Source organism: Paenibacillus sp. FSL P4-0338, from assembly GCF_038002365.1.
Lineage (GTDB): Bacteria > Bacillota > Bacilli > Paenibacillales > Paenibacillaceae > Paenibacillus_AQ.
This window is the reverse complement of the sequence record NZ_JBBOCG010000002.1, coordinates 1,841,994-1,899,664: the sequence shown is the minus strand read 5'-3', so window position 1 is coordinate 1,899,664 and position 57,671 is coordinate 1,841,994. Positions and strand designations below refer to the sequence as shown.

The following is a 57,671-nucleotide window of genomic DNA, read 5'->3' as shown; positions in this document are numbered from 1 at the left end:
ATTTCGCTTCGTTCGACACCTACGCCTCCCAGGCCAACAGGCACGCTTATCTGCTGAACTGTGATCTGTGGCGCGGCTTCAAGCCCGGGCGGGATTTCTGGCTGATGGAGACCGGCCCGGCCTATGCCGCTTCGCTGACAAGCTACGGCGAGCCGCATCCGGACGGCTATCTCACCGCTGAAGCCGTGGCTGCCTACGCACTGGGGGCAGGCGCCTTCTGCTACTGGCTGTGGCGGCAGCAGCGCACGGGCAGCGAACAGACGCACAGCTCGATCATCAGCGCCTGGGGCCAGCCTGCGCTCGGATATGACAATGTGCGCAAGGCTTCCGCTGCCAGGCTGCGGATCGAGCCGCACATGCTGAATACCCGGCCGGTGCAGGCCGAGGTGGCGATTACTTATTCGGACCGGGCCAAGGCGTTCCTGGCTACGGAGCCGCACCGACAGCTGAACTACCGTTCCCTGCTGGGGGACTTCTACAGACGGATTCTCGATCAGGGGATTCACCGTGACCTGCTGCCGGAGAGCGGCGATTTAAGCGGCTATAGGCTGCTGTTCACGCCTTACATCCATTATCTGTCGCCGGAATACATGAAGAAGGCGCTCGCCTTCGCTGAAGCCGGCGGCATCTGGATTGTCGGCCCGCTTAGCGGAGGCCGCACAGGAGAGCATACCCTGCATACAGATGCTGCGCTGGGGGAACTGGAGCGCTTCGCCGGAGTGAACACTACCTTCGTCTACCCGATGGAGGGGACGGGCAGCATCGGGGAGGCCTTCGGCCACACCGCGCCGCTGTCGCTATGGAGCGCGGTGTTCGAGCCGCTGCCGGGCGGTGCCTCCACGGTCGGCGTCATTACGTCGGGCCGGACGCCAGGCCTGGCCTACCTGACCGAGCAGCCCTATGGCCGGGGAGCCATCGTGATGCTCGGCTCGCTGCCCTCGGGCGGCGAGGGCGACAAGCAGCTGTGCGCGCTGATTGAGCATTATGCCGCCCGCGCCGGGGTCACCCGGCGCAGCGATGTCACGCCAGGCACTATTCTCTGCCCTAGACGCGGCGCTGCCGGAGAGCTGTGGACGCTCGTCAACATGGACGGGCTTGGCGGCAGCATCACTCTGCCGCACAGCGGGCAGGATGTGTTGACTGGCACTCCCGTACCTGCCAGTCCACTGTCCATTGGCGCTTATGAATACAGGCTGATCTCGCTGTAGTAGTGGAAGATCCTCCTGCCGATGGCAGAGGGCGGTTGCCCAGCACAACACAAAAACACCCGGCACCATCTCCCGCCGCCGGGTGTTTTCCTTTTACCATATCTGATTATACGATAGCCTTCTCTGCTTCTTCCGCCTGCTGGAGCAGCCCGATCTGATGCAGATGATTCAGCAGCTGCTGGTAATGGTCGGCCTTCTTCTGAACGGTAAGAACCAGCTTACGGAACTGGTCTGAGTCCTGACCCGATTTCTCCAGAATGCGCAGCAGGTCGCTGTTGATCTGCTCCACATCCTCCATGCTGCTCTCCTGGGACTCCTGGATTGCCTCCAGATGCTCGAAGACCTGCTCCTCTGCTTCTACAATCTCATTCATGTATAACGTGGACTCACCGATCTTCGCCGTGGTCTCGTTCATCGCGAGCGTTCCATCCCCGGACTTGCTGTGAATCTGCTCCATGACGCGGGTCATTCCTGAGAGTGAACCCATAATCTCCTTCACATGGCTGCGGGTGCTGTCAGCAAGCTTGCGGATCTCTGTGGAGACAACGGCGAAGCCGCGTCCATGTTCACCGGCCCGCGCCGCCTCAATCGCCGCATTCAGCGAGAGCAGATTCGTCTGCTCGGCAATATCCGTGATAATCTTGGCCAGCTGCTCAATGCTGTGGAAATGCTCCCGCAGATCCTCATTCAAAGCAACGAACTCCGTAAATACCTCCGAAGCCTTCAGCATTTCCGCAGAGATCTGGATATTGGCTTCCTTAGCAAATTCGATTTTGTTGGAGGAGTAGGACAAGCTGCCGTACATTTCATTAATCAGATCTTCAGTCTGTCCGTTGTTGGTCTTCAAATGCTCCAGAAGCTGCTGAGTCCCGGCAATTTGGCCGATCATCTCCCCGCCGCCTGCCCGCAAGGCCTCGAAGTCCTCCACCAGTTGGGCCTCTTCCTTCAGAATAGCTCCAGTCTCAAGGCGGATCTGCTCCGCCAGGGCATAGGCATGTCCCCCAAAAGACACCGTGCCTGAAGCGTGTGCAGAGGGTTCTTCGCTATCTTTACCGCTGTAAGATACAGGTGCGTTAGCGCCCGCTTCCTCTACTGCGACTTTTCCCTCTACTATAACCGTTTCTGTTGATGCGGCCGTACCCTTAGCCTCAATCACACGCTCTGCCAGGGCTTTCTCCGCTAACCCGCTTGTATTACTGTGACTTTGAACGCCTCCAACAGAGGGGGTTCTCCCCCAAGCTGTGCGCAGTTTGCTTAACCACTCCATCCGATTTCAACTCTCCCTTATTCAACCAGCAGCAGAATCATGGTCTGATTGGCATGCTTAGTATAATATTGCTCTCCATAGCTGATGAAGCCTGTAGTGTTGCCGCAGAACCCAAGCATCGTCTCGTCAAAAGCTCCCCAAAGACCGTCCCGTGTAAACAGCTGGTCCCGCAGCGTACAGTTAATATTGAGGACAAACGAAGGCTTGAACGGACTGCTGCCCAGCGTCTCCTCCAGCACTGCCAGCGGATCGGCAGAACTCAGCAGCTCCACATATGTACTAGACATAATCTGGCTGTAAAATGTGACAGAGCCGTCCGGATGAACCGCCTTCGGGGAGGCTATGATCAGATCATCCTCGTATCTTTTGCCCAGCGGGCTGCTCAGAAAATGCTCTGCCAGCTCCTTCTCCGGCACGCCCAGGACACGCGCATATTCCCCGGCTGCAGGCCGCCCGTTGAAGGAATAGACCCGTCTGCCGAACACATCGGCTTCTGTCACCAGCAGCGTCTTCCCGGACGGGACATATATATTCTCTTTGACGAGGGCAGTGCTGGCAGGCATATTGAAATAAATCCCCAGGTTCCGCACCCGGCGGGTTCCTATATAGAGGTAAGTCTCGCCGCGCTCATCATCAGCCGCACTGCCGCCAATCACCTTGAATTGCGGGTCCATGAAATACAGCGAGGAGAGCAGCATCTCTTCCATCCCGCCTGTGCCGTCACAGAGCAGCATCAGAAATGCGTTCGGATTGCCCCGGACCTTGCGGTAAGCAATCTCCAGCGTACTTGCGCTAAGCACGGGAGGGTGCAGAATGCCCACAATCTCTGCTATACCGGCTTCATATTCAAAACCGGTAATTACGCCGCTGCGGTAGCCCTGCGGAGTATATTCCCCCTTGGTTGAGCACAATACTGCCCGCGAAGGCGCATGACGGGATAATTCCCGGACAGCCGCAGCCGCAGCGAACAGCACCAGGCCACGGTTCACATCCAGCTCCTCCAGATGGTGCCTGGCCTCGTCCAAGGTGTCAAAAGATACAGCAATCATTATGTATACCAAACCTTCCTTTGCGGAGATTTCTCCCGCATACTGTTACTGAAAAATTAAGTTATAATTTTCAATACTCCCTATGGTAAAACCAGAACCGGGTTCATTGTCTGTGAACAATGTCGCAGCCTGTGCCGGGTTTCCGTGAAACAAGGTTGAGCCCTTCCTGCAAACCCTGTATCATGAATATATCACAGATCAGAGAAAAGAGGCTTCGGCATATGACCTATTCCCAACGCTCCACCCACCCTGCCGCCGCATCCGACTACACATATCTGGAGTATCAGATCGGCATAGCCGCCGATGAACTGGCAGTTGCTGTGAAGGCGCAGGACGAGCCCCGGGCAGAAGCTATCCGGCTTAAGATTGCTGAACTCGAAGACAAGCTTGCGCTGCTTGAGGATTAAGCACAACTACTCTATCCCTAATATGGAAGGACGGCTGATACAATGGCGATACGCGGGTATTACTTTGCAATGGAAGATGAACTGGTGCAGCAGATTGCAGCAGGGAACACCCTGCTGGGGAGCCTGAACATAGACAAATACCCCGGGCTGGATATCGACCGCGCCTGGGAGGCGATTCACTACCTGCTCTGCGGAGATATATCGGATGGACCTGCGCCGCTCGGATATGTGGTTCCGCTGCATTCAGACCAGGGTATTGAGTTCGGGGTATACGGGGCATTCTGCCTGCGTGCCGGACAAGTGGCCGAAGCGCTTGACGCCATCTCCGGCTTGGATGAAGCGCAGCTGCGCCAGCAGTATGATTTCCGGACCATGGCCGAGGAGGAGGTCTACCCGCTGGACCCGGATACGGTGTCTGACGATGATGCGGATGCGTTCTTTGCCTACCTGCTCCAGTTCTTCACCGAGATCCAGCGGTTCTACAGCCAGACTGTGGCCGCTGGTAAAGGCATTATTTTCTATTTGTTTTGAAGCCTGGCTCTCCCGTCAGATGTCGCGCTGGACTGGGTGGGTGTCCGGCGGGGAAGGGGCGTACGCTGAATTTCAGGGGCACTTATGCTCCTGATTGGCTCGTTTCGGCCGTTCGCGCCGAATTCAGGTGCACTTGTGCTCCTCATTGGCTCGTTTCGGCCGCTTGCGCTGAATTCAGGGGCACTAATGCTCCTGATTAGCTCATTTCGGCCGATTGCGCTGAATTCAGGTGCACTTGTGCTCCTGATTAGCTCATTTCGGCCGATTGCGCTGAATTCAGGTGCACTTGTGCTCCTCATTGGCTCGTTTCGGCCGTTTGCGCTGAATTCAGGTGCATTTGTGCTCCTGATTAGCTCATTTCGGCCGATTGCGCTGAATTCAGGTGCACTAATGCTCCTCATTGGCTCGTTTCGGCCGTTCGCGCCGAATTCAGGTGCACTTGTGCTCCTGATTAGCTCATTTCGGCCGATTGCGCTGAATTCAGGTGCACTAATGCTCCTCATTGGCTCGTTTCGGCCGTTTGCGCCAAATTCAGGTGCACTAATGCTCCTCATTAGCTCATTTCGGCCGATTGCGCTGAATTCAGGTGCACTTGTGCTCCTGATTGGCTCGTTTCGGCCGTTTGCGCCAAATTCAGGTGCACTAATGCTCCTCATTGGCTCGTTTCGGCCGTTTGCGCCAAATTCAGGTGCACTAATGCTCCTCATTAGCCTGCCTCTTCCCATCCGGCAGCCCCTCTGAGGGATTTATACACTTAATTTGCTCACTCAGCCTACTTCCAGCGATATCTGAAAGATTTATACACTTAATTTACTCACTCAGCCTACTTCCAGCGATATCAAAAGGATTTATCCCTGTGATTTCACGAGGCAGCCACGCTTCCGGCCTATGGCGGTCAGGGAACAGATGGGAAACCAGCCTACACCCCGCGACCACCAAAAAAGGCTATCCCCGTCACTGCTGACAGCGGGATAGCCCAATCACTCAGTTACTTCACACCATTCTCATTCTAGCTCATCTATCTCAACCTCACTCATCTGTCTCATCTGTCTCACTCTAGCTCATCTAGCCCAGCACAACTCATCTGCCTCACTCTAGCTCATCTAGCCCAACCCATCTCATCTACTCACTCTAGCTCATCTAGCCCAACCTCACTCAGCCATCTCACACTAACCACATCAACCTCGTTCCAGTTCACCATTAACCTCGTTCCAGCCTAACACCGCTCCAGATCCAGCTCAACATCCAGCTCACTCTATTCGCCTTCCGCAATCCATCACCCGGCAGCTTCCGCTTAGACCAGCTTCACCAGGCTGTAGTTCTTTTTGCCCTTACGGACAATGATGAACTTGCCGCCGATGGCATCCTCAGCCGTAATCTCCGTCTCCAGCTCGTTCACGCGTTCCCCGTTGATCGAGATTGCGCCTTTGGTAATATCCTCACGCGCCTGGCGTTTGGATGGCTCCACTCCCAGCTCAACCAGCCAGTCTACAATGTTCTTGGTTTCTTTGCCTGCTGTGAAGGTCGGCATTTCCTTGAAGCCTTCCTCGATTTCGTCCGCAGTCAGCGAGCGGATATCGCCGCTAAACAGCGCCGCACTGATGCGCTTGGCCTGCTCCAGCAGCTCCTCGCTGTGCACGAAGCGGGTCATTTCCTCGGCCAGCGCTTTTTGCGCTTCGCGTTTATGCGGCTCGGTAGCTACCTTCTCCTCCAGCGCTTCGATCTCCTCTTTGCTCAGGAAGGTGAAGTACTTCAGGTATTTGACCACATCGCGGTCATCGGTATTCGCCCAGAACTGGTAGAACTCGTAAGGCGTAGTCTGCTTCGGATCGAGCCAGATGGCGCCGCCGGCGGATTTGCCGAATTTCGTACCATCTGCCTTCAGCATGAGCGGGATGGTCAGGCCGAAGGCTTTGGCTTCGTTGCCCTCTTTTTTACGGATCAGATCGAGGCCGCTCGTAATATTGCCCCATTGGTCGGACCCGCCGATCTGGAGCTGCACATCCTCGTGCTGGAACAGGTGCAGGTAGTCCATGGATTGCAGAATCTGGTAAGAGAACTCGGTGAACGAGATTCCGCTGTCCAGACGGCTGGACACTACGTCCTTAGCCAGCATCGTGTTGATGCTGAAGTTTTTGCCGATATCACGCAGGAATTCGATGACATTCATATCCTTGGTCCAGTCGTAGTTATTCACCATCCGCACCTGGTTGTCGCCATCGGTAATGAACAGCTTCTTCATTTGGGCTGTCAGCGCATCCACATTCTCCTGCACCTGCTCCAGCGTCTGCAACGAGCGCTCGCTCTGGCGTCCGCTCGGATCGCCGATCGTTCCCGTCGCTCCCCCGATCAGAATCACCGGACGGTGACCGGCCAGCTGGAAGCGCCGCAGCATCATGAATGGAATCAGGTGGCCGATATGCATACTGTTGCCCGTCGGGTCCACGCCGCAATACAGCGATACCGCCTTCGTATTCGTCAATTCACGCAGTCCGTCCGCATCTGTCTGCTGGTTAATGGCATCGCGCCACAATAGCTCGTCAATAATGTTCAACATGTACAGCCCCTTTTGTGTAAGTGATTGTTCTATATCCCTTGGTATCCGTCAAAAAAACAGCAACTATACCGCATCAGCCCGCGCAGGCACTAAGCCAGTATCCCCCAGCACACAGACAACAAAAAATCGCCCCTTGTCTATTCAGACACAGGGACGATTAGTATTAACCGTGTTACCACCCAAATTGCACAGACCCCATATTACACACAAGTCCGTACCACTCTCAGGCGAGTTATCGTTCGCTTAGCTCCGCTTGGCATTACCCAAGATACTCCCGAGGCGTAATTCGCAGTCCGCTTGTGTGTACCGGGTTCCATCGACCCCCGGCTCTCTGGGAACAGGGACAAGGCTGCTACTGGCTCGTTCAACGTATACCAACTATAAGATTACAGAAAGTATAGCCGCTCCGCAAAAAGTTGTCAATGCAGAGCACCACCGCAATGAACCAGCCTGCTCCGGCACCGAGAAAAATGTTACATGCACCTGAATCCGTGATACATTAGGTAGAGGAAACAACCGTTCTTCACAGCACATTCCATTACCTTAAGACAAAGGAGAGTCAGCATCTTATGAAGAGTATCGCAGTATTCTGCGGTTCCAGTGAAGGGGCTTCGCCCGTATACAAGGAATCCGCTATTCTACTCGGCAAGGAGCTTGCCGCACGCAACATTACGCTGATCTATGGCGGAGCTACTGTAGGCTTGATGGGTGCTATTGCAGATAGCGTGATGCAGGCGGGAGGCCGCGTGATCGGGGTGCTGCCGCATTTTCTGAAGCAAAGGGAAATCGAGCACACCCGTCTGACGGAGCTGATTATGGTAGACTCTATGCACGAACGGAAGCTTAAAATGTCTGAGCTGGCGGACGGATTCATTGCTATGCCGGGCGGCCCGGGCACGATGGAGGAGTATTTCGAGATCTTCACCTGGGCGCAGCTCGGCCTGCATCAGAAGCCCTGCGGACTGCTTAATGTGAACCACTATTATGATCCGCTGATTGCCCTGTTCAGCAACATGGCCCGGGAACAATTCATGCAGGAGAAACATCATTCCATCATGCTGAACGCTACCACGCCGGAGGGCATTTTGCAGCAGTTCGCGGAGTATACCCCGCCTCCAGTGAAGCAATATCTTACAGATGAGCGCACTTGAAAAGTCTCTGCCCTCCTTATAACGCAATATACTATGCGCAAGACTGCAGCTATAGCCTGACCGCTAAGTAGCCTGCCTGTTCCTGCCAGAAAGAGGTTATACCTATGTCGTTGTCTGCTTATTCAGGTTATGATGCGCTGGGGCTTGCCGCCCTAGTGAAAGCACGGGAGGTCTCAGCGTGTGAGCTTGTGGAAGACGCCTACGCCCGGATGGATGAGGTGAATCCGCTGCTGAATGCGGTGGTACGCACCCGCCGGGAGGCCGCGCTGAAGGAAGCTGCGGAAATGCCTGTCGACGGCGATGATCTCACCCGCCCGTTCGCCGGCGTCCCCTTCCTGCTGAAGGATATCTCCCAGGCGATTGGCGGCGAACCGCTGACCTCGGGCGCTCTGCTGATGAAGGACAATGTCGCGAAGCGGGACTCTAACTATGTGGCCCGTATCCGGCGCGGCGGCTTCATTCCGCTGGGCCATACGAATACGCCGGAATTCGGGCTCAAAAATATCACCGAGCCCCTGCTCCACGGCCCGGCCCGCAATCCCTGGAACCCCGCCTGTTCACCCGGCGGCTCCAGCGGCGGTGCGGCGGCAGCAGTTGCCGCCGGGATCGTTCCGGCCGCCGGAGCCAGTGACGGCGGCGGCTCCATCCGCATACCGGCCTCGTTCACCGGCCTGTTCGGGCTGAAGCCGACGCGCGGGCGCACGCCGGTCGGCCCGGGGATCGGCCGCCAGTGGCAGGGCGCGTCGATTGATTTTGCGCTGACGCGCTCTGTGCGGGACAGCGCCGCGATGCTGGATCTGCTGCAGGTGGTGCAGCCGGAAGCGGCTTTTCAGACGCCGCTGTATCCGGGCGTCTACCTGGACGATCTGCTGAAGCCTGCACAGCGGAAGCTGCGGATCGCCTTCACCACCGCTTCGCCGGTGGGAACACCGGTATCCGTTGAGGCAGTAGAGGCAGTGCGGAAGACGGTCAAGTGGCTGGAGTCCGAGGGCTATGAGGTGGATGAGAAGCTGAGCCCGGTCAACGGAGTCCGGCTGATGGACAATTACTATACGATGAACGCCGGAGAAGTATCCGCCATGTTCCTGTCGCTTGAGAGCGCCATGGGCCGTGCAATTAAGGCAGAGGAAGTGGATATTGTCACCTGGGTGCTGGCCGAAGCCGGGAAGCAGGTCTCGGCGGCAGAATTCGTACACAGTCTGCACGAATGGGATGTAGCCGCTGCGCAGATGGCGGCGCTGATGGACCGCTTCGATCTGTATATTACCCCGGCCAATGCGGACTCCGCGCCGAAGGTTGGAGAGCTGACCCAGACTGCGGCGGAGACAGAGAAGCTGATGCAGGTCAGCGGGCTGCCCAAGGACGCGCAGCGGCGGATGATCTATGAGATGTTCGAGCCGAGCCTGACCTACACGCCCTTCACCCAGCTCGCCAATCTGACCGGCCAGCCTGCCATGAGCGTACCGGTGCACCTTACGGCAGAAGGGATGCCAATCGGCGTCCAGGTCATGGCCTCCAAGGGACGCGAGGATCTGCTATTGCAGCTCGCCGCTTGCCTGGAGCAATCCCCGCTGTGGGTGGGGATGAGAGGGAACCCGGGGTTTGCTTGAAGCCTGTTCTTGTTGCCTGAATAGAATGAGACACAAAGGGCCGTCCGCAGCGTGAAGTAACGCTGCGGACGGCCCTTACCCTGTTATGCATCATGCCCGACATTTGCTTGGATTTATGGCGGGATACAGAAGGAGTGATTGTATTCTATACAACAGAAGCAGAACAAAAGCCTCCTAAAACACATTCTGCTGTATTTGCTGCAACAGAATGGAGCAGATCTGGCCGATCCAGGCTGTTTCTGCGAAATCTAATGTAGGAAGTACAACAGTGGGCCGAAACAGCCCCCTTTTTGCATCATCTGCATGTACAAAATACAATAGATTTCTTCCTTCCCAGGCTGAACACCCTTCCCGGCTCTCGCTGGCCCGGTTATTTAAACTCCGCGCCTCATCAGCCCTCCTCCAGAAAAGCCGCATTGAACTTCTGCAGCAGCTCCCCGAACAGATGTCCCTCCTCCTCCGACCAGCCTTTTAGCAGTTGTTCGATCATCTCCTGCCGGACCCGCCGGTTCTCCTCCAGACTCGCTTTGCCCGTCTCCGTAATCTGGAGCGAATAGGCCCGCCCGTCCACAGGGTCCGGTACCCGGGTGATGTGCCCCTTGCTCTCCAGTGAGGCAGCCTGCCGGCTGACCGTAGAAATATCCAGCTGAAACTCATCGGAGATTGCCTTGATCCCGGTAGTTCCCTCACGAGATTCAATGTGATGCAGCAGCAGGTAGGCCGCACGATCCAAATTGCCGATTTTTTTGAACGTGGTAATCGAAGTGAGACGGCGGAACAAAACCGCCATTTCCAGCTCTATTGTCTCAATTGAATGTTTGTCCATGCCGGTTGCCCCTCTTCTCTTTTATTCATTGACTTTACTCTTTTCACTTGTATAATACAAGTATATACTTTCATGATACAACTTATTTCTGCAGAAGCTAATTTTCAGGGGGAACCGGTATGAAAGCCCATGAATTCATGGTCCGTCAGGTGTACAAGGTTAAGCAGGAAGACACCGTACGGACTTTTATTGAGAAATGTATTGCCCACCGGATCAGCGGCATGCCCGTAGTCAATGACCGGAACGAGATTGTCGCCTACCTCAGCGACGGGGATATCATGCGCTATATCGGCAGGCATGAGGATCTGATCGTGGATTCTTTTTTCCAGATTAATGTGTTCGTCGGGGATAATGATCTGTTCGAGGAACGGGCGCAGAAGCTGCTGGGTCTGAACGTAATGGCTATCGCCAAGAAGAAGGTCATCACCGTGCATGCCGAAGAAGATATTGAAGCCATCGCTACCATCCTCGGCAAAAAGCAGATCAAAAAGGTTCCCGTTGAACGGAACCATGTGCTGGTCGGCATCATCAGCCGCGGCGATGTGATCCGCCATTCCTTCAAGGCGCTGCTCTAGCTCAAGGCCCTGTCTCCCAGAGCAGCGCCCGCTTATGCCCGCATGCCTGCTGCAGCAATCCGGCCTATGCCTCCCCTGTTAGACTCCTCTTGCATTCTCTCCTTGTGATAGTTGCGGCCCCCTGATTTTTGTGTCATTGTAAAAACAGGTCTAGTACATTATAAGGAGAGAATCGTCCGTGCTGCTCATTCACGAAATCATCGCCAATCCCAAAGCCAGGGAAATCTACCTCACCGTAAGAACACACGGTACCGTCTCCAAGCAGACCCTGCTGGAAGAAAGCGGACTGACGATAAGCACCTTAACGCGTATACTGGACGAATTGCTGTCCCGGGAGCTTCTGGTTGAAGTCGGCTTCGGCGAATCCACCGGAGGACGCCGCCCTACCCTCTATGAGACGAATCCGTCTTACGCTTATCTGCTGGGACTGGAGATCTCCCGTACCCATGCCAAGCTTGTGCTGACGGACTTTCATCTACGGCTGCTGGGCGAATATACCTGGAGCATGGATGCGGGGCTTACCCCCGAGCTGCTGATGGAGTCGCTCCACAGACAAGCCTTGCAGATGCTTGACGCAGCCTCCATTCAGCTCAGCCGGGTCGCCGGACTTGGCATTGGCGCAGTCGGTCCGCTGGACCGCACGGCTGGAGTCATCCTGAATCCGGCCCGTTTTCCTGCAGAGGGTTGGTCACAAGTACATATCAAGGAGCAGCTGGCGCAGCGCCTGGGGGTGCCTGTCTATCTGGATAATGGAGCCAATACGGCTCTGCTTGGCGAATACTGGGCCAGCAGCAACCGGATACAGCAGCATCTTCTCTATCTCCATGCCGGAATCGGCCTGCGCTCCGCCATTATGAACGATGGACGGCTGCTCTACGGCATCATCGATACCGAGGGAGCGGTCGGACAGATGATCATTGAAGGCTCAGGGCGGCCGCCGCAGATTCCTGGAGGCAATGCCGGGGCGTGGGAGAGCTATGTCTCGGTCCACACCCTGGAAGAACAAGCCCGTGAGGCATGGCGGCAGGGCAGCAGCGACAGGCTCCGCAGCTTGGCCGGGCATGCCGGGGAACTGGAATTCGCCCACTTGATCGAAGCGCTGAAGGAGCGCGACCCTGTTGTGGTGGGGTTGTTCAACGAAATGGCGGTGTACTGCGGCATCGGGCTGGCGAACCTGATCAATATTTTGCATCCCGAGGAGGTTATTCTCGGCGGGCCGCTGTTCCTCGCAGCAGATGATTTCTATCAGACGGCCACACAGATCGCCCTTGAGCGAACCTATTACCGGGAGCAGTATAACGTCCGCTTCACCCGAAGCAGACTGGGTGAGCGTTCGGTCGCCACCGGCGCATGTGCTGTGGTCCTTCACCAGTTGACGAATTAAAACACTGCAAGGAAACCCATTACCTTGAAGGAGGAATTGAGAGAATATGAAATATAGAAGACTGGGTAATACCGGACTGAAAGTCAGCGAGATCGGACTGGGCAGCTGGCTTACGTATGGAACAGCGGCAGAGCAGCAGGCGGCGGATGCTTGTGTCGCCAGCGCTTTTGAATGCGGTATCAATTTTTTCGATACGGCCAATGCCTATAACCGGGGCGAAGGCGAGAAGGCCATCGGTGCCGCACTCCGGCCTTATAAGCGCTCCGATTACGTCCTCAGCACCAAGGTATATTTCCCGATGGGCGACGGGGTGAATGACCGCGGGCTCTCGCGCAAGCATATTATGGAGCAATGCGAAGCCAGCCTGCGGCGTCTGGGCACCGATTATATCGATGTGTATTTCTGCCACCGCTTCGATCAGGACACTCCTGTGGAGGAGACGCTCCGCGCCCTTGATGATCTTACCGCCCAAGGCAAAATCCTCTACTCCGCCGTCAGCGAATGGAGCGCGGCCCAGATCTCGCAGGCGGCTGGCATCAGCCACAGACTGAACCTGCGGCCGCTCGCCGCCAATCAGCCGATCTATAACATGTTCGAGCGGTACATCGAAGCGGAGGTGCTTGAAGTATCTGCCCATGAAGGCCTGGGACAGGTGGTCTTCTCCCCGCTGGCCCAGGGCATTCTGACCGGCAAATACAAGGCCGGTCAACTCCCGCCGGCCGGTACGCGCGGCGCGGATGATTCCGTGAACGGCGTCATCCGCAGCTACCTGCGGGATGATGTACTGGAGGTTGTCGGCAGGCTGGATACGCTTGCCGCTGAGCTGGACCTCAAGCTCTCCCAGCTCGCGCTCGCCTGGGTGCTGCGCCAGCCCGGCGTAAGCTCAGCGCTGATCGGTGCCAGCAGACCGGAGCAGGTGCTTGAGAATGCGCAGGCGGTGGATGCGGTGCTTCAGCCGGATACGCTGAAGGCGATCGATGACATTCTTAGTGACGTAGCCGGTTTCGCCCCGGCGAGATAGGGACGGGGCGAGTGGGAGGTAGGGACGGGGCGTGGGCTGAGTAAGGTCGGGGTGAGGTATGACCAGGGCGTGGTGAGCCTAGGGCGGCGTTGGGACGGGGCGTGGTAGAGTGGAGATGGGTTTGTGGCAAGCGCAATGTAGTCGGTTTTTCGATTACATTGGGTCCGCACAGCACCATCCGGCGCATTGTAGTCGGTTTTTCGATTACATTTGCTCCGCACAGCACAATCCGGCGCAATGTGATCGGTTTTTCGATTACATTTGGCCCGCACACCACCATCCGGCGCAATGTGATCGGTTTTTCGATTACATTTGCATCGGTCCATACAAGGAAGCCCCCTCCATCCCGGAAGGGGCTTCCTTTGTATACTATCAATGAGCCTCCTACAACCGGTCCTGTGTCTTAACCGTCTGCTCTGCGTGAGCAACCTGCACCCTATTAATCAGTTGCTTATACCGCTCTTGGTCCTCTGCAGAAGCGTGCAGCCGGAATTGCTCGAATAATCTTACACAGCGGATCACACAGGCTATGCTGCCAAGTGCGGCGGAAGACTCCAGACTCCCGAAGATATAACGGATCCCCTGCTCTATCCTCTCTGCCTTGAGAGAGTACACCGCCAGCTCATAGAGCAGTACCGGATATTGATCCGGCGTCTCTCTGCCCGGAGTTCCTTCGGCTTGGCCGAAGGCCGCCCCTTCCGGCGTAAGCAGCTGCTGGAAGCGGCCGATAAGCTCATCTACCTCCCAGCCATACCGGTTAGCCGCTTGAACTGCCTTAAGCAGCCCGTCCCACAGTTGCAGCCCGGGGGTGCCGATAGATTCTACAACCTGGGGAAGAGCCTCAAGCTCACCGCGCATCATACGGTATAGACATGCATAGACTGTACTAAGCCTGCTGAATTGGTCTCTGATCTGCCGAACCTCTTCCGATTCCTCGACAATCCAGTTCATTTCAGAGTAGAGGCCTACATATTCCAGCGCCCGCTCATATTCACCGGTTTCCTCGCATACCTTGGATTGCAGCCAATAAGCGTACAGTATATAGAAGCAAAGAGGTTTGGGAGCTTGCCTCAGCTCCTTCTTCTTTCTGGTTTTGTAAAATCTGATTTCGTACTGGATAGATGTCTTATGACGTAGCTCCTGTGCCAATAGTCTGGCCTTCTCCCAGTGCTGTAGAGCAATATAGATATCCGCCAGCTGCCGAAGCGCTTCCAACTGGTCTATTTCCTCCAGGCGCTCTACAAAATATTCAAACCGGGTCGCCGCACGGAAATCAGCCTCCGGGCTCTGGCCGATCCGGATCGTGAACAGCCGGTACTGGCACAAGGCCAGCCGCTCCGAATGCTGATATTTCTCACTGTCGGCTACCCCTGCATACAGCAGAGCCGCTGCCTGAAGCTTGCCTTGCCTGTAGAATTCCTCCGCCGTATCGAATAAGAGCGGGGCATATGTAATATTGTCCATGATGATATGAACCACCTGCCGGATATACTCCAGCTTGTCCAGCTCCGCACAGCGGTGCAGGAAGGGTCCCAGCCGCCGCCAGTCGGGTGTGGAATGTACGACACATTCATCTATATATAACTCATAAAATGCTCCTTCAGGAAGCCCCATTCCGGCGGTAATCCGGTCCAGCTGCTGCATGGCAATAGGACGGTTACCATTAATTATGCTGCTGAGCGTACCCGAATTGACACCGGAGATTCCTGCGAACTGATTGATTGTCTGGCCTTCTTTTCTAAGAAAAGCAGCCAGTTCTGTTTGAATTGTAGTGTGCTGTTGCAAACCAATACCGCCCCTCAAGAACCAGATATTCTAGTAAAAATCCAGATATTCCTATATCATAAATCCCTTAATTAGGCAGGTCAATCTGGTTTGAACGGTTCAAAAGTGGTTGACAAAGACGGAATATTTGTTATATATACCCAGTTAAAAAATCTTTTGCAACATTTCTGCTGAACTAACGTTTATTAGGGTATAAACAAGTTTGAGAATATTCCGGCAGGGTAAATAAAGAGTGTAGACTCATGCCGTGTAAGATTACGCCAAGGGGGAAATTCATAATGTTAAAAAACAAAAACGTCTACCTGCTTCCTGTTCTGGTCCTGTTGTTCCTTTCCCTCGTAACTACGGCAAGCACAACCATAAAAACCGCTGATGCCAAGAGCGAAGGGTCAACCCAGCATCTGACGGTGTATATACATTCCTTAGAGACCCTTAACGGTCAGACGACCCTTACCGGAGATGAGATCGAATGGTATGAAGGCGCAGCAGCCGATGCGGTCTTCGCCCAGCGGGAGCCGGAATCCGCAGCCGAAATCGGAGGTGCCCCGGACGGTTACTATATCGTGAACGACAGCGACACGCTGACTACTTATACGGTAGCCCCGGATGCCAAGGTCACCATGCAGATCTATGACCGCACAGGGAAGCTCGAAGACCTGGATACGAACTGGAACGAGTCGCTCACTTTGCAGAAGTTCATTCATGAATTCGCCAAGACGGATGTATTCGATCTAAGCGGTTCTCCTTATCACATCACGATCAAGGATGGCCAGATTGTATCAATCGTGCAGCAGTACACTCCATAAGGAGTTGCTGTCTTAATCCCTTACCTACAACAAACCTCAAGCCATAGCCTGTTGCCCAGCAGCGGTTGTGGCTTTTTTGCGTCTAATCTCTCTCTCCCAATCTAACCTTTTCACACATATTCAATCCTATCACTATTTACCCCCAAGCCCTTTATCTATAAGCTTAAACATAGGATATTCATCCTGCAGTAACCCTACAGAATCCATAGGAGTGAGGATACAAAATGACAATTACACCCCATCAGCCTCTGGAGGCCCCGATTCAGGGTAAGCCCTTGTACGAAGAATACCGTATGGACCAGGTCCGTGTGTCCGATCCGTATATTGCAAACGCCTTTGCCAAAGAGGTCGATTATCTGACCAGCTATGATCCAGACCGCCTGCTGGCGGGCTTCCGCGAGAACCGGGAACTGCCGAAGCGTGCCGACAAATATCCCGGCTGGGAGAACACAGAGATCCGCGGACACACGCTGGGCCATTATCTGTCGGCGCTGTCCCAGGCCTATGCCTGTACGCGGGATGACGGCCTGCTGCTCAGGCTGAACTATCTTCTGGGAGAGCTGGCCCTATGCCAGCATGAGAGCGGTTACCTGTCCGCGTTCGAGGAACGCCTTTTTGATAATGTGGAGAACAAGCAGCCGGCGTGGGTCCCCTGGTACACCATGCACAAAATCATCGCCGGACTCACCGCGTCCTACTCTGCCACCGGCAGCAAAACAGCCTATGCCCTGGCGGATAAGCTCGGTGATTGGGTATACCGCCGTACAGCCTCCTGGTCTGAAGAAGTCCATCAGCGTGTATTATCGGTGGAATACGGCGGGATGAATGACTGCCTCTACGACCTGTACAGAATCACCGGAAAAGCAGGCCATTTAAGCGCCGCGCATAGCTTCGACGAGCTGACGCTGTTCACTCCAGTCCATGAGGGCAAGGATATTCTCAAGGGCAAGCATGCCAATACTACGATTCCGAAATTCCTCGGTGCGCTGAACCGTTACCGGACGCTCGGGGAGAGTGAAGTTTTTTATCTGGAAGCGGCGGTGCAGTTCTGGGAGATGGTTGTCCAGCATCACAGCTACATCACCGGAGGGAACAGCGAATGGGAGCACTTCGGTGATCCGGATATGCTGGACCGGGAACGCTCCAACTTCACAGCGGAGACCTGCAACACCTACAATATGCTCAAGCTTACCCGCGAGCTGTTCAAAATCACGGGAGAACCCCGTTACGCCGACTTCTACGAGAACACCTATCTGAATGCCATTGTGTCGTCACAGCACCCGCATACCGGGATGACGATGTATTTCCAGCCCATGGCGACCGGGTATTTCAAGGTCTACAGCTCGCCGTTCGAGCATTTCTGGTGCTGCACGGGCACCGGCATGGAGAGCTTCACCAAGCTGAATGACAGCCTGTATTTCCATGATGCGGCCAGCATTGTGGTTAATCAGTACTTCAGCTCTACTCTGAACTCTGCCGCGCACGGCCTGATGCTGATCCAGTCCGCCAACTTGCCTTATAGCGATACTGTAGAGTTCAAGATCTCAGTGATGCAGCCTCAGGATCAGTCCACCACGCTAAAGCTTCGTCTGCCGGATTGGCTGGCCGGAGAACCCGGGCTTCTATTGAACGGGCAGCCTGTGAACTTAGAGATCAGCGGAGGTTACCTCTTGACGGACAGAGTATGGGAGGATGGCGACACACTTCAGCTCAAGCTGCCAATGAAACTGGCGCACTTCAGCCTGCCGGATGCCCGACAGGTGGTCGCGTTCAAGTATGGACCGGTGGTGCTGAGCGCTGCTCTGGGCCAGAGTGATTTGTCTGTGTCCGCTACTGGGGTTGCTGTAAGTGTCCCAACCCGCAACATGCTGGTGAAAGACTTCATCACGACGGTGAACGAGAGCCCGCAGGAGTGGCTGGCGCAGCTTGCGGATCGCGCAGTCCGGCTGGAGCAGGATGAACTAGCCTTTGCGCTGCGGGGAACGGATGAGGATCAGCGGCTGGTCTTCACTCCGCATTATAAGCAGCATAGTGAGCGTTACGGCATCTACTGGCGGCTGGTCGAGGCCGATTCGGCTGAGCTGCAGAAGCATATTTTACAAGGCAAAATCCGGCAGCGTGTACAGGACGCTACACTGGACAGCCTCCCAGTCGGCAATGACCAGTATGAGCTGGAGCATGGCATTGCGGGAGAGAACACCTCCGTAGCCACCTGGGACGGATATAACATCCGCAAAGCGGAGAACGGCGGCTGGTTCAGCTACCGGATGAAGGTGGCGCCGCGTACGGACAACTACCTGTCGGTCATTTATTTCTCAGGAAATAATGGTAAGAAAATAGCGATTTATGTAGACGGGGAGCTGATTGCGAGCGAGGTGCTGCATACGGATGAAGCCCGCAGCTTCTACGAGCGGAGTTATTTGATTCCTGCTGAAGCGGTTGGCGGCAAGACCGAGGTGGAAGTCAAGTTCGTGGTTCCTGAGAAGGAAAATGGCATCTTCGACCTGCTGCGCATGATGACCGGTTATGATCACAATGCCGGACTGCGCCAGCTTGCCTTCAGTGAAGGAACGCTGTCCACCTCCTTCAGCGGCGGCATAACCACGTATAGCCTGAGCGTTCCGCAAGCAGCGGGCCAGGTACAACTGAACGTAACCCCACATCATCACAATGCCCTGGTCTATGCAGACGGAATTCTGATCGAGGATTCACTCTCCCGCGAGATCAAGCTGCCGCACAGCCGCACTGAGGTGAATCTCACGGTTAAGGCGGAGGATCATGTTACGGTGCAGGAATATAAGCTTCAGATTGTGAAAGAATAGCTTCTAGCAGTATAGCCAATACTGTACCACCCCGGGGTTATCTCGGATGCAGCTTCTGCTGTATTCAAGATAGCCCTTATTTGATATGGTAATAGGATAAGACTATTTCCGCACCGGGGGATGATGACATGACTGCGTTCACACTGCTGGTAGATAAGCCTGTACATCTGGAGATGACCGGCAAATTCGTGGCCCCCTCAGCGGAGTGGATACACTTAAGCCGGATTTTGCAGGATTATGAGCTGATTGTGATGACCGAAGGCGTACTCTACCTGGCGGGTGACAACCAGCAGTTCGTCGTCTCCAAAGGCGAGTTCCTGCTCCTGCCTCCGCTTACCAGACAATACGGGTACAAGTCTTCGGACTGTAGCTTTTATTGGCTGCATTTTCATGCTACTGACGGTAGTCAGACTGCGGGCCCCGCTCCGTTGAATAGCGATAAGGAAGAATATGTGATTCACCTGCCCCAATACGGAACCCTAAGGAATGTGGAGAAAATCATCGTCATGATGAAGCAGCTTCAGGATTCGGTGCGGAGCTACAATCAGACGGTGCTGGGTAACTATATGTCTACCGTTATTCTGTGTGAGCTGTACAGCCAGACCCTTCCAACCGATGCCGATCCGTTCAAAAGAACCAAGCAGGAGCAGCTCTACCACGATATTGTAGATTACATCAAATGGAGCCGCAGCGAGCATATTAAGGTATCCCAGATCGCTGCCTATTTCGGCTATAACGAGAAGTATCTCTCCCATCTGTTCACTGTCATCTCCGGGATCTCCCTGAAGCAATATATTCTGCAGCAGAAGATGGAGCTGGCGAAATTCCTGCTGACCGACACCAACCAGAACGTCAGCGAAGTCTCATTACAGCTGGGCTATAAGGATTGTCATAACTTCATGAAATCGTTCAAAAAAATAGTCGGCCTCACCCCCACCGAGTTCCGCAACGCTTATGCCAAGCGCCTGCTGTTCTACGAATGAGCGTGAGAGCATCCGTCAGCTCCTGCCTCTTCTTCGCTCCCTCCACAGCCCTTCCAGAGACTAACGATTTCTCTGGAATAGGCTGTGGATATTTTTTTGAGAGCATAATGAACTTTCCGGGCTGCTACGCACTCTTATCTGTGAAAGGGGTGAGCACATGAATATAAGCCGTCTTGTCAGAGCCGCACAGCGCGGCAACAAAGAAGCATTATTAGAACTGATCCTAGCCGAACAGGACGCTTATTATCGTCTTGCCTATAGCTACATGAGGAATGAGCATGACGCGATGGATGTAATGGAGGATATGATCGTCACGCTCTATGAGAAGCTTGCGCAACTGAAGAAGCGCGAGGCCTTCTACAGCTGGAGCAAAACCATCCTGGTCAACCGCTGCAAAACGGTCCTCCGCAACCAGAACCGGTTCGTTCCTCTGGAGGAGGACGAGTCGCCGGAGCCTTCCCTTGAGGCATGGACTGCAGATAACCCGTACCGCGATACCGAGTCTGACATGGATCTGTCCGTCCTGCTCGCGCATCTGAATCCCCGGCAGCGGGAAGCGATTGAGCTGCGTTATGTCCACGATCTGCCGTATCAGACCATTGCCGATATTACGGAAGCGCCGGTCGGTACGATCAAGTCCAGAATCTCGCAGGGAATACAGAAACTAAAAGCTATGATTGGAGGTGACCGTTATGAGAACGATCGAGGAGAGATTACAGGAGCATCAGCAGACCATGACGCCGTCAGAACTTGAAGGCAGATTGCGGAAGGCGCTGGAGCAGGCTCCGGTTAGACAGAAATCACGGGCCGGACAAGCGCGGACCTGGGTGGCTACAGCAGCCGCCGCCCTGCTGCTGACGGTGGGCGTCTATCAGTATCCGGCGTTGGCTTATTATGGCGGGAAGCTGTTTAACCAGACTGAGCTGTATACGCTTGGATTCTCTGGAGTCGCTGAACATGGCTACGGACAGACCGTTAACAAAAGTATGACACTGGAGAATGGGATTGTACTCACGGTTAACGGAGTAATTGCGGATGATAATGCTCTGCTGATGTATTACAGCATTACCCCGCCGCCGGGAGAGGTGTTCGATGAGGAGCCGTCGTCGCTGTATGCATTAGGCCATATTACAGGGTTTTTGACAAACTCTTCACCGACAAGTGGCGGCGGTTACAACAAGGACAAAACCCGGTATGAGGGAATTAACAAATTTGAGCCGGTCAGTCCGTTCGCCAAAAATCTGACCCTTAATGTATACAGCTATCAGGGTGAAGCCAAGCCTGCGCAAGCCAAGCTCTCCTTTAATTTTGACGCCAGTAAAGCCATGAAAAGCATCCTGGTCGCCGATATTCATCAAGCCGTTCAGGTGGATCAGGGAACCGTCTACTATGACACGATTACCGCTTCCCCTACGTCAACCATCGTAAAGGGACAATACAAGATGGATAACGGAGAAAATCCAAGATTCTCTGCTGCAACCAAGCTGTATGTGAATGGGACAGAAGTGGATTTGTTGTCCATGCGGTCGGGTGTCAATGAGAAAACGGGAGTAGCGGAGTTTCAGATTGAATACGATGTGCTGCCGACAGACAAGCCGCAGAGTGTTGAACTTGTATTGGATAACTTCAGCGGATACCAGAAGGTGGAGCAGCCGATCCCGCTGGCCTCACCCTCAGACCACTCCGTTACGGTCGGCCAGGAGAAGCTCTGGATTCGCAGTGTCACCAGGACTGCTGACGGCTATGATATCGTGATTGCCGGGAGACAATTCACATCTCTGGATAAGGATACCTTGGCTGTTCAAGCCGGAGGGGCCACCGTTCCCGTCACTTCCATATCCGATTCCCGCAAGTGGGATCTGAAGAACGGCAATATCCTGTGGGAACGCACGTATTCCTTCCAGACAACAGAGAAGCCGGAATTCCTGCAGATGGACGGCTTCCACTATATTAAGTACTATAGACAAACTATTCCGGTCCCTGTAGGGGAAAAATAGGGGCGTATGCACAGAGCACTAGTGAGCAGCCAGCGCCTGCCGGCGCGGAAATCCTGCACAAATTGCAACAATGAGGTTCAATAGAAGCGGCCTATGCGAAAATCCTGCACCAAATGCAACAATGTTGCCCAAACTAGCACCTTATCATCCGGATTCCTGCAAAAGTTGCAACAATGCGGCTCCATAGAAACTGCCAGCGCGGAAATCCTGCACAAACTGCAACAGCAGAGTACTGTTACAGCGCACCTCCGTCTCCTTATCCTGATGCCGCCACTCAGCACAAAGAGTCCCGCTCCCCTCCATAGGGTTGCGGGACTCTTTGCATTTCACTCTATGCAGCGGGTAGCCCACCTTCGGATCAGCCTTCAACAGAAGTTCGCAGTTCAGCGTGCTATCCCACTCTATTCCCGACTGAAATCTGCCCTACTTCCCGCCATCCCTCACCGGCACGCCGAAGTCCGGTGTGCCGTCCGCGTTCCAGCGCAGGCGCTGGGCGCGGGTGTGGCGGTTCGGGTCGTAGAGCGGGTCGCCGGTGATCTCCTTATAGTTACGGGCATGGTAGATCAGCACATCCTCGCCGTGCTCATCCACGGTGAAGCTGTTATGGCCCGGACCGTACTGCCCGTTCTCCTCACTGGTCTGGAACACGGGCTCAGGATGCTTGGTCCAGGATGCAGCGTCCAGCAGATCGCTGTCCTCATCTGCAGTAAGCATTCCCATGCAATAGTTATGATCGGTAGCGCTGGCCGAGAAGCTCATGAAGATCCGGCCGCCCCGCTTCAGCACGGCAGCCCCTTCGTTGACCTTGAAGCCGATGACCTCCCAAGGATACTCCGGTGAAGAGATCATCGTCTGCGGACCCTTAAGCGTCCAGCCGTTCTCCATGGCTGAGATATACAGATTGGAGTTCCCGTCAATCTCAGGGTCCTTTTGCGCCCATACATAGTAATGCACGCCTCTATGCTCGAACGTTGTAGCGTCCAGAGCGAAGGATTCCCAGGCGGTTCTCACCTGTCCCTTCTCGGTCCACTCCCCTTCCAGCGGATTCGCTGAAGTATTCTCCAGGGCGTACATCCGGTGGTCGAACAGCCCTTCCTTCGTCTCCGTGGTCCGGGCCGCCGCGAAGTAAATATACCATTTGCCGTCCATGTAATGGATTTCGGGTGCCCAGATATTGGCGCTGAGCGGACCGCTCTCATATTTGCGCCAGGCTACTACCGGCTGTGCTTCCCGAAGCCCCTCAATCGTTAACGCTCTGCGTACTTCAATCCGGTCATATTCGGGCACGGAAGCAGTGAAATAGTAATAGCCGTCGGTATGCTTGTATACCCAGGGATCTGCACGCTGTTCGACAAGCGGGTTAGTGTACTCTCTATTTGTATTCATTATGGTTTCTCCTTTGGTCTTGTCTCTGTCAGCCCTTCACTCCGGAGATGGCAACAGATTCAATAATTTGCTTTTGGAAAACAAGGAAGATAATCAGCATCGGTAGCAGGGCAATAATCGAAGCCGCCATAATCAGCGGATAGTCCGTCTGGATCGCATAGGTCGCATTGAAGTTGGCGATGACCAGCTGGAGGGTCTGCTTCTCCGGTGAATTCAGATAAATAATCGGAGACAGGTAGTCGTTCCAGATGCCCATGAACCACAGAATCAGCTGTGCAGCCACCGCCGGCTTGATCAGCGGGAAGGTGATGGAGCTGTACAGGCGGAAGTACGAGCTTCCGTCGATTTTGGCCGCTTCGATAATCGCATTCGGCACACTGCTCAGATACTGCCGCAAGAAGAAGATCATGACGATATTACCGAATAAGCCCGGCACAATCAGCGGCAGCAGCGTATCAATCCAGCCCAGCTTCGAGAACATGAAGAATTGCGGAATCATGACTGCCGGATACGGAATCATCAGGGATGAGAGCATCAGCAGGAATATTTTATTTTTACCCGGAAACCGCAATTTAGCAAAAGAAAACGCCGCAAGACTGGAGGTGAACGTACCTACGATCGTTACCGTGACGGCGATGATCAAGCTGTTCTTGATCCCGCTCAGCAGCGGCCCCGCCTCCCAGATCTCACTGTATTTATCGAAATGGAACGGCCGCGGAATCCACACCGGAGGCAGAGCGAACACATCCTGCTTATCCTTGAATGAGGTGGACAGCATCCAGAGCAGCGGGCCGATCATGAACACCGCGCCGATTAAAAGTAGAACAAAGATAATGCTATGGGTAACTCTTCTTCTGCTCGTCATATTTATGGTCTCCTCCCTCTTCGGTTAATCGACATCGAACGATTGCTTCTCGTTCATTCGGAATTGGATAAGAGTCACAACAAATATGAACACGCCGAGGAATACCGCCATAGCAGAGGCATAACCCATCTGGAAGTTGCCGAAGGCTTTTTGCCAAATGTAGAACACCACGGAGGCCGAAGCATATTCGGGCCCGCCTGTAGGAGTCATAATGTTCATCTCGGTAAAAATTTGCGATCCTCCAATAATGTTGGTCACGATGATGAAAAAGGTTACCGGGCGCACCATTGGCCAGGTGATATGCCAGAAGGACTTGAAGCCGCTGGCTCCGTCCAGTTCCGCCGCTTCATAATAAGATCTGGAGACACTCTGCAGCGCCGCCAGATAGAGCAGCATCGTATAACCGAGGCCCTTCCATACCGCCATAATGATCAACGCAGGCTTCACCGTATATTTATTCGCCATCCAGTTCGGCCCGCTGATTCCGAAGAGATCGAGGAACTGGTTGACGAGTCCATAATCACCGTTATAGGCCCAGTTCCACATGATCGATACTGCGGCCAGAGAAGAAATAACCGGAACATAATAGATGACCCGGAACGCTGTAGTCCCGGGAACTCCCCGGTTAAGCCCAAGTGCCAGCAGCAGCGCCAGCGTAATGCCGATCGGAATGCCAAGCATCATGAACAAGGTATTGAATAAGGCCTTATGGAACAGCTCATCCGACCACAGATCCGTGAAGTTACTCAGTCCGATGAAGTTCATCTGGCCGAGCCCATCCCAATCCGTAAATGAGCCATAGATCGAATAGATCATCGGGTATAGCGTAAAGATCAGCAGTCCCAGCAGCGGAGGCAGGATAAACAGAAATCCGTAGATTTTCTCCTTGCGGTAGAGACCCAACTTAGCATTCATTAGAATCACCTCAAATTCGGATAGTCTATAACTTTCCCCACAAAGTGATGCATCAGCTCCGATGAGTATTCAGATACTTTGCGGGTCCCCAAAATATATACAAGTTCAGCTCAGAATAAAGTGATGCCGGTCTGATGTTACAGGAGACCGAGCATCACTTTGTATGCTAGATAAGAACGGTGTGTACCGCTTATTTCTTAGATTTCGCCTCTTGCTCAACCGCTTTATCCAGCAGCTTCTGCATCTTCGGCTGTTCCGCCTTCACATATTCCTCCGGGGTAACCTTACCGTCAAGCACTGGCTGGATGTCCGTGTAGAACAGGTTATACCATTCAGCATTGTACGTGTAGTGACCAGGCAGCACCCGTCCATATTCATTCACGACCTGGAGGAATTCTTCCTTGTTCGCCGGTTTGGTCGTAGTATCAGCGGCCCATTCCTTGGCCATATCCATCAGGTTCGGGATTTGCACCTTAGCCTTCACCAGCGCTTCCATCCCCTCCTTGGAGGCTGTCAGATAGTTGATCAGATCCACGGCTTCATCGGGATGCTTGGTTTTGGCGGAAGCACCGATACCTAGTGAGCCGGTCCATGTTGCAGATTTGCCTGTGGAGCCGGCAGGATAAGGAATCAGGTCATAATCAAAAGGCAGCTTCTCGTAAGTGCTCATATCCCACGGACCTACAGGGAAGAAGGCCATTTCACCTTTCATCCAGCGCTGGTAGGTATCCAGCGTCTGAGCTTGTTCCGTTGATGGCGTAATGCCGTATTTAAGCTGCATGTCAGTGAAAAATTGCAAGGCTTCGATAAACTTCGGATCATCAATGGTAACCTTGGTCTTGGTAGCATCCAGCCAGTCCGCTCCGTTGCTCCAGACGAAGGAAGGTAAGGCCCACTGCACGTTGAAGCCTGCGCCGAATTGATCCAGCTTGCCGTCCCCGTCCTTATCAGTCGTCAGCTGCTGAGCGACTTTGATGAATTCATCCCAGGTGTATGGTTTGTCTTTGTCCGGCAGCGGGATACCCGCAGCTTCGAACATGGTCTTATTATAGCCGAGTGCAAAAGGGCCTACGTCCTTAGGCATCCCGTACAGATTACCTTGTCCAGCCATGGTACCGTCGTAACGGTACAGATCCACGCCATATTTCCAGATGTTATTCAAATCAATGTTAGGGTTCTTCTCCACATAGCTGGTCAGATCCAGCAGCACGCCGCTGTTCACATAAGCCTTCAGGTCACCGGATTCAAAATAGAATACGTCCGGCACGCTGTTCCCGGTAATAGAGGCTTTCAGCTTAGTCGCATATTGATCTGCCGCAGTCACAACGATCTTAACCTTGACGTTCGGATGATCGGCTTCATATTTTTTCACAACACCTTCATAAGCCTTCTGCTCATCGGTTCCCCCGCGGAACATGAACGTAAGATTCTTGGTTTCCTTGGAATCCTTGCTGCCGGCATTCGCCGTAGCTTTGCTTCCGCTATTGCCCCCGGACGATGCATTGTTCTTTCCGCCGCAGCCTGTAAGTACAACCGATACCATCAGAACTAACGACAGCAGTGTGAACCAGCCCTTTTTCTTTAACACTGTAACCCCTCCTAGGATTTGCTGAGCAACTCGATTGATACAATCTATATAGAAGAACTAGGGAACCTCACCGGCTCTGTTAGTTCAAGCTACCGCATGTTGTGCTATGTTTCACATTTTAATTAAATAATTGATAAACAATTGAATGTATTCGCTTACAGGTATAAAATAGCATATATAAAGTGGAGTGTAAATATAAAAGTGTAAATCTTTTTATATATATTCAAATTAAACGTTGTTTATTGCCTTTTTTCTGAAATATATCACTTAATAATGACTTAACAGTACATTAAGTATTCATATTTATTTAAAACAAATAGCTATTAACTTTTAGTTTTAGCTTAAATTTAATCGTTTACTACAAATAAAGGCAGAATACTTTCCTTTTAGGGCTGATTAGTTTATAATTTTATAAAATAGTTTCGATTCTCATGACCTCAGTGGAAGAAGGTACCCTAAATATGATTTATATTAAAGATCTGATGAGCGGGATTGATATCTTCAAGGCGCTCAGCTCGGAAATCCGCATCCAGATTCTTGAGCTGCTGGCGACCAATCAGGCCCTGAATCTCAACGAAATTGCCAAGAAGCTGAATCTCAGCAACGGGGCGATTACGATGCATATCAAGAAGCTGGAGGAGAGCGGCTTAATCGAGATCAACACCGCAGTAGGCAAGCACGGAATTCAGAAGGTCTGCTACTTGAATAAGGATAAGTTAATGGTGGATCTGCGCAGCAAGGATGTGGATAATCTGTACGAGGTGGAGATTCAGGTGGGTCATTACAGTAATTATCAGGCTGTTCCGACCTGCGGTCTGGCTACCAAGGACAGCATCATCGGGGATTTCGACGAGCCGCGTTACTTCGCTGATCCCCAGCGGATCGATTCCGAGATCATCTGGATGGCCGAAGGCTTCCTGGAGTACCGCATTCCTAACTATCTCAAAGCCAACCAGACCTTCCGGGAAATTCAGTTCTCCATGGAGATTGGCTCCGAGGCTCCCGGCTTCAGTGACAATTACCCTTCAGATCTGTACTTCTATGTGAACGGCATCGAGATCGGCTTCTGGACCAGCCCCGGAGACTTCGGCGACACGCGCGGCACCTTCAACCCGGACTGGTGGCCCCCCCACCTCAACCAGTATGGCATGCTGAAGCTGATCCGCATCAATCAGGAAGGCAGCTTCATTGACGGCTGCCGCATCTCAGACATCACCTTGGATGACATCAAGCTGGATTACAAGAGCGAGCTGACTTTCCGTATTGCCGTCACCGACAAGCCGGTCAACAAGCGCGGCTTGACCATCTACGGCAAGCATTTCGGCAATTACAGCCAGGATCTGCTGGCGCGTGTGCTCTACAATGTACATGAGGTCGAAGACCCTTCCGGCCGGGCGACCACAGCGGGAGTAGCAGATTAATCCCTGAAGTATAATTGTCCCGGCCTTAACCCACACTAACGAATGTCTTTCAAACTACCGTGAGGGAGTGTTTCGAATGCGTGAAGGGTTAATACCAGCCGTACTGGGGACCGTAGTTACTGCTTCGAGTGCAGCTTTTCTGGGGAGCAGATATAAGATCGCGGCAACCGGCATTCTTGGATTTGGTCTGGCGCATATTGTACTCGGCACCATCGATTTGTTCGAACACCGGTAAGCATAATTGGAAGATGGCCGGGCCGTATCTGAAGGATACGGCCCGGTTTGCTGTGTCATGCAAGCAGGAACGGCTGATGCGCCCCTTTGTACAGATGGTATTTGTACTTCTGTCTCACTCGCCCCGCAGCAACACAACCCACATGCCCCAATAGCGCCGATTGTATGCTGTTTTCCACATACATTTGGTCCTTATCAAGATCAAAGAAGGCCCTTACCCAATTCAGGTAAGGACCTCCCATATAACCTCAACCATATATGAAGCTCTAAAGAATTTAACAAGAAGCAAAAAGGAACGGAGGGGAAATTTGGAACTGTAGGAGCGGTAGCGTCCGCCTTTGTCTCCGGATGTTATCCGCTAATAGCGGTACAATTCAGAACATCTGGAGACAACAGCGGCCGTAAGTCCAAAAGTTCTCCGCAGTGACGATTACGCTTCAAGTTCTTATGTGCGCTAGAAGTCCAAATGTTCCCCGCGGTGACGATTACGCTTCAGGTTCTCATCTGTGCTGAACAAGTTCAACTCTCTAGCAGCTTCACTTCACAGCCACATAGAACAGCCGCTCCGCCGAATCATCCGCCGCCACCCACTCGAAGTCCGCATACACCGACACCTCGCTGAATCCGGCGGCAAGCAGCTCCTGCTTCATCCACTCCGGGTCATAGGCACGCTGGGTATGGGTCTCTTCGAAGCGGCGGTACGTGTCCAAGCGGCTCTCCTCGCGGGCAAAGATGGACAGGTGATGCTCAATCTCCCTACGGGGCACATCCAGCTCGCAGGTCCAGATATAGGAGATGTCCGGTTCATCCAGCACGAAGGGCTGCTCTTCCTCATAGCGGATCAGCGTGTTCGGATGATGTACATCGAACAAGAAGGTCCCGCCTGGCTTCAGTCCGTCATACGTACTGGAGAACACGGACCGGATGTCCTGCTCTTCCAGCACATAGTTCAGGCAGTCACAGAAGGAGATGACGGCGTCCACCGGCTCCGGCAGCTCCCATTCCTTCATGTTCTGCTGAACCCACTGCACACTGCCCTCCCGCAAAAAGCGCCGTCCCTGCGGCTGCTGCTCCAGCTTCCGCTGGGCAACGGACAGCATGTCCGAAGAAAGGTCAATCCCCGTCATGTGGTAACCAGCAGCAGCCAGCGGAATCGTCAGGCTGCCGGTACCGCAGCCGAGCTCGGCTACCGTGCGCGGCTTGCCGTATTTGCCCCATGCCGTCTCGGCAAAGGCCAGCCAATCTGGATACGGCATATCCGCCATAAGCGCATCGTATACATAAGCAAATTTGCCATAGGAAGACACTGCGAACACCGCTTTCTCTATACTATTGGTTGTCAGATTCGCTGTCCGGTTCGGCCTGCGCCTCTTCGCGGGCAGCCAGATAGGTCCAGTTCTCCTTCTGGACAACCAATCCTTCCTTCATCAGCTTGCCAAGCGCACGCTTGAACGCTGATTTGCTAATCCCGAAGCGCTGCTTGATAATATCGGGAGGCGTAGCATCCGAATACGGCATTCCGCCGCCCGGACGGGAAGCCAGGAAATCAAGCAGAGCTGCTGAATCCACATCACGGCCCACTTCCTTGCGGTGACCCATGCTGAGGTTGACGCGGCCATCCTCACGGATATGCGCCACGCGCGCTTCAATCACTTCGCCCAGACGCAGCAAGCGGGCGCGTTCAGAGGAGTGAACCATACCGATGATGCCGAAGCCGAGCACACCAGCATCTACAAGCACGAAGGTGCCCATCTGCAGCGGCTTGTACACCCGGGCGGTGACACTCTGCCCCTGCCAGGACTCCGGTGCAGGCAAGGCCAGCGGCGCGAGCTCCTGCTCTCCGGCCAGCTTGGCACGGAGACGTCCCTGCTTGTCATGCTCCATAATTGCGAAGACCTTGTCGCCAATCTGCGGACGCAGCTCCACCAGCTCGGGAAGCTCGCTGAGCGGCAGCAGCAGCTGCCGTCCAAGCCCCATCTCCAGGAAGCAGCCCAGCCGTGGATGGATATCCGCCACTTCCAGCAGCGCCATCTCGCCAAGCGTCAGATACGGTTTCTTCATCGTAGCCGCAGGACGGTCCTCGGTATCGAAGAAGAGGAATACCTCCACCTTGTCGCCGATCTTCGGCTTACTGCCCACAAGCTCGGTGTAATGAAGCATGATATCCTGGTCGCCCGCGCTCAGGAAGTACCCGTAAGGGGATACCTCCCGCATCACTTCAAGCGTAACCGTAGTTCCTGCAATCAGACTCATACTGTCTCCACGACCTTGGCATCCGACCACAGACGCTCAATATTGTAATATTCACGTTCATCGCGGTGGAAGACATGGACAATCACGTCGCCAAGGTCCATCAGTACCCAGCGTGCTGCATCCATCCCCTCAATGCCTTTGATCATTCCGCCAGCTTCATGAACTACCTTGCGCACCTCAGTGGCAATCGCCTGAACCTGGGTATCGGAATTACCGTGGCAGATGATGAAATAATCGCTGATCGGCGACACACTGCGCAGATCAAGAGCCACCACGTTCATTGCTTTTTTATCCTGAACGGCGTGTAACGCCAGCTCAAACAGCTTGTTTGCTTGTACACTCATAGTTTATCCTCCAATGTTCTAACTAAATCGTTGCGCGCCAGCACCGTAAGCGGAAATACGACCCTGCGCTTCTCCAGCAGCACGCGTATAGTGGAATCCAGTCCGGCAATCAGCCCTTGCTCCAGACTGACCTTCGCCAGCTTGCGGATCTCCTCCACACCTGGGAAGTCCCGACCCGGCTCAATATAATCAGCCAGACAGACGATCCGCTCCAGCAGGCTCATGTTCTCCCGTCCCGAGGTATGGTAACGGATCGCGTCCAGCACCTCAGTATCCTGAATGCCATAATCATGCTCGGCAGTATAAGCACCCACTTCTGCATGCCATAGCTGCTTGTCATATTTCAAAAGCTCGGCGGATAATTCATTCTGTTCAATGATCTCCCGCATCCGCTCTACCGGCCAATACTTGGCCACATCATGCAGGATGGCTGCGGTCTCGGCCCGCTGCGGGTCAGCGCCATAATGCTGCGCCAGCTTCACAGCGGACTCCATCACACCGAGTGTATGCTTCCAGCGTTTGTCCGGCATCTGGCCGGATACCGCCTCAATCAGCGCTTCACGGCTGTACTCCATACAATCCACTCCTTTGAACATATTCATACACAGCATCCGGAACCATATAGCGGATCGACTTTCCTTCGGCGGCCCGGGCTCTGAGCATGGTGGAGGAGAGATCGACCAGCGGCATATCCGCCAGCAGGACTCTACCCGCAATGAACTCCGGCAGCAGTCCCAGATCCAGCGGAGTGCCCGGACGTCCGACACCGATGAAGGTCAACCGCTTCACCAGCTCTTCGATCCCCTGCCATTTGGGCAGATACTGCACCATATCTGCGCCCACGATGAAAAAGAACTCATGCTGCGGATATTCCTCCTGAAGACTAATCACCGTCTCCAGCGTATAGGATACTCCGCCCCGTACGATTTCCCAATCGAGAATGCCGAAGGAAGGATGATTCTTCACCGCTCCCTCCACCATAGCCAGCCGCTCTTCACCGGTTGCCCCGGCTTCATGCTTATGAGGCGGGATATGCGAAGGCATGAACCAGACCTCCTGCAGACCGTAGCTCTCGCGCGCTGTCTCAGCGGCCATCATATGGCCGATATGCAGAGGATCGAAGGTCCCTCCCATTATGCCTACTCTCAAGAGGTCAACCTCCTATCTTGGAAGCTCAATCGTTTTGTTGTCGCGTGATTCCTTGTACAGAACGATAGTCTTGCCGATAACCTGAACAAGCTCCGAACCGGACTGCTCGGCAAGCGCGGCACCAATTTCCTTGGGATCATCAGCGTTGTTATTCAGTACACTGATCTTCATCAGCTCGCGTTTCTCAATAGCTTCTTCAATGTGACGGATCAGATGATCGTTTACGCCGCCTTTGCCAACCTGAAATACAGCATCCAGATGATGAGCCAAAGAGCGAAGATAACGTTTTTGTTTGCCTGTTAACATAAATGTGAAAACTCCTTAATTAACATATATTATTACCCTGTTCAGTGAAAATCATTTGCCCGGCACCTGGCCGAGGCAATCCGCAATGGTCTGACGCATAATCGCTGCGGGAGCTTCAAGTCCCGTCCAGTACTCCAAGGCGTAAGCGCCCTGGTAGACGAACATACCTAGCCCGCCGTGAACGCTGCAGCCGCGCTTCAGGCTCTCTGTAAGCAGCCGGGTATGCAACGGATTATAGATCAGATCGCTGACGATCATCCCTTCATGCAGCCCGGATGGATCGATCGGCATGTCTTCCATATGCGGATACATCCCTACGGATGTAGTATTAATTACAATATCCATGCTGCCAAGCACGCCGGGAACGGCATCCATCCCTGCTCCGGTTAAGCTGCCCCGGCTGCTGAAGCTATCTGCCAGCTGACGGGCCCGTTCCTCATTACGGTTCACAATCAGGACCGAAGCCGGCTGCTCCTTCAGCAGCGCCGAGACAATCCCTCTGGCCGCACCGCCGGCTCCAATTACCAGAATACGGGTGCCGGTGAGATCCGGCACAGCCTCTGTCATAAGCGAGCGGACATATCCGATTCCATCCGTATTGAAGCCGGTCAGTATACCATTGTCATTGACGATGGTATTGACTGCGCCGACATCCACCGCACTTGAATCCAGCCGGTCCAGATACTGCATCACGGCAACCTTATGCGGAATCGTTACATTCACGCCACGGAAGCCAAGGGTTCGTATCGCCTGCACCGCATCGCCCAGCTTGTCCGGCGTGATGTGCAGCGGCACATAAGCTCCAGAGAGACCGAGCGCCTGGAGCGCTGCCCCGTGCATCAGCGGGGATTTGGACTGGGCAATCGGGTCACCCATCACGCCCAGCAGGAGTTCCCCGTGACTCTGCGTGTTCCTGCCTGTCTCAGTCATGTCGCCTTCCTCCTGTACAATTAGATCAGCGACGGACGGGTAAGCACCTTGACGCCGCGCGGCACATGGACAGCTACTACCGCTCCGGCTGTACCGTTCACCTTGATCCAGCCCAGACCGGAGATGAACAGGTCGGTCTCACTATTCCTGGAGATACGGAATTCATGGCGCTGCCACTGCGGCAGCTTGTCCATGTCGGCAGTTCCCGGCGGAGACAACAACTCGCCCCGGTGGTCTTGGTACAGGGAATCTGCACGCTCCAGCTTCGTGCGGTGAATCTTCAGGGTGCCGCTGATGAAGCAGGTGAAGGACTGGCGTTCCCCCTGAATGAAGTCGAAGCGTCCCAGTCCGCCGAAGAACAGAGACTGGCCTTCATTCAGCTGGTAGACCGCAGGCTTGAGCGGATTCTCGGGCATCACTGCGCCCAGATCCTTGCGCTCGACCAGCTCACTGTAGCGCCAAGGGTATACGATCCCAGGCGTATCAATGATGGAATGGCCGTCATCCAGCGGGATTTTGACCATATCGAGGGTGGTGCCCGGATAACGGGAGGTCGTCAGCTCCTCTTCCAGGTCACTGTAATCGGAGATCAGCCGGTTAATCAAGGTGGACTTGCCTACATTGGTAGCCCCGACGACATATACATCACGCTGGCCGCGCATCTCGGTAACGGCCTCCAGCAGACGGTCGAAGCCCTGATTGCGCTTCGCGCTGACCAGGACGATCTCCGCCGTGCGCAGCCCCTCTTCCTTGCAGCGCTGCTGCATCCAGTTACGCAGCCGGTTCCAGTTGGTCACCTTCGGCAGCAGATCGATCTTGTTCACCGCCAGGATGACCTGATTATTGCCGACAAACCGCTGCAGCCCGGAAATCAGACTGCCCTCGAAATCGAACAGATCCACAATATGGATCACCAGTGCATTCTTCTCCCCTACTCCGCTTAACAGCTTCAGGAATTCATCCTGATTCACCGATACGGATGAGGCTTCATTGTAATTCTTGATCCGGAAGCAGCGCTGACAAATTACCGGCTCCCGCCCGAAGGCGACCTCCGGGATATAGCCGGGAAGCTCCTTGTCCACGCTCTGGAGCTTAATGCCGCAGCCGCTGCATTTCTCTGGCCGCGTCTTTTCATCGTTCATTGCATTCATTAAGATTTATCCTCCTCTTGCCACAATCCTTGCTTCCGCAGACGGGTCAAGGCAATCTGCTCCACTCTGCGGTTAATTCTTGTTCCTATTCCTTCATCCTTGACGGAGATGGGCAGCACGAGTACCGTGAACAGACCCAGCCGGTTACCGCCGTATACATCGGTAAGCATCTGGTCGCCGACCACAATCGTCTGCTCCGGTCCCAGCTCCATCAGCTTCATGGCCCGCAGGAACGGGGAATTGCTGGGCTTCTTGGCCTGATGTACAAATTCAATATTCAGCGGGGTAGCAAAACGCGACACCCGGTCCATATTGTTGTTGGATACAATCACAAGCTTGAAGCCCAGCTCCTTCACCTTAGCGAACCAGAGCAGCAGCTCAGGAGTAGCCAGCGGCGCCTTGGCGCCGACCAGCGTATTATCCAGATCCGTAATAATTCCCCGGTAGCCTTGGCGGTATAGCTCCTCCAGAGCGATATCAAACACCGTGTTTACCCGGAGCTTGGGGACTAATCTTTCAAACAATACCTTCACCTCATTTTCATACAGGAAACTTGTTACCCGGCGCTATAGGACTGCAAAAAAACCAGGGTCCGGCAGCATTTCATCACCATGGGGCATTACTTGCCGGACTTCATGCTTTTTCGCAGCCGCAAAGCTTCAGTATACACGCTGTGCCAGTCTTTGTCTTCAATAACCTGAGGGCTGTAATTCGCCCGCTCGAACATCTTCAGCAGTGCAGCAAGACTACCCGCAGCTTGCGGGCGTTCCACGCTCCACCGTGCCACGGATTCGCGCAGGGTCTCATGCTCTTTCTTCAGCATACCCTTCCTGCGCATATACCTTACCCAGCGCTCCGTTTCTGCAACAACTTTTTGCGCCGGAGTCGGCTGACCACCTAGACGCATACGGGTAATCAGGAAGCGCAGGCTCAGCCGGCGCTGCCAGATCAGGAATACGATCCAGAGCAGGAGTACAGCGGCTGCTCCAGCCACAGCCCAGGTGCCGGGATGGAACCCGGCAGACTTGTCCGTCTGTCCCGATGCCGCCGGTTCAAGCTCTTCCGGCTCCTCTTCCTGAACTTCGGGCTGATCCGGATTATCCTGCTCACTCTGCGTCAGCACCGGAACATCGAAGCCGGGCGTTGCCTCAACAGGCACCCATCCGTAATCGCCGAAATAAATTTCGGCCCAGGAGTGGGCATCCGCATTGGTAATCGTGTAGTTATTGTTCACATAACCGGCAGCGCTCTGTTGGATCATTACGCTATCCGGAATCTCGGCCTGCTCCCCGGGAGCATACCCCTTCACCCAGCGGGCTGGTATATCCAGTGACCTCGCCATGGTGACAAGCGCCGTGGAATAGTAATCACAGTATCCTTCCTTGATCTCAAACAGGAAGCTCTCGACCATATCCTTACTTCTGGCCCGTGAGGTATCCGGCTGATTCGTGTAAGGGAAGGAAGCTTGCAGATATTGCTGCAGCAGAATCGTCTTCTCGTAAGGCGTCTGCGCTCTCGCCGTAATCTCCTTGGCCAGCGCGCTCACCCGCTCAGGATAGTTATCCGGGAGCTGAAGATACTGCGGATCGATATTCTTATTACTGTAGAGCTGCTCGAAGGTCTGCATGCTCAGTTCCTTAAGGGGAACCACCGGCACCTCCGAGGTTACCACATAGGTCTGCGGGTAAGCCCTCGTCTTGCCTCCGGGATTCCACAGCAGTTCACTGTCTTCACTCCGCCAGGCCAAGCCGCTGCTCTGTTCCTGCCCATCCACCGAGTCTACCCCCGAGATCGAATAGCCGCCGAACAGAACCGGATAACTGTTCCCTCCGAGCAGCTTGACGGTCTGCTTGAGCGTACGGGTCTCTGTCTTGGAAGCGGCAGCGCGCTCCAGCGGCTCGCCCACCTGGACTTCGTTATGTTTTCCCCGGCCGGAGGTATCATCATCTGTCCAGCCTTTGCCCGAATACACGCTGCGGATCTCGCCGCGCATATAGGTGCGCAGATCGGAGGTCACTTGCATGACCGGCGAATAATCGAAATTGAAGCCCCCGCCCAGATTGTCATCGTTCAGGCTGTAGCCCGAAGTCGTCCCGTTCGCCGCTGACCCGCCGCTTCCGCTGTCCCCGCCCCCGGAGGAGGGTCTGGACGAGACCGAGTTACCGTTCCACTTTTGCCAGGCGGTATATGGGTCGGTCAAGGTTGGACGCACGCCAGGCATGTTCACCCCGGCAAGGATGACCAGTGAGAAAATAATCGCTATATTCAAGGCAACCTTCATCGGGTACCTCAGCATATAGGTCCAGCCGCGCGGATAATGCAGCTGGAAATTCCTAAGATGCCGCGTGACCAGCCAGCCCATACCGGCAAAGACCGTCCAGGCTACCTCCTGCCACATTACCGCTGTCGTGAATGAATCCAGCGCGGCGAAGGCTGTGATATTCGCCGCGATGAACATCAGAATCCGTGCCTTGCTGTTCACCCACCAGGCGGACACAAGCAGCAGCGCCCAAGCCCCCAGCGCAAACCAGATGTACGGATTCATCGATACCGTTATCCCCGGCAGCCGGTCAAGAAATGCCGGCAGCAGAGGATCAGGAATGTAAATGCCGTAACTGATAATCACGTTGTATACGATAAATACCACTGCCGCGCCTTCCAGCAGAATGCGGTACACATTTTTGAACGGAAAAATAATTTCAATAGCTGTAACGGCTAGCAGGGTTAGCGCCACAGAAACGGTGGTCTCCTGCAGCCAGAAGGGCACCGTATAGGACACCCACTGCATAGCGATAATGCTTAGCCATAGCAGCGTCAGCCCATGATGCCAAGAGGAACGTATCGCCTGGAACCAGTGCTTCATCGGACAGAATCACCTCCAAGTACCGCAGGAAGCTCCTGAAGTGTGTTGATGCTATGTCCGGTAACGCCATGCGAGTGCAGAATATTCTGCCACTCACCGGCCCGGTATTTCCCGGAAGGATGAAGAATATGAATATGGGAAGGCGTCATCCCCCGGTTCTCCGCCCAGTGCAGCGTATCCAGCACCACTCTGCCGCTCTGCGGACTGATCAGTACGAAATACGACCCCTTGGGGAACAGCCGCTGGACACTCTCCAGCCTGTTAATCAGCGGCCCCTTACCTTCCGCGTTGATGTCTATCAAATACTGAATCATTTTTTGCCGCTCGGCATTGCCTTCCGCCGGACTGAACACCTTCGTATGCTTATCCAGACAGCACATTCCAATGCCGATCCGCTCCCGGATGCCGAAGCCGAGGAGAGAAGCCGTGACCGAGACCGCCAGCTCGAATTGTGCGGAGTTGTAATAGCCGCTGGAGGTACCGTCCAGCACCAGAATGGTTCTGGGAACGGATTCATGCTCGAATTCCTTGGACTTCCACTCACCGGTCTTCGCCGTTGCATTCCAGTGAATGCGCGTCAGCCGGTCGCCGTAGACATAATCACGCACACCGTTGATCTGCGTGGTCTCACGCCGTGACTGAAGCAGCGATACCTGCGGCCCCGACAGGCGCGCCTTGCGCTCGTATAGCTGCCAGCGCGGCACTACGACAGCCCGGGGCATCACCCGGAACTGGCCTTCTGCCTTGAAGGTTCCCTTGTGCTCCATCAGACCGAAGATGTCCTCGCTGAGAATATCCGTATTCTCAAAAGAATAACGGCCCCGCTCCAGCAGCGGCGTCTGGAACAGCAGCTCGCCCCGTCCGCCCATGTTCGGAATCAGGCTCTCCTCGAATACCCAGGACTCTCCGTTATGGCGCTTCAGAATTTCCCTTACGATCACGTAGGGCAAAGGCAGAAATCCCGGAATGGTCACTTCCAGCTTCACCTTTAGAAAGCCCCCGGCATATAGCAGGTCCGGCTTATCCTGTTCGGAATAGAAGCTGCGTGTGCCTCTGGTCCGCCGGACTCCTTCAAGGCCGCCAATGAACAGATACAGAATGAGAACAGAGACCATAATGAACAGCATGAAGGAGGTTTTGCCGCCCTGAAACAGCACGTATAAGAGTGTGATGACCCAAATGGCCAGAACGCCCGTGAACTTCCTCAGCTGAACCGCAGCGGCAGCCCGCGTAAGTAAGGCCCTCATCTTATTGCCTCATGGTTACAGGCACGTTAATGCTCTGAAGCAGCTTCTGGAGCAGGGAGTCCATGCTGACGTTATCCAGGCGTGATTCCGGCCGCAGCAGGATACGGTGTCCCAGCGCATACGGGGTCAGGGTCTTCACATCATCAGGCAGCACATAATCCCGTTCCTGGAGAAAAGCGTAGGCCTTGCAGGCCATCATGAACGATAACGATGCCCGGGGGCTGGCGCCCAGCAGCACCAGCGGATGCACCCGCGTCTGTCGGACCACATCCAGCAGGTAGTTCAGCACCGGCTCGCTGATGAACACATCGCGGATCTCCTCCTGAATGGCGGCGATCGTCTCCATGCTGGTTACGGGAGCCAGCCTGTCCACCGGCTGGCCCTGCTGATGGGTACGCAGCAGGTTCTTCTCGGTGTCTGCATCCGGGTAGCCCAGGCTGATCCGCAGCATGAAGCGGTCCAGCTGAGCTTCGGGAAGGGTATAGGTTCCCTCGAAATCTATCGGATTCTGGGTCGCGCAGAGCATGAACGGATGCGGAAGGGGATAGGTCTCTCCATCGACCGTAACATTGCGTTCCTCCATTACCTCAAGCAGTGCGGACTGGGTCTTGGTGGTCGCCCGGTTGATCTCATCGGCCAGCAGAATATTGGTCATCACCGGGCCCGGGCGGAAGTGAAACATCTCATCGCGCGGATGATAGACGGATACACCGGTAATATCACTCGGAAGAATATCCGGGTTACACTGAATACGCCGGTATTCGCCGGACATCGACCGGGAGAGCGCGCGGATCAGCTGGGTTTTGCCAGTCCCGGGAACATCCTCAATCAGGACATGTCCGCCTGCTAACAGGGCAGTCAGCAGCAGTTCTATTTCAAAGCTTTTACCAAGAATACAGGATTCCAAATTAGTGCGGACAGCGTTCATTATTTGCGTAGATTCTTGACGTACGGGCATGTATATTAAACCCTCCTATATCAGAATAAGCAGTAATATATACATTTTACATGATAGGAGTACCGAAAGTACATGTTAGGCCAAGTGAATTTGTAGAGTCGCATGCTAGATTTGTCCAAAAGAAACCCGCATCAGGCGGCGCAACCCCCCTTCATATAAAAAGGGACCGCTCTAGGCGATCCCGGAATTGACATATCTATTGACGATCTATCCACCGTCAGTTACCCCTTCGGCCGGACCACCAGCGCCGCCAGGAAAGAGAAGACAATCGCCGAGGAAATCCCGGCGCTGGTCACATCGAAAATCCCGGTGACGACGCCGACCCAGCCATCGCGCTCCAGTTCAGTCAGCGCCCCGTGGACCAACGAATTCCCGAAGCTGGTAATGGGCACACTGGCTCCTGCTCCAGCGAATTTCACGAGCGGATCGTAGATGCCAAAAGCGTCGGCAGCCGCACCAAGTACCACCAGCGTACTCATAGTATGGGCCGGGGTCAGCTTCAGCACATCGAACATCAGCTGGCCGATCACGCATATCGCACCCCCGACCAGAAAAGCCCATAAATATATCATGCTCCTTCACCTCCACTCTCCAGAGCTACCGCATGGGCTACGCACGGAATACTCTCCCCTTGTTGATAAGACAGCGGCGACAAAAGCGCTCCAGTCGCTACGATCAGTACCCGCTTCAATTCTCCCTTCTTCAGCCGGCCCATAATATGCCCGTAGGTGACTGTGGCAGAGCAGCCGCAGCCGCTTCCTCCGGCTATGACATATTTCTGCTTGTCCAGATCATAGATCATCAAGCCGCAGTCATTGAAGACCGTCTCCTCCATCGGGATGCCTTCCTTGGCCAGCAAATCCTTGGCAATCGGCAATCCGATGGAAGCCAGATCGCCTGTAACAATCAGATCATAATGACCGGGCGACAGCCCCGTGTCCCGGAAATGTGCCGTAATCGTATCGGCGGCTGCCGGGGCCATAGCGGTTCCCATATTGAACGGATCTTTCAGCCCCAGGTCCATGATGCGCCCAAGCGTTGCATACACCACATGGGGCCCTTGAACCGTCCCATCGTTCACGCCTACCACTGCACAGCCAGAGCCTGTTACAGTGTACTGGGCGGTGGGCGGCTTCTGCGAGCCGTACTCTGTCGGGTAGCGGAACTGCTTCTCCACCGTACAGTTGTGGCTGGATGTGCCGGCCAGCACGTACTTGCCGCCGCCGGAATCCACGATCATGGAGGCGATGGCCAGGCTCTCCATCGAGGTGGAGCAGGCACCGAACACCCCGAGGTAAGGCACGCCAAGCTTGCGTGCGGCGAAGGAGCTGCTGATGATCTGATTCATCAGATCCCCGCCGACGAAGAACTCCAGCTTCTCCTGCTCCAGATTCGCATTCATCAGGGCAAGCTTGGCAGCTTTTTCAAATAAAGCGCGTTCTGCCTTCTCCCATGTTTTCTCGCCCATTTCCAGTGAATCGTAGACAAAGTCGAAGCTTGAGGCCAGCGGCCCTTCCCCCTCTTCGGGTCCCACCACTGCGGAGGTCCCAAGGATCACCGGACGGTTCGTAAATTCCCAAGTCTGTTTGCCGAGTTGCTTCATCGTTTAATGTGCACCTCCCCAGCCCATAACGGCATACACTACACCCACGATAAAAGCAGCAACGACGCCGAACACAATAACCGACCCGGCCAGCTTGAACATGTTCCCGCCCACACCCAGCACCAGCCCTTCAGCCCGGTGCTCCAGCGCGGCGGAGCACATGCTGTTGGCGAATCCTGTGACCGGCACTGCTGTGCCGGCACCGCACCATTGGGCGAGCTTGTCATACACCCCGAAGCTGGTCAATATGACGGAGAGCAGAATCAGAATGGCTACTGTCGGGCTTGCCGCCTCCCGGGAGGTCATATCGAATATCGCCATGAACGCTTCCTGGATGCCTTGCCCAAGCACACAGATGAGACCTCCAGAGAGGAAGGCACGCATACAGTTTTTGAATATGGGACGGGATGGTACATGAGGCTTGGCCAATTCCTGATAAGACTTCGGGGTCAGACCGTCAAGGTTCAGCTTGACGCCTGACTTTTTTGTTTTTGCCGGCAATGCAGACACCCCCTGAACTGATAGATACGAAAGGGAACGGTCAGCGGGTAAGCTGCAGTCCCGTCCCTTCGTGTTATGCGGAATTGAGTTTTTCTTATTGTTCACTTCAGGCGGCCCCGTTATGTCCCTCCTGCTCAGGAAAAATAAAACAGCACAACAATCAGCAGCAAAAACAGCACCAGGATCAGTACCGCCTCATTCTCCCGCCCGTACCGGCGGCGGCACCGCCTGGGCAAGCTCTGCCGGCGGACCGGCACTTTGCGGAATCCGCTCCGGCTGCCTGCCTGGGCTACACTCCCCGAGAGCCACATTCTCCTCGCTTCCTTTCTCCGGCTCCTGCCTGCAGAGCCCTTACCGTATAGTATTCGCACAGGGAGTCTCTGTGTTCATTTGCTCTTCCGGCATGGACAAGCGGCGTAAGAATGTTCATACTAGATGACATAAAGGAGCGATATATGTATGAATACAGACACCCTTGAATTGTTCAAAACCTTAACAGAATTCCCCTCAGCCTCCGGCTTCGAGCGCGAACTGCGCGCTTATGTCAAGGAGGCTATGACGCCTTATACGGATGAATTCGTACAGGACCGCCTTGGCAGCCTGTTCGGCGTAATGCGCGGTGAAGCTAACGGTCCCAAGATTATGGTCGCCGGCCATTTCGATGAGGTAGGCTTCATGGTTACCGGCATTACAGACAACGGGATGATCCGCTTCACACCGCTGGGAGGATGGCTGGCTTCGGCCGTGGCCTCACAGCGCCTGCAGATTATTACGCCGAAGGGTACGCTGAACGGCGTGGTCGGCAGTACACCCATCCACCTGCTGAGCGCGGATGAACGCGGCAAGGCCGGAGAGATCAGTAAGATGTATATCGATATCGGCGCAGACAGCCGTGAGGAGGCGCAGAGCTTCGGTGTAGCTCCCGGACAGCAGGTCGTACCGGTTTGCCCGTTCACTCCGCTCGCCAATCCGAAGAAGATTATGGCCAAGGCCTGGGACAACCGCTACGGTGTCGGACTGGCTATTGAATTAATGAAGGAACTGCATGGACAAGCCTTGCCGAATACGCTCTACTGCGGGGCTACCGTTCAGGAAGAGGTCGGGCTGCGCGGTGCCCGGACGGCCGCCAATCTGCTGGCCCCGGATATTTTCTTCGGGCTGGACGCCAGCGCCGCTGCCGATATGACCGGCGACCGCCAGGCCTTCGGCCATCTGGGCCAGGGCGCGCTGCTGCGTATTTTTGACCCGACGATGATTACCCACCGGGGACTGATTGAATACGTACAGGATACGGCTGATACTCATAAGATCAAGTACCAGTATTTCGTCTCCCAGGGAGGAACGGATGCGGGTCAGGTGCATCTCAGCGGAATCGGCATTCCTTCAGCAGTGATCGGCATCTGCTCCCGCTACATCCACACGGCAACCTCGATCATCCACAGTGATGATTATGCGGCAGCCAAAGAGCTGCTGATTAAGCTGGTGCAAGGACTGGACCGCACGACACTGCAGACGATTCTGGAGAACAGCTAGACAACCTCCCCACAAAGTGGGGCTTTAGCTCCGAAGCCTATTCAGGCACTTTGCGGGGACCCCAGAACATATAAAGTCTTTTCTTTCTAACACAAATAGCCGCAAGGATAAGCTTATAGGCTTTCCTTGCGGCTGTATTTTTATGTTATTAGCTCAGCTTCGAGTATTGCTCCATCGCAGACTGATGAACCTTGTGATCCGCAGCAAGCCCCGTGTACTTCGTCAGTGCGGCTTCTGCTCCAAGCTCCGCGATTGCAGCTTGCAGCTCTACCGCTTCGGGGTCATCCCCCGCCTTGAACAGCAGCGCACCTGCCATGGAACGCGTCAGCGCCGTGTAGCTCAGCCCTCTGTCATACGCCTGTGTTGCAGGGGATACCAGACGGTCACTCGGTGACAGCTTGCGCAGCGGCGAACGCCCTACACGGGATACCTCATCGGTCAGCGCCGGATTGCGGAAGCGCTCCAGAATTTTATCGATATACTTACTGTGTTCCGCTGCATCGAAGCCATGCTTCTGGACCAGCACCGCGCCGGTCTCCTCCAGCACCTCACGAACCTTCGCCGTTAAAGCCTCATCCGCCATAGCCTGCTGAATGGTCTCGTAGCCCTGCAGGAAACCAAGGTACGCCGCAGAGCAGTGGCCCGTGTTCACAGTGAAGAGCTTGCGTTCAATATACGGCTCCAGATTCTCTACATAATGCACCCCTTCAACCGGCGTATAGCCCGGGATCATCTGCGAGGCGTCCACCACCCATTCATAGAACGGCTCAACGACCACCTTGAGAATATCCTCGTGCTGCTGGAGCGGAACGATCCGGTCCACTGCCGCGTTAGGAAAAGCAACTGAAGATTCAGCCTTCGCACGGGTCTCTTCATCCAGCTTCGCGTACACCAGTTCCTTGAGCTGCGCACTGCCGCCAATTGCATTCTCGCAGGCGATCACATGCAGCGGTGCGGAGGAGACAGTTACTCTCCGGCGGATGCCGTCCGCCACCGTTCCTGCGATATGCTTCAGAATCGATACGCCGACCGCCGTAGTAACCAGATCCGCTTCAGCAATGGCGGCCGCCACTTCATCTGCATGCGTTACACTGCTAAGAGCCGTAACATTCTTCACGATGACCGTTTCCTGACCGTCGCTCGCCAGCGTGACCGGATACTCCCCGCGTTCCTTGAGCTGGGCAACAAAGGCCTCATTCACATCCACAAAAGTGACTTCATACCCCGCCTGCGACAGCAGCAGCCCGATGAAGCCCCTGCCGATATTGCCCGCGCCGAAATGGACCGCCTTCATTACTCCAGTCCTCCTTCGAAGATTGCAATGACATCAGCAGCTGTAGGAGCGTTCATGACGCGTTCAATGGCATCATCCTCGGTGAAAATCATCGCCACGTTCGTCAGAACCTCCATATGTCCGTCGCCTGCGGCTGCAATGCCGATGACAACAAACGCCGGCTCATCGCCGCCGAAATCCACCCCGTCCGGGAAGCGGATGATAGATAACCCAGTGGACTTAATATAAGGCCGCGCTTCCTTAGTACCGTGCGGAATAGCCAATCCGCCGCCCATATACGTGGACACTACTTCCTCGCGCTCCAGCATCTTGGGAACATATTCCTCCGTTACATGCCCTGCATCGACCAGCAGCTTACCCGCCATCTTGATGGCTTCGTATTTATCGTTGGCAGCACCGTGCATAATCACTTTATTTTCTGACAGGATACTCATATGGTTTCTCCCTCTTTCAACATTTATTTTGGAAAAAATGCAGCAGCTCCGAGGATAAATACCCCCGGATCTCTGACTCTGAACGCTCTTCCAGCAATTGAACCAGCTCGGAGTTCAGCAGCAGTGCACTGATCTCGCTGAGCACCTCCAGGCTCTCCTTAGAGAGTCTGCGCGGAGCCAGCATAAGCAGAATGACTCTGACCTCTGTATCCCCCTCCAGAATTACGGGTTGATCGAGCCGGTACAGGGTCAGCGATGACAGGTGAATATGGCTGCTTCTGGTATGGAACAGCGCCAGTGCGGTATCAGGGATCACCTGGCTGGTCATCCGCTCCCGTTCGAGCAGACGCTCCAGCACAATACCGGCATCCCCGACCACGCCGTTTCCATTCAGCGTCTCCAGCATCTCCACTATCGTCGCTGACAGATCCATCCCCTTATTATCAATCGGATGGAACCGGAACCGCTCCAGCAAGCTGACGATCTCATCCAGGATGCCCTTGTAGCTCCTGAGCCGTTCAAGCGAGGCTTCCTCCCGGACCACGTGGTCCGGTTCACTGGGCATCCCCTTCTCCCGTTCCCGCAGCGTCGTATTCTGAATGTAATTCAGCAGCTTTTCGATCTCCTCCGCTGTGAGCAGGGGGCTAATCTTGATGTAACGCTCCTTATCAATCGGCAGATCAATGGTAGATATAATCAGATCGTAATCTTCATCCGGCAGGCGCGCCGCTTCATACCAGGAGATGTTGCCGAGAATCTCAATCTGCGGCATTTCCTTGGTCAGCCGGGTGGCTAGCAGCCGGGAGGAGCTGAGGCCGCTGGCACAGACCAGAATGGCTCTTACGTTGCGCCTTAGCTGGTTCAGCCGCTCTGCGGAAGCTCCGAAATGCATGACCAGAAATCCAATCTCTTCATCCGGGATCTGGGGCTCCAGCTGCATATCCTCTACGGCTGCGCGGATGATGTTGAACAGATATTCGTAATCCCTGCGGATCGGGCCGAGCAGCGGGTTACGGATACGTGTGCCCTCCCGAATCCGCTTCAATGCCGGATCAATATGCTCCAGCAGACCTTCGCGCAGGGAACGGTCGCTCTGAAAGGGCAGCCCCGTCCGCTTGACCACGCTCTCGGTCAGCTTGTAAACAATCTCCATTAATTCAATATCGCCGTAAGCATAGCCCGAAGAGGAGAAGGAATCCTGAACCCGGTCGAACAACCCGGCAATATATAGAATCTCTACCCGGGGAATCTTCAGCTCAAGCACCTCTGCGAGCTGCTGCACAAATCGCTCGGCTCCTGCAATGTTCCGGTGGTCGGACACCCTGGAATAGCCTGCTTCCGCCCCGCTGTCGATGCTCCGGCTAAGCTCAATCCGCCGGGTAGTGACGGCAAGGGCCAGGAGCATTTCCATATAGACAATTTCGGGCAGCTCCGCCGTCCATTTCCATTCCATATCCCACAACGTATTCTCTACTTCCATGAGCTTAGCCTGACCTACTGTAGTCAGCAGCACGCGAAAAGCCGGATTGCTCTCAGCCAGAGAACCATGGCCGACCAGATCAGACAAATCCAGATGCTCTGCAGCTAAACGGCCGATCGCCCGGCGCTTGTCGAGCTCGCTGCCGGTGATTTCTACGCCATAGCCTCTTCTCCGGACCAGCTCCAGCCCAAACTTACGGACCCACTGCTCCAGTTCATCCAGATCATAGCTGATAGAAGCAACTGTAACCTTAAGGGAATGCGCAAGTGTGAACAGCTTCACCGGCTCCTCCGCCTCCAGCAGAACGCAGAGCTCGAATACCTTGCGGTCTTCGCCGGAATAATCCGCCGGCTTCTCTTCCCGCAGGAACAGGCGCAGCTCCGCAAGACCGGCCTCCGGGCCGCTCAACCCAATACCTTTGCCTGATTTTTTGATCAGATGAAGACCAAAGTTTTCAATTGCGGACTCTATATCCTCCATCTCCCGGTGTACGGTTCTTACGCTTACCCCGGTAGCCTCGGCAATTTTCACAGCGGTAATCTCTCCGCTTACTTCGAGCAGAAGCCACAGGATCTGGCGCTGTCTGGCGGTAATTTTCGTCATTTCCGCTAACCCTCCGCCTTGCATTAAGTGGAAACGGCTTTGCCGCCCTTTTGAAGGACGGTACCGTTTCAGCGAAAAATAGAAGGATCATTTATAAAGCGATGCCTATAAATCCTTATATTTCAAGCACAAACGGATATGCCGTCCTATAAGGGACGGCATCCGTTTCAGCGAGAAGTATATACTTAGATTTTACACTTGTGCCTCTTACTTCAAACGTTCTACAAGCTCATCATATTTCGGGCTCTTCAGGAAGTTATCAATCGAGATATGCTCTGCCCTTGGATTGCTGGCAATCGCCCGGTCGGTAAGCGTCTTCTGGGTGACCACGATGTCTGCGTCCGCCGGAATTTCACTGACCGCAGAGTTCGTAACGGTGATGTTCACCCCTGCATTTTGCAGCTTCTTTCTCAGGACCGAGGCGCCCATTGCACTGGAGCCCATCCCTGCATCACAAGCGAAGACGATTTTGTTCACATTGGCTTTGGTGCGGACATTGGAAGCCACCGTTGCAGTTGCAGCAGTCTGCGCTGCCGTACCTGCAGACTTCATGTCTCTCATTCTGGCTTCTGCCGCTTCCAAATCCATCTCTTCTTGATCATTATTCTTGGAAGATCTCAGAAGCACCGCTGCAATCAGGAACGATACGATAGTAGCAACGACTACCCCAGCAATCATTGGAAGATATCCGCCCTTAGGCGTCATTGCGAAGTAAGCAAAGATACTGCCTGGCGAAGGAGAAGCTACCAGACCGGCGCCCAGCATCTGGAAGGTGAATGTACCGGACATTCCGCCGCCGATGACCGCCAGAATCAGACGCGGATTCATCAGGATGTAAGGGAAGTAGATCTCATGAATCCCGCCCAGGAAGTGAATGATAATGGCGCCCGGTGCGGAAGATTTGGCAGAGCCTTTGCCCGCCAGCCAGTATGCCAGCAGGATCCCCAGACCAGGACCCGGATTTGATTCGAGCATGAACAGGATGGATTTGCCGATTCTCTGGGATTCTTCAAGCGCAATCGGTCCCAGTACCCCGTGGTTGATCGCATTGTTCAGGAACAATACCTTGGCCGGCTCAATGATGATGTTGATGAGCGGCAGCAGATTGTGGTTAACCAGGAACTCCACGCCATTTGAGAGGATGTTGGTCAAACCTTGAACCAGCGGCCCAACGCCTTTTAAGGCTCCCAGCGTCAACGCGCCGCCGATGATCCCCAGCGAGAAGTTATTGACCAGCATTTCGAACCCGGCTCTGATTTTGCCGTCCACTGCCTTGTCGAACTGCTTCAGCACCCAGGCAGCCAGCGGACCGACAATCATCGCACCCAGGAACATTGGGATCGTTGAGCCTACGATAACCCCCATGGTTACCAGTGCGCCGATGACAGCACCGCGTTTGCCGTGAACCATCTGTCCGCCGGTGTAACCGATCAAGAGAGGAAGCAGGTAGTTAATGATTGGGCCTACCAGAGCTGCAAGGCTCTCATTGGGATACCAGCCCGTTGGAATAAATAATGCTGTAATCAATCCCCAAGCGATAAAAGCGCCGATATTCGGCATTACCATACCGCTGAGCATACGTCCGAATTGTTGAACCTTCACCCTTGCACCGCCGGATGAAGCTTGTTTCGTTGCCGTTGTGGCCATTTAAGATGCCCCCTTATTGTGATGAACGGGAACCTTCCGCACTGCATTCTGAAAGGTGTTTTCCCTTTGAACACATCGTAAATCAAAGCGCTTTCTTTGTCACCAAATTGAAAACACGGTTTCGGCATGAACGTTGTTGACAACATTTAAGAGCTCCTGCCAAGGGGCTTAAGTCCGGTATCCGCCTTGCTCCAATCGGCCTACAAGCTTCCTCATAGGATGCACAAATTCACGTATAATATCATGTCTTGAATTGTATTCGGTTTATCGCATAGTATCCAAGACAGCAAAGTAACCCCACAAAGTGGGGCTTTAGCGTAGGTGATGACTCAGGTACTTTGCGGGGACTCCAAAACAAAAAGCCGCCCCCTAAGCGGAGACGGCTATGCCATGCAGCAGCAGTTAAGCTATGATCAAATCATGTCCAACGGAACCTTCCACGACGGCTGGGGAAAAGCATCGTCGAGCTGCCACAGCTCGTCGTCTGTAAGCACAAGCCCCGCAGCAGCCGCATTCTCATTCACGTGCTCACGGGTAGCAGCCTTGGGAATAGCGATGACATCCCCGTCACGGATGGTCCAGGCCAGCAGAACCTGCAGCGGAGTGACCTCATGATTCCGGGCAATCCGCTGCACGGATTCATTCTCGGTCAGCCCTTTTCTCAGCGTTCCCGCCTGTGCCAGCGGAGAATAGGCCATGACAGGAATCTTATGCCCTCTCAGCCAAGGCAGCAGCTCATGCTCAATCCCTCTTGAGCCCAGATGATAGAGCACTTGATTCACTGCGCAGTGATTGCCGCTGGGGATGTGCAGCAGCTCCTGCATATCTGCCGTATCCAGATTGGATACGCCCCAGCGGGCGATTTTACCGGATGCAACCAGTGCCTCCATCCCCTCCACGGTCTCTTCCAGAGGAATATTGCCGCGCCAATGCAGCAGGTACAGGTCCAGATGGTCCGTGCCGAGCCGCTTCAGGCTGGCTTCACAGCTGCTGATCAGCTTAGTGCCGCCTGCATTATGCGGGTACACCTTAGAGACCAGGAATACGCTGTCGCGGATGCCCCGCAGCGCTTCACCTACCAGCTCCTCGGAGCGGCCGTCCCCGTACATCTCAGCCGTGTCAATCAGATTCATGCCCAGCTCCACGCCCTGACGAAGCGCAGCAATCTCTTCTGCCCGGTTCGCCGGCTGGTCGCCAATCCTCCACGTCCCCTGCCCCAGTCTGGGCAGCACAGCTCCGTCATTCAGGCGGATACTCTCAGATACAGGTTTGCTCATATGTGATAAGTCTCCTTATAAGAATAATGTTCTTCCTTACTATACTTACCATAATAGCGCCTGCGAAACATCCGGGTAAGCGTGAAGCTCTGTAAAGTTTCAGCAGCCTCAGCCGATTAGCTTCAGACCCGTTACGGCACCCAGAATCAGCACAATGCAAAGAATTCGCCGCAGATCACGTGCTTCGCCGAAGAACAACATCCCCATGATCGCCGCTCCGGACGCTCCAATCCCTGTCCAGATCGCATAAGCAATTCCCATGGGCAGACTCTCCATCGCCAGAGACAACAGCAGAAAGCTTGCCCCGAAGCCTAGAATCAAAAGACAGAAGGACTGCCAGTTGCGGTTTTTGTACAGCTTGCCAATCATGGCGACCCCGAACATTTCACATATTCCGGCGGTAATCAGCATCACCCATGCCATCTCAATTCATCTCCTTTGCCTGTTCAGGTTCAGCCTGAGCCGGGGTAACCAGCTTCAAGCCGACGACGCCCGCCAGCAGCAGGCCGATCAGCAGCAGCTTCAGCGGCCGCAGCGGTTCACCGAACAGGACTCCACCTGCCAGAACGGTACCCGCTGTTCCAAGTCCGACAAATACAGCATAGACCGTCCCTACCGGCAGCCTGCCGCTAGCCCAAATAAGGGCGTAGAAGCTGATCAGGATAGCCGCTACCGTAACCGCCCATTCCCATGGAGTGGAGGCATGCTTCAGCCCGATGACCCATATCACTTCAAAGCAGGCAGCGCCTGCAATCATGATCCAGCTCTTAGTGTTCTTCTTCATTTCTCCGTCCTCCTGTTTCATAAAATAAGCCCGGAAGGTTATCGTCATTGACTGACGATACCTCCCGGGCTTTTGTCCCTCCGTGTATACACGGATTGGCTTCATCCGTGTGTTCTCCCTCGGACCAGACCAGCGGTGTCTACCTGCTGCGGAACCCTAGAGAACTATTAACTAAATTATTAACTTACATCCTATGTTAGCAAATCACTCTGCCAAAAGCAACTCTCTAGCCGCCGGCGGTCCCGGCTGATGATTAGCCCTTAATGGCCCCCTCGGCAATTCCATGCATAATAAACTTCTGAAAGAACCCATAAATCACAATGACAGGGAGCGCAGTTAAGACAAGTGCTGCCAGGATTAGCGGCCATTCTTTGTTATATTCCCCGAACAAGGTGTTGGTCGACAGAATCAGTGTATATTTGGTAGTATCCGTCAGCATAAGCAGAGGCAACAGGAAATCATTCCAGATCCACAGGAAGTCGAGAATCGCAATAGTCACCGTAATGGGAACCAGCAGCGGAAATATAATCCGCCAGAACGTCTGGAACTCTCCGCACCCGTCAATGCGCGCAGCCTCCTCCAGTTCACGGGGAATGGATTTGACAAACCCGTGATACAGGAACACGGCCATATTTACGCCAAGCCCGATATAGATGACCGCCAGCCCGTAAGTGCTGCCGCTGACATGCAGTGCTTTGGCCATGCGGGTCAGCGGAATCATGATCGAGTGAAACGGGACGAGCATGGAAGCGATGAACAGAGAGAAGATAGCGGCGCTCAGTCTGCCGGAGGTCCGGGACAGCTTATAGCCGGCCAAGGCTGCACAGCAGATAATGCCTGCAATTCCGAGCACCGATACAATTACTGAATTAAGCGTGCTGTTCAACAGATGGATTTTGGCAAAAGCCTGGCTGTAATTCTCGAAATGCAGCTTGGTCGGCAGGGCCACGAACGAGCTAAACATCTCTCCCTGGGTCTTCACAGAATTAATAACTGCCAGATAAATCGGGAAAAAGGAGATCAGCGCACCTGCGCAGAGGAACAAGGTGATACAGAAGGAGCTGCCTTTCCTCAGCCTCATGCCTCCACCTCTTTTCTTTTCATAACACTGATTTGAATGAAGGTGAACAGCAGAATGATGATGAACAGAATCACGGATTTGGCACTCGCGTACCCATACCTGAAGTTGTTAGAGAAGGCTTCCTCATAAATATTCATTGTAATGACTTGGGTACTGCGTCCGGGACCGCCGCCGGTGAGTCCATAGACCACCTCGAACACTTTGAATGCTCCATTCAGCGTCAGGAACAGGCAGATGGTCACGGCATGGGTAATCATAGGCAGCGTGACTTTGCGGAAGGTCTGGAAGGGGCTTGCCCCGTCGATCACGGCAGCTTCCTTCAGACTCTGCGGCACACCCTGCAACGCGGCCAGATATATAATCATCATATAGCCGACACCATTCCACAGCGATACGATAATGATCGAATAAAAAGAGACTTTCGGATTCCCGATCCATAGCTGGTCCAGAAACGCCAAAGCAGTCTTCTCCGCCAGCTGCGGCAGCACCTGCGAGAATACGAAGGTCCACATGAACGCGCTGATGATGGTGCTGATCATATTCGGCATGAAGAAGATCGTCCGGAATAAGCCTTTGCTGCGCGTCTTCGTCTCAATTAATACTGCCAGCACAAGCGCGAGAACATTCTGCAAAACAATCATGAACAACACATATTTCAGTGTGAACAGCAGCGCATTTATAAAGTCGGGGTCCTCCCGCAGCACCTCAATGAAATTACCGAGTCCGATAAACGAATAATTGGCGTTCAGACCGTTCCAGTCGGTTAAGCTGTAATACATGCCTCCGATGGTAGGAATCAGCAGAAATATTGAATAAATGATCAATGCGGGTGCGACGAAAGCAAGCAGTGAAGCTATATTTTTATAGCTCTTGACCGGCACAGAATCCGCTCCTCTCCCATAAATATAACTGACCAGGGTGGAGGAAGACAGGCTCACCTGCCTTCCGTTCCAGTGCTTGGCTGCAGCTTATTTATTCACCTTGTTGAAGGATTTCCAGGCCTTGTCAAGTGCCTTCAGGACATCATCCTGCGACACTTGACCGGCATAATAGGCCTGCAGCCCCTTGCCCACTTCATCCTTCACGGATTGCGGGATAGCCGGGTCCTGTACGGATTTGCCTGCTTTGACGTAAGTAGTAGCTTCTGTAATCCAAGGATAGCTCTCATAGGTGTGAACCGTGGCAACCGGATTGAATTTCAGCGCTTGGAACAGGCCGTTCGAAGCCTGATCATCCAGCACATAGTTCAGGAAATCAAGTGCTACCTCCTTGTTCTTGCTGGTTGGCGATAAAGCCAGCGAGGTGGAGGCGCTCAAGTTAATCAGAGTTGCAGCCGGATCATCACTGACGGGAAGCGGAGCAACGCCGAAGTCCAGATCCGGGTTCGATTTGAGAATCGTCTCGGCATACCACGGCCCCATAAGCCACATGGCTCCCTTGCCTGCCGCAAAGGCTGCCGCACCGTCATCGCCGCCTACCTCAGTAGCTTTGTCTGTACCATTCGCATTAATCAGATCAAAGATATCGAAGATGGCCGGCTTCATCTCTGTGAATGACCCTTCATCCTTGTTCATCTTGTCTACAAAATCAGGATCTTGAGTCTTCACCATTCCACCTACGGCCAGCGGAAGCACCAACTGCGGAATCCAGGATTCTTTGTAGGAGAGGACAAACGGCGTAATCTGCTTATCCTTCAGCTTACCGATCACGGTCTTCATCTCAGTCAGTGTGGCTGGCGGAGTCAGTCCCTGCTCGCTGAAGATCTTCTTGTTGTACAAGTAGCCCCAGGAGAGCGTCTCAAGCGGAAGCGCCACAATCTTGCCGTCGGCAGTCGTCACTGAAGGCTTAACGCTGTCCAGCAGCTTGGCGGCAAAAGGCTGGCTGGATAAGTCCTCCAAATATCCGGCTTTATAGTAGGAAGGGATTTCATTGACGGCATGAAGGGCGAAGATATCTGGTGCATCATTAGAAGCAAGCCGTGTCTTCAGGATCTGGGAGGCATTGTCGGCTGTTGGCATTTCCAGTTGTACGGTAACATCTATATTCTTGTCCGCCTTCTCTTTCTTCACGAATTCTGCAATATAGTTGTCATAATGCTCCTTGAAGCGCGGCTGTGCGATGAACATCTTCAGCGTGACACTCTTGGCATTCCCGTTACCGCTCCCTGATTCTTCTCCGGCCGTATTGACCGCACTTCCAGTGTTGCTGCTGCCGCAGCCTGCAAGCAGTGCAGCTGCCAGCAACGTAACCAGCATTCCTTTGCCCATTGTCCCCATACTGTAAGACCTCCCAATGTCTATGTTTGTTAACGCTTTCATTGTATCCTGATTATGAAATCGTTGAATTGGACGGTGTTACCCTTCAGCATTGGACATTTTTAAACCTTCGGACTGCTTTCTCATTTCACCGGGAGCTATACCGAAATACTTCTTGAACACTCTGTAGAAGTAGCCGACATCCTCGTATCCGGCAAGCTCTGCCACCGTCTTGATCGGAATATTCCCGCCTTCCAGCCACTGCTTCGCTTTGTCCATCCGCAGCTGAAGAATAAAATCCGTAACATTGATGCCGTATTCATGCTTGAACACCTTGCTTAAATATTCTTTGCTGACAAAAAACACTCTGGAGAGCCCCTCCAGGGTTACTGCCTCTGCATAATGCCCGCAGATGTACTGCCGGACATCCTCAAGGTTGAGCTTGTTCTTGAACCGGCGCTGCCCGATCAGCTGTTCCAGACTTCCCCCGTACAGCTCCCTTAGCCAGCACTCCAGACTCTCAGGTGTAGCCAGTACCGCATTCGGAATCTCCGTCTTCAGATGTGCATCCTCCAGTCCGTTTCCGCGCAGCAGTTCCTTCAGCAGAAGCAGCATTTCACTGGCGGCCTGCCGCAGCATCCCCGGGCTCTGAATACCGCCCAGCTTCAGCTCCTCTGTAACATTGCCCAGTACTGAATTAACACTGTCTACATTAAGTTCATTGAAGTGAACCTTCATCAGCTGCTTATGGTTGGAGAGAGACCAGGTGATATCAATATCCAGCGTATAGCGCTCCTGTTCTGCACGGATCTCCATCAGTTCCATGCGGCATTTATCCAGCACAGCGTTCAGTTCCCCGGGATCGACAGGCTTCAGTAAGTAATCTACTGCACCGTTCCGCAGTGCACTCTGGGCATATTTGAAATCATCGTAGCCGCTGATCACGATGATCTTAATATCCGGGTACTCTCTATGCAGCGCATTCATCAGCATGACCCCGTCTGTGCCGGGCATACGCATATCCGTGATTACAATATCCGGCTCAAGAGTCCCGGCAAGGCGGAGGGCTTCATTCCCCCCTTCTGCTTCGCCGACGATCTCCATTCCATAGGACTGCCACTCCCCGAAAGTCTTGATCAGTTCACGGTTCCAGCTCTCATCATCCACCACCAGCACCTTGATCATGCTTCATCTCATTCCTCTCCTGCGGGATAGTTAAAGTTACAATAGTGCCCTGGCCATGCCGGCTGGATAACTCAAGTCCGTATCTGCTGCCGAAATGCATCCGTGTCCTCGCAGCCACATTGCCAAGCCCGATCCGCTCCCCCGAGGTCCGGGAGCTGTCTCGACCCTCCAGACTTCTCCGCAGTCCGGCCAGCCGGTCTGCTTCGATCCCGATCCCATTGTCAATGATGTGGATCACCGTATCACCCTCCCGGCAGGTCACCTCCACCTTCAGCTCCCAGGCTCCTTCCTTCGGCTCAAGGCCATGGAAGAAAGCATTCTCTACAATCGGCTGCAGGCTCAGCTTGGGAATCAGACTGGTTAGGGCAGCCTCGTCGACCTCAAGACTGTAGCTGAGGCGGGCAGCAAACCGTTGCTGCTGGATCAGCATATAATCGCTAAGGTGCTTAAGCTCAGCCCGTAGCGGCGCCAGATCATCCGGCTCGCGGATAATATAACGGAACATATCACTGAGGGATCTAAGCACTCCGTAGCTATCTGAGGGACTGTTCATAAACAGCATGCTGCCGATCATCTGCAGTGTATTTTGCAGGAAATGCGGGTTGATCTGCGCCTGCAGCGCCTTCAGCTCGGCACTCTTTTTCTCCAAGGTAATCATGTATTCGTTCTTAATATGCTCACGGATACGGTGGGCCATCTGATCCAGCTTCATCTCAAGCAGGCCGATTTCATCCACCCGGTAACTGGGCCGCGGCCCCCGCTCCTTCATCATGCCGAAGCCCTGGACCGAACGGGCCAGACGTACGATCGGCGTAGCCAGACGCCAGGCCAGCAGAACAGCTAGTAGAACGGCTACCGCCACCGAAATAGCGCCCACAATCAGACCAAACTTCATGGTGTTCATAGCACTTTCGTTGATGAAGCTGGTGGGGAGGACGGTGATCAGCTTCAGGCCTACCGGATCAATAGTGCTGTAGAATACATACTCATGGTCTGCGCGAAAATAGCCTTGGGCCTCCCCGGTCCCGGCGACCCTGCTTAAGATGACTGGAGAAGGTGCTATGCCTGAGGGCTGGTACAATATCTGCCCGTCAGCACTCGCTATTATAACTGTGTCTTCGGCTCCCCTTCTAAGCAAATTCAGTGTCTGGTCCAGCATTCCCCAGCGGATCTGGAGTGCAACCGCCCCCAGCTTCTCCTGATTCTCGAACCGGTTGATGCTGCGGATCAGTTCGAATCTGCCCGGGTCCTTACGGTCGGTTGTAACCGTGAAGTCCCGGTTCTGGTCGAACAGCAGCTTATAGGCCGGCGGAACTGCTTGCAGTGATGCAATATCACTTGAGGAGGCATGAATCGTGAATAGCTTGTTATAGTCCTTCAGATACAACTCGACTCCAATCACATGGTTACCGGCAGAATAGAACAGATTGGTCAATGTATCTATAATGTTCCGCTGGGAGGTGAACTGGCTGGAGAGAGTCTGTTCTTCAGCATTCGCGAGATAATCGCTGAGATGCGGACTGATCAGCACGGTGTAGATCAGATTGTTCAATTGGGCGAACTGGCTGCCGAGATGGATGCCCGTCCATTTCATGTTGGAGAGCGTGGTGCTGATTACCTCTTCCTCCATCGAACGGCGGTTATTCTCTGCGGCTAGCCCTGTAATTGCAATAATCGGTGCTACGGCCAGCACAATCATCGTCAGCATCAGTTTATTGCGGATACTCCGCCGGAAGGGTTCAATGAGCCTTCTCATCCATCGGGCATACATGCTTCACATCAACCCCCCGCTCTTACTTGCCGTATTGTTCCCGAACTGTAGCAAAAAACTAACGCCCGATAACCGAGGGCGCTAGTTGATGTGCACTTACAGCCTGAAGCGGAGTCTTCCGAATCCGCCTATTTCTCTAAAACAATGGTATGGAACGATTCCGCCTCAAGTACAAAGGAGTGCAGCGCGGCACCGTATTCGAGAAGCAGTGTCCTTGACTCCTTATAAGGGTTGGCAATCACCAGGGTCAAGCCGCCCGCCGGTGTGCGGAATGCGGTGGCATGTGCGCTCCACGGGCCGGTCAGTCCGATGCGGACCGAGCCGGACGGGGCGAAGCGGGAGAAATGCTTCATGACATAATACTCGGGGTTAGCCACTGGCAGCCGCGTGGCGGGATCTACCGTCAGCATAGAATTCTGCTCCCAGCCCCAGGTACTTCGGCCATGCGGTGCAAGAACCATGTTCCAGTAAATATAAGCGTTCACGCCATTGGAGAAATAATGCTGGTACAGATTATAGACATACTTGGCATAGAACCATGTATTCTGCCCGTCTCCGCATTCATTCTCTGTCTGCATATATCTAAGCTCAGGGTAGCTCTGCACTGTCCGCTGGATGGCATATTTGCCGGCCC

General features: G+C 54.1%; 54 protein-coding genes and 1 riboswitch (2 of these 55 cut by a window edge). Of the genes, 16 read left to right on the top strand and 38 right to left on the bottom strand.

From position 1 onward, the window contains the following. Window positions 1-1,208, top strand: the 3' portion of a protein-coding gene (locus MKZ07_RS32275) for a beta-galactosidase (RefSeq protein ID WP_341029829.1). The gene continues 781 nt to the left of window position 1, outside the view; the window shows 1,208 of its 1,989 coding nt (coding positions 782-1,989); its start codon lies beyond the left edge, outside the window; the stop codon is at window positions 1,206-1,208. Window positions 1,209-1,314: 106 nt separating this feature from the next. On the opposite strand, the gene MKZ07_RS32270 is transcribed toward MKZ07_RS32275, so the two are convergent. Together MKZ07_RS32270 and MKZ07_RS32265 are read right to left on the bottom strand one after the other, a co-directional pair. Beyond that, the gene (locus MKZ07_RS32270; RefSeq protein ID WP_051493683.1) at window positions 1,315-2,475 is read right to left on the bottom strand and encodes a methyl-accepting chemotaxis protein; all 1,161 of its coding nucleotides are present in this window, start codon (window positions 2,473-2,475) and stop codon (window positions 1,315-1,317) included. Between the two features lie 17 nt (window positions 2,476-2,492). Next, window positions 2,493-3,524, bottom strand: a complete 1,032-nt coding sequence (locus tag MKZ07_RS32265; RefSeq protein ID WP_036696555.1) for an FIST signal transduction protein — start codon at window positions 3,522-3,524, stop codon at window positions 2,493-2,495. A gap of 221 nt (window positions 3,525-3,745) precedes the next feature. Between MKZ07_RS32265 and MKZ07_RS32260 the strand changes: the two genes are divergently transcribed. Further along, complete coding sequence (locus tag MKZ07_RS32260; protein ID WP_036696552.1) at window positions 3,746-3,931, top strand: hypothetical protein; 186 nt, start codon at window positions 3,746-3,748, stop codon at window positions 3,929-3,931. Window positions 3,932-3,973: 42 nt separating this feature from the next. Next, entirely contained in the window at window positions 3,974-4,462 is a 489-nt protein-coding gene (locus tag MKZ07_RS32255; protein ID WP_076161454.1) for a YfbM family protein, read from the top strand. 1,294 nt (window positions 4,463-5,756) lie between these two features. Here the strand turns inward: MKZ07_RS32255 and tyrS are convergent. Further along, a complete protein-coding gene (gene tyrS, locus MKZ07_RS32250) occupies window positions 5,757-7,016 on the bottom strand; it encodes a tyrosine--tRNA ligase (protein WP_341029827.1) in 1,260 nt (419 codons plus the stop codon). Window positions 7,017-7,588: 572 nt separating this feature from the next. On the opposite strand from tyrS, the gene MKZ07_RS32245 reads away from it, so the two are divergent. After that, window positions 7,589-8,170: an LOG family protein gene (locus tag MKZ07_RS32245; protein WP_036696546.1), complete on the top strand. Its 582-nt coding sequence runs from the start codon at window positions 7,589-7,591 to the stop codon at window positions 8,168-8,170. Window positions 8,171-8,274: 104 nt separating this feature from the next. After that, window positions 8,275-9,780 carry an amidase gene (locus MKZ07_RS32240; RefSeq protein ID WP_036696544.1) on the top strand — a complete coding sequence of 502 codons (1,506 nt, stop codon included), beginning with the start codon at window positions 8,275-8,277 and terminating at the stop codon, window positions 9,778-9,780. 391 nt (window positions 9,781-10,171) lie between these two features. Here MKZ07_RS32240 and MKZ07_RS32235 read toward each other — a convergent pair whose 3' ends face one another. Continuing rightward, on the bottom strand, window positions 10,172-10,606 hold the full coding sequence (locus tag MKZ07_RS32235; protein ID WP_036696540.1) for a MarR family winged helix-turn-helix transcriptional regulator: 435 nt from the start codon (window positions 10,604-10,606) through the stop codon (window positions 10,172-10,174). A 119-nt stretch (window positions 10,607-10,725) separates the two neighbouring features. Here MKZ07_RS32235 and MKZ07_RS32230 point away from each other — a divergent pair, with 119 nt between their 5' ends. The 3 genes from MKZ07_RS32230 to MKZ07_RS32220 all read left to right on the top strand — a co-directional run bounded on the left by MKZ07_RS32230 (window position 10,726) and on the right by MKZ07_RS32220 (window position 13,586). Next, window positions 10,726-11,181 (top strand): CBS domain-containing protein, encoded by a 456-nt coding sequence (locus tag MKZ07_RS32230; RefSeq protein WP_036696539.1) that lies wholly within the window; start codon window positions 10,726-10,728, stop codon window positions 11,179-11,181. Between the two features lie 178 nt (window positions 11,182-11,359). After that, a complete protein-coding gene (locus MKZ07_RS32225; protein WP_051493682.1) occupies window positions 11,360-12,565 on the top strand; it encodes an ROK family protein in 1,206 nt (401 codons plus the stop codon). Between the two features lie 46 nt (window positions 12,566-12,611). Then, window positions 12,612-13,586 carry an aldo/keto reductase family protein gene (locus MKZ07_RS32220; RefSeq protein ID WP_076162441.1) on the top strand — a complete coding sequence of 325 codons (975 nt, stop codon included), beginning with the start codon at window positions 12,612-12,614 and terminating at the stop codon, window positions 13,584-13,586. 384 nt (window positions 13,587-13,970) lie between these two features. Here MKZ07_RS32220 and MKZ07_RS32215 read toward each other — a convergent pair whose 3' ends face one another. Then, complete coding sequence (locus tag MKZ07_RS32215) at window positions 13,971-15,371, bottom strand: helix-turn-helix transcriptional regulator (protein ID WP_341029570.1); 1,401 nt, start codon at window positions 15,369-15,371, stop codon at window positions 13,971-13,973. 278 nt (window positions 15,372-15,649) lie between these two features. Between MKZ07_RS32215 and MKZ07_RS32210 the strand changes: the two genes are divergently transcribed. From MKZ07_RS32210 to MKZ07_RS32190, 5 genes are all read left to right on the top strand, one after another. Continuing rightward, entirely contained in the window at window positions 15,650-16,177 is a 528-nt protein-coding gene (locus tag MKZ07_RS32210; protein ID WP_036697974.1) for a hypothetical protein, read from the top strand. Window positions 16,178-16,401: 224 nt separating this feature from the next. Continuing rightward, entirely contained in the window at window positions 16,402-18,999 is a 2,598-nt protein-coding gene (locus tag MKZ07_RS32205; RefSeq protein WP_051493846.1) for a beta-L-arabinofuranosidase domain-containing protein, read from the top strand. A 128-nt stretch (window positions 19,000-19,127) separates the two neighbouring features. After that, window positions 19,128-19,982, top strand: coding sequence for an AraC family transcriptional regulator (locus MKZ07_RS32200; RefSeq protein ID WP_036697973.1), 855 nt, complete (start codon window positions 19,128-19,130; stop codon window positions 19,980-19,982). Window positions 19,983-20,139: 157 nt separating this feature from the next. Then, the gene (locus MKZ07_RS32195) at window positions 20,140-20,736 is read left to right on the top strand and encodes a sigma-70 family RNA polymerase sigma factor (protein ID WP_036697971.1); all 597 of its coding nucleotides are present in this window, start codon (window positions 20,140-20,142) and stop codon (window positions 20,734-20,736) included. Beyond that, window positions 20,675-21,979 (top strand): DUF4179 domain-containing protein, encoded by a 1,305-nt coding sequence (locus MKZ07_RS32190; RefSeq protein WP_036697968.1) that lies wholly within the window; start codon window positions 20,675-20,677, stop codon window positions 21,977-21,979. The genes MKZ07_RS32195 and MKZ07_RS32190 overlap by 62 nt, the downstream gene beginning before the upstream one ends. A 423-nt stretch (window positions 21,980-22,402) precedes the next feature. Here MKZ07_RS32190 and MKZ07_RS32185 read toward each other — a convergent pair whose 3' ends face one another. The 4 genes from MKZ07_RS32185 to MKZ07_RS32170 form a co-directional block, all read right to left on the bottom strand. Then, complete coding sequence (locus MKZ07_RS32185; protein ID WP_341029565.1) at window positions 22,403-23,365, bottom strand: glycoside hydrolase family 43 protein; 963 nt, start codon at window positions 23,363-23,365, stop codon at window positions 22,403-22,405. A gap of 28 nt (window positions 23,366-23,393) precedes the next feature. Beyond that, window positions 23,394-24,230 carry a carbohydrate ABC transporter permease gene (locus MKZ07_RS32180; RefSeq protein WP_076155496.1) on the bottom strand — a complete coding sequence of 279 codons (837 nt, stop codon included), beginning with the start codon at window positions 24,228-24,230 and terminating at the stop codon, window positions 23,394-23,396. Between the two features lie 24 nt (window positions 24,231-24,254). Further along, window positions 24,255-25,145, bottom strand: coding sequence for a carbohydrate ABC transporter permease (locus tag MKZ07_RS32175; RefSeq protein WP_036697960.1), 891 nt, complete (start codon window positions 25,143-25,145; stop codon window positions 24,255-24,257). Window positions 25,146-25,335: 190 nt separating this feature from the next. Then, window positions 25,336-26,733, bottom strand: a complete 1,398-nt coding sequence (locus tag MKZ07_RS32170) for an ABC transporter substrate-binding protein (protein WP_341029562.1) — start codon at window positions 26,731-26,733, stop codon at window positions 25,336-25,338. A gap of 461 nt (window positions 26,734-27,194) precedes the next feature. Between MKZ07_RS32170 and MKZ07_RS32165 the strand changes: the two genes are divergently transcribed. Beyond that, on the top strand, window positions 27,195-28,154 hold the full coding sequence (locus MKZ07_RS32165; protein ID WP_036697955.1) for an ArsR/SmtB family transcription factor: 960 nt from the start codon (window positions 27,195-27,197) through the stop codon (window positions 28,152-28,154). A gap of 76 nt (window positions 28,155-28,230) precedes the next feature. Next, window positions 28,231-28,389: a hypothetical protein gene (locus tag MKZ07_RS32160; protein WP_036697952.1), complete on the top strand. Its 159-nt coding sequence runs from the start codon at window positions 28,231-28,233 to the stop codon at window positions 28,387-28,389. A 535-nt stretch (window positions 28,390-28,924) separates the two neighbouring features. Here the strand turns inward: MKZ07_RS32160 and MKZ07_RS32155 are convergent. The 16 genes from MKZ07_RS32155 to MKZ07_RS32080 form a co-directional block, all read right to left on the bottom strand. Beyond that, window positions 28,925-29,695 (bottom strand): class I SAM-dependent DNA methyltransferase, encoded by a 771-nt coding sequence (locus MKZ07_RS32155; RefSeq protein ID WP_036697981.1) that lies wholly within the window; start codon window positions 29,693-29,695, stop codon window positions 28,925-28,927. Between the two features lie 22 nt (window positions 29,696-29,717). Continuing rightward, window positions 29,718-30,641, bottom strand: coding sequence for a CvfB family protein (locus MKZ07_RS32150; protein WP_036697947.1), 924 nt, complete (start codon window positions 30,639-30,641; stop codon window positions 29,718-29,720). Beyond that, window positions 30,638-30,985, bottom strand: coding sequence for a ribosome silencing factor (gene rsfS, locus MKZ07_RS32145; RefSeq protein WP_036697944.1), 348 nt, complete (start codon window positions 30,983-30,985; stop codon window positions 30,638-30,640). Before rsfS ends, MKZ07_RS32150 begins: the two co-directional genes overlap by 4 nt. After that, window positions 30,982-31,560 carry a bis(5'-nucleosyl)-tetraphosphatase (symmetrical) YqeK gene (gene yqeK, locus MKZ07_RS32140; RefSeq protein WP_036697940.1) on the bottom strand — a complete coding sequence of 193 codons (579 nt, stop codon included), beginning with the start codon at window positions 31,558-31,560 and terminating at the stop codon, window positions 30,982-30,984. The genes rsfS and yqeK overlap by 4 nt, the downstream gene beginning before the upstream one ends. Then, window positions 31,544-32,134 carry a nicotinate-nucleotide adenylyltransferase gene (locus MKZ07_RS32135; protein ID WP_036697937.1) on the bottom strand — a complete coding sequence of 197 codons (591 nt, stop codon included), beginning with the start codon at window positions 32,132-32,134 and terminating at the stop codon, window positions 31,544-31,546. Before MKZ07_RS32135 ends, yqeK begins: the two co-directional genes overlap by 17 nt. A 12-nt stretch (window positions 32,135-32,146) precedes the next feature. Next, entirely contained in the window at window positions 32,147-32,440 is a 294-nt protein-coding gene (gene yhbY / locus MKZ07_RS32130) for a ribosome assembly RNA-binding protein YhbY (RefSeq protein WP_036697934.1), read from the bottom strand. A gap of 51 nt (window positions 32,441-32,491) precedes the next feature. Continuing rightward, window positions 32,492-33,370: a shikimate dehydrogenase gene (aroE, locus tag MKZ07_RS32125; protein ID WP_036697931.1), complete on the bottom strand. Its 879-nt coding sequence runs from the start codon at window positions 33,368-33,370 to the stop codon at window positions 32,492-32,494. Between the two features lie 20 nt (window positions 33,371-33,390). Then, on the bottom strand, window positions 33,391-34,512 hold the full coding sequence (gene yqeH / locus MKZ07_RS32120; protein ID WP_036697979.1) for a ribosome biogenesis GTPase YqeH: 1,122 nt from the start codon (window positions 34,510-34,512) through the stop codon (window positions 33,391-33,393). Window positions 34,513-34,520: 8 nt separating this feature from the next. Further along, window positions 34,521-35,045 carry a YqeG family HAD IIIA-type phosphatase gene (locus MKZ07_RS32115; protein ID WP_036697929.1) on the bottom strand — a complete coding sequence of 175 codons (525 nt, stop codon included), beginning with the start codon at window positions 35,043-35,045 and terminating at the stop codon, window positions 34,521-34,523. 95 nt (window positions 35,046-35,140) lie between these two features. Continuing rightward, entirely contained in the window at window positions 35,141-37,384 is a 2,244-nt protein-coding gene (locus MKZ07_RS32110; protein ID WP_341029555.1) for a DUF4129 domain-containing transglutaminase family protein, read from the bottom strand. Further along, window positions 37,381-38,631, bottom strand: a complete 1,251-nt coding sequence (locus MKZ07_RS32105; RefSeq protein ID WP_341029553.1) for a DUF58 domain-containing protein — start codon at window positions 38,629-38,631, stop codon at window positions 37,381-37,383. Before MKZ07_RS32105 ends, MKZ07_RS32110 begins: the two co-directional genes overlap by 4 nt. 1 nt (window position 38,632) lies before the next feature. Next, window positions 38,633-39,589, bottom strand: coding sequence for an AAA family ATPase (locus MKZ07_RS32100; RefSeq protein ID WP_036697922.1), 957 nt, complete (start codon window positions 39,587-39,589; stop codon window positions 38,633-38,635). Between the two features lie 221 nt (window positions 39,590-39,810). Next, window positions 39,811-40,161 (bottom strand): stage V sporulation protein AE, encoded by a 351-nt coding sequence (gene spoVAE / locus MKZ07_RS32095; RefSeq protein WP_036697920.1) that lies wholly within the window; start codon window positions 40,159-40,161, stop codon window positions 39,811-39,813. Then, entirely contained in the window at window positions 40,158-41,192 is a 1,035-nt protein-coding gene (gene spoVAD / locus MKZ07_RS32090) for a stage V sporulation protein AD (protein ID WP_036697917.1), read from the bottom strand. Before spoVAD ends, spoVAE begins: the two co-directional genes overlap by 4 nt. 3 nt (window positions 41,193-41,195) lie before the next feature. Beyond that, window positions 41,196-41,693, bottom strand: a complete 498-nt coding sequence (gene spoVAC / locus MKZ07_RS32085; protein ID WP_036697915.1) for a stage V sporulation protein AC — start codon at window positions 41,691-41,693, stop codon at window positions 41,196-41,198. Between the two features lie 134 nt (window positions 41,694-41,827). Continuing rightward, window positions 41,828-42,004 carry a hypothetical protein gene (locus MKZ07_RS32080; RefSeq protein ID WP_156949687.1) on the bottom strand — a complete coding sequence of 59 codons (177 nt, stop codon included), beginning with the start codon at window positions 42,002-42,004 and terminating at the stop codon, window positions 41,828-41,830. 148 nt (window positions 42,005-42,152) lie between these two features. On the opposite strand from MKZ07_RS32080, the gene MKZ07_RS32075 reads away from it, so the two are divergent. Continuing rightward, window positions 42,153-43,226, top strand: a complete 1,074-nt coding sequence (locus tag MKZ07_RS32075) for a M42 family metallopeptidase (protein WP_036697912.1) — start codon at window positions 42,153-42,155, stop codon at window positions 43,224-43,226. Between the two features lie 148 nt (window positions 43,227-43,374). On the opposite strand, the gene MKZ07_RS32070 is transcribed toward MKZ07_RS32075, so the two are convergent. The 13 genes from MKZ07_RS32070 to MKZ07_RS32010 form a co-directional block, all read right to left on the bottom strand. Continuing rightward, a complete protein-coding gene (locus MKZ07_RS32070; protein ID WP_036697908.1) occupies window positions 43,375-44,520 on the bottom strand; it encodes a mannitol-1-phosphate 5-dehydrogenase in 1,146 nt (381 codons plus the stop codon). Next, window positions 44,520-44,954, bottom strand: coding sequence for a PTS sugar transporter subunit IIA (locus MKZ07_RS32065; protein ID WP_036697905.1), 435 nt, complete (start codon window positions 44,952-44,954; stop codon window positions 44,520-44,522). Before MKZ07_RS32065 ends, MKZ07_RS32070 begins: the two co-directional genes overlap by 1 nt. Before the next feature lie 16 nt (window positions 44,955-44,970). Next, entirely contained in the window at window positions 44,971-47,037 is a 2,067-nt protein-coding gene (locus MKZ07_RS32060) for a BglG family transcription antiterminator (protein ID WP_036697902.1), read from the bottom strand. A gap of 207 nt (window positions 47,038-47,244) precedes the next feature. Continuing rightward, window positions 47,245-48,684, bottom strand: coding sequence for a PTS mannitol transporter subunit IICB (locus MKZ07_RS32055; RefSeq protein WP_036697899.1), 1,440 nt, complete (start codon window positions 48,682-48,684; stop codon window positions 47,245-47,247). A 413-nt stretch (window positions 48,685-49,097) separates the two neighbouring features. Next, a complete protein-coding gene (locus MKZ07_RS32050) occupies window positions 49,098-49,961 on the bottom strand; it encodes an aldo/keto reductase (RefSeq protein ID WP_036697896.1) in 864 nt (287 codons plus the stop codon). A 108-nt stretch (window positions 49,962-50,069) separates the two neighbouring features. Then, window positions 50,070-50,384, bottom strand: a complete 315-nt coding sequence (locus MKZ07_RS32045) for a DMT family transporter (RefSeq protein ID WP_036697894.1) — start codon at window positions 50,382-50,384, stop codon at window positions 50,070-50,072. A 1-nt stretch (window position 50,385) separates the two neighbouring features. After that, a complete protein-coding gene (locus MKZ07_RS32040) occupies window positions 50,386-50,745 on the bottom strand; it encodes a DMT family transporter (protein WP_036697978.1) in 360 nt (119 codons plus the stop codon). Window positions 50,746-50,804: 59 nt separating this feature from the next. Beyond that, window positions 50,805-50,916: riboswitch (guanidine-I (ykkC/yxkD leader) on the bottom strand. Window positions 50,917-50,998: 82 nt separating this feature from the next. Further along, complete coding sequence (locus MKZ07_RS32035; protein WP_036697892.1) at window positions 50,999-51,826, bottom strand: carbohydrate ABC transporter permease; 828 nt, start codon at window positions 51,824-51,826, stop codon at window positions 50,999-51,001. Further along, window positions 51,823-52,707 carry a carbohydrate ABC transporter permease gene (locus MKZ07_RS32030; protein ID WP_036697889.1) on the bottom strand — a complete coding sequence of 295 codons (885 nt, stop codon included), beginning with the start codon at window positions 52,705-52,707 and terminating at the stop codon, window positions 51,823-51,825. The genes MKZ07_RS32035 and MKZ07_RS32030 overlap by 4 nt, the downstream gene beginning before the upstream one ends. Before the next feature lie 87 nt (window positions 52,708-52,794). Beyond that, window positions 52,795-54,102 carry an ABC transporter substrate-binding protein gene (locus MKZ07_RS32025; protein WP_036697887.1) on the bottom strand — a complete coding sequence of 436 codons (1,308 nt, stop codon included), beginning with the start codon at window positions 54,100-54,102 and terminating at the stop codon, window positions 52,795-52,797. Window positions 54,103-54,180: 78 nt separating this feature from the next. Further along, complete coding sequence (locus tag MKZ07_RS32020) at window positions 54,181-55,266, bottom strand: response regulator transcription factor (protein ID WP_036697884.1); 1,086 nt, start codon at window positions 55,264-55,266, stop codon at window positions 54,181-54,183. After that, window positions 55,241-57,037 (bottom strand): sensor histidine kinase, encoded by a 1,797-nt coding sequence (locus tag MKZ07_RS32015; protein ID WP_036697882.1) that lies wholly within the window; start codon window positions 57,035-57,037, stop codon window positions 55,241-55,243. Before MKZ07_RS32015 ends, MKZ07_RS32020 begins: the two co-directional genes overlap by 26 nt. Before the next feature lie 128 nt (window positions 57,038-57,165). Continuing rightward, window positions 57,166-57,671, bottom strand: partial view of a glycoside hydrolase family 30 protein gene (locus MKZ07_RS32010; RefSeq protein WP_036697881.1) — the end only. Its footprint extends 841 nt past the window's final position; 506 of the gene's 1,347 nt are visible here — the last part of the coding sequence; the start codon falls outside the window, past its right edge; the stop codon is at window positions 57,166-57,168.

What these genes read in the sequence shown, in the direction of transcription:
- MKZ07_RS32270 (WP_051493683.1), bottom strand. Translation starts at nt 2,475, where the DNA reads ATGGAGTGGTTAAGCAAACTGCGCACAGCTTGGGGGAGAACCCCCTCT.
- MKZ07_RS32265 (WP_036696555.1), bottom strand. Translation starts at nt 3,524, where the DNA reads ATGATTGCTGTATCTTTTGACACCTTGGACGAGGCCAGGCACCATCTG.
- MKZ07_RS32260 (WP_036696552.1), top strand. Translation starts at nt 3,746, where the DNA reads ATGACCTATTCCCAACGCTCCACCCACCCTGCCGCCGCATCCGACTAC.
- MKZ07_RS32255 (WP_076161454.1), top strand. Translation starts at nt 3,974, where the DNA reads ATGGCGATACGCGGGTATTACTTTGCAATGGAAGATGAACTGGTGCAG.
- MKZ07_RS32245 (WP_036696546.1), top strand. Translation starts at nt 7,589, where the DNA reads ATGAAGAGTATCGCAGTATTCTGCGGTTCCAGTGAAGGGGCTTCGCCC.
- MKZ07_RS32240 (WP_036696544.1), top strand. Translation starts at nt 8,275, where the DNA reads ATGTCGTTGTCTGCTTATTCAGGTTATGATGCGCTGGGGCTTGCCGCC.
- MKZ07_RS32235 (WP_036696540.1), bottom strand. Translation starts at nt 10,606, where the DNA reads ATGGACAAACATTCAATTGAGACAATAGAGCTGGAAATGGCGGTTTTG.
- MKZ07_RS32230 (WP_036696539.1), top strand. Translation starts at nt 10,726, where the DNA reads ATGAAAGCCCATGAATTCATGGTCCGTCAGGTGTACAAGGTTAAGCAG.
- MKZ07_RS32220 (WP_076162441.1), top strand. Translation starts at nt 12,612, where the DNA reads ATGAAATATAGAAGACTGGGTAATACCGGACTGAAAGTCAGCGAGATC.
- MKZ07_RS32210 (WP_036697974.1), top strand. Translation starts at nt 15,650, where the DNA reads ATGTTAAAAAACAAAAACGTCTACCTGCTTCCTGTTCTGGTCCTGTTG.
- MKZ07_RS32205 (WP_051493846.1), top strand. Translation starts at nt 16,402, where the DNA reads ATGACAATTACACCCCATCAGCCTCTGGAGGCCCCGATTCAGGGTAAG.
- MKZ07_RS32200 (WP_036697973.1), top strand. Translation starts at nt 19,128, where the DNA reads ATGACTGCGTTCACACTGCTGGTAGATAAGCCTGTACATCTGGAGATG.
- MKZ07_RS32195 (WP_036697971.1), top strand. Translation starts at nt 20,140, where the DNA reads ATGAATATAAGCCGTCTTGTCAGAGCCGCACAGCGCGGCAACAAAGAA.
- MKZ07_RS32190 (WP_036697968.1), top strand. Translation starts at nt 20,675, where the DNA reads ATGAGAACGATCGAGGAGAGATTACAGGAGCATCAGCAGACCATGACG.
- MKZ07_RS32185 (WP_341029565.1), bottom strand. Translation starts at nt 23,365, where the DNA reads ATGAATACAAATAGAGAGTACACTAACCCGCTTGTCGAACAGCGTGCA.
- MKZ07_RS32180 (WP_076155496.1), bottom strand. Translation starts at nt 24,230, where the DNA reads ATGACGAGCAGAAGAAGAGTTACCCATAGCATTATCTTTGTTCTACTT.
- MKZ07_RS32175 (WP_036697960.1), bottom strand. Translation starts at nt 25,145, where the DNA reads ATGAATGCTAAGTTGGGTCTCTACCGCAAGGAGAAAATCTACGGATTT.
- MKZ07_RS32165 (WP_036697955.1), top strand. Translation starts at nt 27,195, where the DNA reads ATGATTTATATTAAAGATCTGATGAGCGGGATTGATATCTTCAAGGCG.
- MKZ07_RS32160 (WP_036697952.1), top strand. Translation starts at nt 28,231, where the DNA reads ATGCGTGAAGGGTTAATACCAGCCGTACTGGGGACCGTAGTTACTGCT.
- MKZ07_RS32150 (WP_036697947.1), bottom strand. Translation starts at nt 30,641, where the DNA reads ATGAGTCTGATTGCAGGAACTACGGTTACGCTTGAAGTGATGCGGGAG.
- rsfS (WP_036697944.1), bottom strand. Translation starts at nt 30,985, where the DNA reads ATGAGTGTACAAGCAAACAAGCTGTTTGAGCTGGCGTTACACGCCGTT.
- yqeK (WP_036697940.1), bottom strand. Translation starts at nt 31,560, where the DNA reads ATGGAGTACAGCCGTGAAGCGCTGATTGAGGCGGTATCCGGCCAGATG.
- yhbY (WP_036697934.1), bottom strand. Translation starts at nt 32,440, where the DNA reads ATGTTAACAGGCAAACAAAAACGTTATCTTCGCTCTTTGGCTCATCAT.
- aroE (WP_036697931.1), bottom strand. Translation starts at nt 33,370, where the DNA reads ATGACTGAGACAGGCAGGAACACGCAGAGTCACGGGGAACTCCTGCTG.
- yqeH (WP_036697979.1), bottom strand. Translation starts at nt 34,512, where the DNA reads ATGAACGATGAAAAGACGCGGCCAGAGAAATGCAGCGGCTGCGGCATT.
- MKZ07_RS32110 (WP_341029555.1), bottom strand. Translation starts at nt 37,384, where the DNA reads ATGAAGCACTGGTTCCAGGCGATACGTTCCTCTTGGCATCATGGGCTG.
- MKZ07_RS32105 (WP_341029553.1), bottom strand. Translation starts at nt 38,631, where the DNA reads ATGAGGGCCTTACTTACGCGGGCTGCCGCTGCGGTTCAGCTGAGGAAG.
- MKZ07_RS32100 (WP_036697922.1), bottom strand. Translation starts at nt 39,589, where the DNA reads ATGCCCGTACGTCAAGAATCTACGCAAATAATGAACGCTGTCCGCACT.
- spoVAE (WP_036697920.1), bottom strand. Translation starts at nt 40,161, where the DNA reads ATGATATATTTATGGGCTTTTCTGGTCGGGGGTGCGATATGCGTGATC.
- spoVAD (WP_036697917.1), bottom strand. Translation starts at nt 41,192, where the DNA reads ATGAAGCAACTCGGCAAACAGACTTGGGAATTTACGAACCGTCCGGTG.
- MKZ07_RS32080 (WP_156949687.1), bottom strand. Translation starts at nt 42,004, where the DNA reads ATGTGGCTCTCGGGGAGTGTAGCCCAGGCAGGCAGCCGGAGCGGATTC.
- MKZ07_RS32075 (WP_036697912.1), top strand. Translation starts at nt 42,153, where the DNA reads ATGAATACAGACACCCTTGAATTGTTCAAAACCTTAACAGAATTCCCC.
- MKZ07_RS32070 (WP_036697908.1), bottom strand. Translation starts at nt 44,520, where the DNA reads ATGAAGGCGGTCCATTTCGGCGCGGGCAATATCGGCAGGGGCTTCATC.
- MKZ07_RS32065 (WP_036697905.1), bottom strand. Translation starts at nt 44,954, where the DNA reads ATGAGTATCCTGTCAGAAAATAAAGTGATTATGCACGGTGCTGCCAAC.
- MKZ07_RS32060 (WP_036697902.1), bottom strand. Translation starts at nt 47,037, where the DNA reads ATGACGAAAATTACCGCCAGACAGCGCCAGATCCTGTGGCTTCTGCTC.
- MKZ07_RS32055 (WP_036697899.1), bottom strand. Translation starts at nt 48,684, where the DNA reads ATGGCCACAACGGCAACGAAACAAGCTTCATCCGGCGGTGCAAGGGTG.
- MKZ07_RS32050 (WP_036697896.1), bottom strand. Translation starts at nt 49,961, where the DNA reads ATGAGCAAACCTGTATCTGAGAGTATCCGCCTGAATGACGGAGCTGTG.
- MKZ07_RS32045 (WP_036697894.1), bottom strand. Translation starts at nt 50,384, where the DNA reads ATGGCATGGGTGATGCTGATTACCGCCGGAATATGTGAAATGTTCGGG.
- MKZ07_RS32040 (WP_036697978.1), bottom strand. Translation starts at nt 50,745, where the DNA reads ATGAAGAAGAACACTAAGAGCTGGATCATGATTGCAGGCGCTGCCTGC.
- MKZ07_RS32035 (WP_036697892.1), bottom strand. Translation starts at nt 51,826, where the DNA reads ATGAGGCTGAGGAAAGGCAGCTCCTTCTGTATCACCTTGTTCCTCTGC.
- MKZ07_RS32025 (WP_036697887.1), bottom strand. Translation starts at nt 54,102, where the DNA reads ATGGGGACAATGGGCAAAGGAATGCTGGTTACGTTGCTGGCAGCTGCA.
- MKZ07_RS32020 (WP_036697884.1), bottom strand. Translation starts at nt 55,266, where the DNA reads ATGATCAAGGTGCTGGTGGTGGATGATGAGAGCTGGAACCGTGAACTG.
- MKZ07_RS32015 (WP_036697882.1), bottom strand. Translation starts at nt 57,037, where the DNA reads ATGTATGCCCGATGGATGAGAAGGCTCATTGAACCCTTCCGGCGGAGT.